This window comes from uncultured Lactobacillus sp. (assembly GCF_947367125.1).
Taxonomy (GTDB): Bacteria; Bacillota; Bacilli; order Lactobacillales; family Lactobacillaceae; genus Lactobacillus.
Window position 1 is genome coordinate 1 of sequence record NZ_CANBCQ010000018.1, and the last position, 45227, is coordinate 45227.

The 45227-nt window shown below is 38.0% G+C and carries 38 protein-coding genes, 4 tRNA genes and 2 pseudogenes; 41 read left to right on the forward strand and 3 right to left on the reverse strand.

Annotated features, from left to right (window positions below; all coding sequences use genetic code 11):
• Positions 1 to 382: 382 nt before the first annotated feature.
• The 15 genes and pseudogenes from Q0Y84_RS06145 to Q0Y84_RS06215 all read left to right on the forward strand — a co-directional run.
• Complete coding sequence (locus Q0Y84_RS06145; RefSeq protein WP_297951661.1) at positions 383 to 1054, forward strand: SLAP domain-containing protein; 672 nt, start codon at positions 383 to 385, stop codon at positions 1052 to 1054.
• Positions 1055 to 1215: 161 nt separating this feature from the next.
• Positions 1216 to 2280, forward strand: coding sequence for an SEC10/PgrA surface exclusion domain-containing protein (locus tag Q0Y84_RS06150; protein ID WP_297951663.1), 1065 nt, complete (start codon positions 1216 to 1218; stop codon positions 2278 to 2280).
• 76 nt (positions 2281 to 2356) lie between these two features.
• Positions 2357 to 2932 carry a histidine phosphatase family protein gene (locus Q0Y84_RS06155; protein WP_297951664.1) on the forward strand — a complete coding sequence of 192 codons (576 nt, stop codon included), beginning with the start codon at positions 2357 to 2359 and terminating at the stop codon, positions 2930 to 2932.
• Position 2933: 1 nt separating this feature from the next.
• Positions 2934 to 3524, forward strand: a complete 591-nt coding sequence (locus Q0Y84_RS06160) for a histidine phosphatase family protein (protein ID WP_148238449.1) — start codon at positions 2934 to 2936, stop codon at positions 3522 to 3524.
• A 68-nt stretch (positions 3525 to 3592) separates the two neighbouring features.
• Entirely contained in the window at positions 3593 to 4252 is a 660-nt protein-coding gene (locus Q0Y84_RS06165; RefSeq protein ID WP_297951666.1) for an antibiotic biosynthesis monooxygenase family protein, read from the forward strand.
• Between the two features lie 46 nt (positions 4253 to 4298).
• Entirely contained in the window at positions 4299 to 4979 is a 681-nt protein-coding gene (locus Q0Y84_RS06170; protein ID WP_297951667.1) for a glycerophosphodiester phosphodiesterase family protein, read from the forward strand.
• A 34-nt stretch (positions 4980 to 5013) separates the two neighbouring features.
• A complete protein-coding gene (locus Q0Y84_RS06175; protein WP_297951668.1) occupies positions 5014 to 5985 on the forward strand; it encodes a LacI family DNA-binding transcriptional regulator in 972 nt (323 codons plus the stop codon).
• A gap of 195 nt (positions 5986 to 6180) precedes the next feature.
• A complete protein-coding gene (locus Q0Y84_RS06180) occupies positions 6181 to 7473 on the forward strand; it encodes a sugar ABC transporter substrate-binding protein (protein WP_297951669.1) in 1293 nt (430 codons plus the stop codon).
• A gap of 20 nt (positions 7474 to 7493) precedes the next feature.
• Positions 7494 to 8378: a sugar ABC transporter permease gene (locus tag Q0Y84_RS06185; RefSeq protein ID WP_297951670.1), complete on the forward strand. Its 885-nt coding sequence runs from the start codon at positions 7494 to 7496 to the stop codon at positions 8376 to 8378.
• Positions 8371 to 9228, forward strand: coding sequence for a carbohydrate ABC transporter permease (locus Q0Y84_RS06190; RefSeq protein ID WP_297951672.1), 858 nt, complete (start codon positions 8371 to 8373; stop codon positions 9226 to 9228). The genes Q0Y84_RS06185 and Q0Y84_RS06190 overlap by 8 nt, the downstream gene beginning before the upstream one ends.
• Positions 9228 to 10520, forward strand: a complete 1293-nt coding sequence (locus Q0Y84_RS06195; RefSeq protein ID WP_297951673.1) for a glycoside hydrolase family 32 protein — start codon at positions 9228 to 9230, stop codon at positions 10518 to 10520. The genes Q0Y84_RS06190 and Q0Y84_RS06195 overlap by 1 nt, the downstream gene beginning before the upstream one ends.
• Positions 10521 to 10534: 14 nt before the next feature.
• The gene (gene ugpC, locus Q0Y84_RS06200; protein ID WP_297951675.1) at positions 10535 to 11644 is read left to right on the forward strand and encodes a sn-glycerol-3-phosphate ABC transporter ATP-binding protein UgpC; all 1110 of its coding nucleotides are present in this window, start codon (positions 10535 to 10537) and stop codon (positions 11642 to 11644) included.
• A 121-nt stretch (positions 11645 to 11765) separates the two neighbouring features.
• Entirely contained in the window at positions 11766 to 13208 is a 1443-nt protein-coding gene (gene gtfA, locus Q0Y84_RS06205) for a sucrose phosphorylase (protein ID WP_297951676.1), read from the forward strand.
• Between the two features lie 172 nt (positions 13209 to 13380).
• Positions 13381 to 13452, forward strand: a tRNA-Gln gene (locus tag Q0Y84_RS06210).
• Positions 13453 to 13655: 203 nt separating this feature from the next.
• Positions 13656 to 13877 (forward strand): annotated as a pseudogene (locus Q0Y84_RS06215) (aminotransferase class I/II-fold pyridoxal phosphate-dependent enzyme); the annotation flags it as partial.
• A gap of 56 nt (positions 13878 to 13933) precedes the next feature.
• Here the strand turns inward: Q0Y84_RS06215 and Q0Y84_RS06220 are convergent.
• Together Q0Y84_RS06220 and Q0Y84_RS06225 are read right to left on the reverse strand one after the other, a co-directional pair.
• Positions 13934 to 14923, reverse strand: coding sequence for a Gfo/Idh/MocA family oxidoreductase (locus Q0Y84_RS06220; RefSeq protein WP_297951677.1), 990 nt, complete (start codon positions 14921 to 14923; stop codon positions 13934 to 13936).
• A gap of 121 nt (positions 14924 to 15044) precedes the next feature.
• Positions 15045 to 15287: pseudogene (locus tag Q0Y84_RS06225) on the reverse strand (ribose-5-phosphate isomerase A); the annotation flags it as partial.
• Positions 15288 to 15377: 90 nt separating this feature from the next.
• Between Q0Y84_RS06225 and Q0Y84_RS06230 the strand changes: the two are divergent.
• The 8 genes from Q0Y84_RS06230 to Q0Y84_RS06265 all read left to right on the forward strand — a co-directional run bounded on the left by Q0Y84_RS06230 (position 15378) and on the right by Q0Y84_RS06265 (position 22942).
• Positions 15378 to 16169, forward strand: a complete 792-nt coding sequence (locus tag Q0Y84_RS06230) for a MurR/RpiR family transcriptional regulator (protein WP_297951678.1) — start codon at positions 15378 to 15380, stop codon at positions 16167 to 16169.
• A gap of 326 nt (positions 16170 to 16495) precedes the next feature.
• Positions 16496 to 17971, forward strand: a complete 1476-nt coding sequence (locus tag Q0Y84_RS06235; RefSeq protein WP_297951679.1) for an SLAP domain-containing protein — start codon at positions 16496 to 16498, stop codon at positions 17969 to 17971.
• 499 nt (positions 17972 to 18470) lie between these two features.
• Positions 18471 to 18818 carry a hypothetical protein gene (locus Q0Y84_RS06240; RefSeq protein WP_297951681.1) on the forward strand — a complete coding sequence of 116 codons (348 nt, stop codon included), beginning with the start codon at positions 18471 to 18473 and terminating at the stop codon, positions 18816 to 18818.
• Between the two features lie 395 nt (positions 18819 to 19213).
• Entirely contained in the window at positions 19214 to 20581 is a 1368-nt protein-coding gene (locus Q0Y84_RS06245) for an FAD-dependent oxidoreductase (RefSeq protein ID WP_297951682.1), read from the forward strand.
• 138 nt (positions 20582 to 20719) lie between these two features.
• Positions 20720 to 20801 (forward strand) — tRNA-Tyr (locus Q0Y84_RS06250).
• A gap of 34 nt (positions 20802 to 20835) precedes the next feature.
• Positions 20836 to 20907 (forward strand) — tRNA-Gln (locus Q0Y84_RS06255).
• Positions 20908 to 21037: 130 nt separating this feature from the next.
• Positions 21038 to 22153 (forward strand): hypothetical protein, encoded by a 1116-nt coding sequence (locus Q0Y84_RS06260; protein WP_297951683.1) that lies wholly within the window; start codon positions 21038 to 21040, stop codon positions 22151 to 22153.
• An 87-nt stretch (positions 22154 to 22240) separates the two neighbouring features.
• Positions 22241 to 22942, forward strand: coding sequence for a GntR family transcriptional regulator (locus Q0Y84_RS06265; RefSeq protein ID WP_297951685.1), 702 nt, complete (start codon positions 22241 to 22243; stop codon positions 22940 to 22942).
• A gap of 52 nt (positions 22943 to 22994) precedes the next feature.
• Here the strand turns inward: Q0Y84_RS06265 and tagD are convergent, their stop codons facing one another.
• Complete coding sequence (gene tagD, locus Q0Y84_RS06270; protein ID WP_297951687.1) at positions 22995 to 23381, reverse strand: glycerol-3-phosphate cytidylyltransferase; 387 nt, start codon at positions 23379 to 23381, stop codon at positions 22995 to 22997.
• Between the two features lie 128 nt (positions 23382 to 23509).
• Here tagD and Q0Y84_RS06275 point away from each other — a divergent pair, with 128 nt between their 5' ends.
• The 18 genes from Q0Y84_RS06275 to Q0Y84_RS06360 all read left to right on the forward strand — a co-directional run bounded on the left by Q0Y84_RS06275 (position 23510) and on the right by Q0Y84_RS06360 (position 45045).
• Positions 23510 to 24238 (forward strand): WecB/TagA/CpsF family glycosyltransferase, encoded by a 729-nt coding sequence (locus Q0Y84_RS06275; RefSeq protein WP_297951689.1) that lies wholly within the window; start codon positions 23510 to 23512, stop codon positions 24236 to 24238.
• A 10-nt stretch (positions 24239 to 24248) separates the two neighbouring features.
• Positions 24249 to 25346: a glycosyltransferase family 4 protein gene (locus tag Q0Y84_RS06280; RefSeq protein ID WP_297951692.1), complete on the forward strand. Its 1098-nt coding sequence runs from the start codon at positions 24249 to 24251 to the stop codon at positions 25344 to 25346.
• 79 nt (positions 25347 to 25425) lie between these two features.
• Positions 25426 to 26904 (forward strand): nicotinate phosphoribosyltransferase, encoded by a 1479-nt coding sequence (locus Q0Y84_RS06285; protein WP_297951694.1) that lies wholly within the window; start codon positions 25426 to 25428, stop codon positions 26902 to 26904.
• Positions 26901 to 27731 carry an ammonia-dependent NAD(+) synthetase gene (gene nadE, locus Q0Y84_RS06290; RefSeq protein WP_297951696.1) on the forward strand — a complete coding sequence of 277 codons (831 nt, stop codon included), beginning with the start codon at positions 26901 to 26903 and terminating at the stop codon, positions 27729 to 27731. Before Q0Y84_RS06285 ends, nadE begins: the two co-directional genes overlap by 4 nt.
• Before the next feature lie 175 nt (positions 27732 to 27906).
• Positions 27907 to 30576 carry a calcium-translocating P-type ATPase, SERCA-type gene (locus Q0Y84_RS06295; RefSeq protein WP_297951698.1) on the forward strand — a complete coding sequence of 890 codons (2670 nt, stop codon included), beginning with the start codon at positions 27907 to 27909 and terminating at the stop codon, positions 30574 to 30576.
• 93 nt (positions 30577 to 30669) lie between these two features.
• Complete coding sequence (locus Q0Y84_RS06300; RefSeq protein ID WP_297951700.1) at positions 30670 to 31824, forward strand: CDP-glycerol glycerophosphotransferase family protein; 1155 nt, start codon at positions 30670 to 30672, stop codon at positions 31822 to 31824.
• 1 nt (position 31825) lies between these two features.
• A complete protein-coding gene (locus Q0Y84_RS06305) occupies positions 31826 to 33256 on the forward strand; it encodes an oligosaccharide flippase family protein (RefSeq protein WP_297951702.1) in 1431 nt (476 codons plus the stop codon).
• 2 nt (positions 33257 to 33258) lie between these two features.
• The gene (locus Q0Y84_RS06310; protein ID WP_297951704.1) at positions 33259 to 33957 is read left to right on the forward strand and encodes a glycosyltransferase; all 699 of its coding nucleotides are present in this window, start codon (positions 33259 to 33261) and stop codon (positions 33955 to 33957) included.
• Between the two features lie 58 nt (positions 33958 to 34015).
• Positions 34016 to 34474: a SprT family protein gene (locus Q0Y84_RS06315; protein ID WP_297951706.1), complete on the forward strand. Its 459-nt coding sequence runs from the start codon at positions 34016 to 34018 to the stop codon at positions 34472 to 34474.
• Positions 34475 to 34550: 76 nt separating this feature from the next.
• Positions 34551 to 34638: transfer RNA gene (locus Q0Y84_RS06320), tRNA-Leu, on the forward strand.
• A gap of 83 nt (positions 34639 to 34721) precedes the next feature.
• Complete coding sequence (locus Q0Y84_RS06325; protein WP_297951707.1) at positions 34722 to 35369, forward strand: glycoside hydrolase family 73 protein; 648 nt, start codon at positions 34722 to 34724, stop codon at positions 35367 to 35369.
• Between the two features lie 86 nt (positions 35370 to 35455).
• A complete protein-coding gene (pcrA, locus tag Q0Y84_RS06330; RefSeq protein WP_297951709.1) occupies positions 35456 to 37702 on the forward strand; it encodes a DNA helicase PcrA in 2247 nt (748 codons plus the stop codon).
• A gap of 34 nt (positions 37703 to 37736) precedes the next feature.
• The gene (ligA, locus tag Q0Y84_RS06335; protein WP_297951712.1) at positions 37737 to 39743 is read left to right on the forward strand and encodes an NAD-dependent DNA ligase LigA; all 2007 of its coding nucleotides are present in this window, start codon (positions 37737 to 37739) and stop codon (positions 39741 to 39743) included.
• Between the two features lie 12 nt (positions 39744 to 39755).
• Positions 39756 to 40904 carry a CamS family sex pheromone protein gene (locus tag Q0Y84_RS06340; RefSeq protein ID WP_297951714.1) on the forward strand — a complete coding sequence of 383 codons (1149 nt, stop codon included), beginning with the start codon at positions 39756 to 39758 and terminating at the stop codon, positions 40902 to 40904.
• Between the two features lie 13 nt (positions 40905 to 40917).
• Positions 40918 to 41226: an Asp-tRNA(Asn)/Glu-tRNA(Gln) amidotransferase subunit GatC gene (gatC, locus tag Q0Y84_RS06345; protein WP_297951716.1), complete on the forward strand. Its 309-nt coding sequence runs from the start codon at positions 40918 to 40920 to the stop codon at positions 41224 to 41226.
• Positions 41226 to 42665 carry an Asp-tRNA(Asn)/Glu-tRNA(Gln) amidotransferase subunit GatA gene (gatA, locus tag Q0Y84_RS06350; protein WP_297951719.1) on the forward strand — a complete coding sequence of 480 codons (1440 nt, stop codon included), beginning with the start codon at positions 41226 to 41228 and terminating at the stop codon, positions 42663 to 42665. Before gatC ends, gatA begins: the two co-directional genes overlap by 1 nt.
• 4 nt (positions 42666 to 42669) lie before the next feature.
• Positions 42670 to 44100, forward strand: coding sequence for an Asp-tRNA(Asn)/Glu-tRNA(Gln) amidotransferase subunit GatB (gene gatB / locus Q0Y84_RS06355; RefSeq protein ID WP_170080555.1), 1431 nt, complete (start codon positions 42670 to 42672; stop codon positions 44098 to 44100).
• A 24-nt stretch (positions 44101 to 44124) separates the two neighbouring features.
• Positions 44125 to 45045, forward strand: coding sequence for a diacylglycerol kinase family lipid kinase (locus Q0Y84_RS06360; protein WP_061204501.1), 921 nt, complete (start codon positions 44125 to 44127; stop codon positions 45043 to 45045).
• Positions 45046 to 45227 lie beyond the last annotated feature (182 nt).

A 45227-nucleotide genomic window follows, 5' to 3' on the forward strand; every position in this document is an offset into this window, starting at 1 on the left:
GAAAAAGAACGATGAAATCCAGATGGAAATCATCGTTCTTTTTTATGGTCCAGGAGTTAGTTTTTTCCCAGACACTTCGTTTTGCAAAAGTATTTCAATATATTAAATGCGAACAAGCTTTTGCACATAGCAAATAAAAAATAAAAAACGGCCTAAAGCTTGATTTGACGCAATTTTGCATAATTCAAATAAATTTACATAAATATTACAAATGTTACAAAATTGTCATATTTTGCAATGATTTCTTAATCTGTGAGTGATATTTCTGTTATCATTCTGCAACTTAATCAAGGTAGTATATGACTTGTCAATTGAATGAGACAGACGAATAAGGTGAAAATTCGTTACTTATGAGTTTTTTATTTTTAAGGAGAGAATTTTTTTGAAAATTAAATCTATCTTAGTTAAGTCAATTGCAGTAACTGCTTTATCAGTTACAGGTTTAGTAGCAGCTAATAACAATACTCATACTGCTCAAGCTGCTGTTGTAGAAAACGATACAAACGTTGTAACAGTTAAGAATGTTTCAGACAACGCTATAACTGTTTACGATAGTTACCAAAATCCAGAAGCAACTGGTCAAACTTTAGCAAGTAACACTTCATGGAAGGTAATTAAGACTGCTTACGATGCTAAGGGTCACAAGTGGTACGACTTAGGCAAGAACCAATGGGTTCGTGCTAAGTACGTAACTCGCGGCTACCGTACTCAAGCAGCTGCTACCCAAGCACCAGTACAACACCAAACTCAAACTGAAAATACTAATACTGCTGCAAATACTACTGCAGCAACCAACGCCAACACCCAAACTACTACTTCAACTGTAAGTGGATCAGAAGCTAGTGCAAAGGAATGGATTGCCGGTAGAGAATCTGGTGGCTCATACGGTGCTTCAAATGGCCAATACGTTGGTAAGTACCAACTTTCAGCTTCATACCTGAATGGTGACTACTCAGCAGCCAACCAAGAAAAGGCAGCTGATAACTATGTACATAGTCGTTATGGCTCATGGACTGCTGCTAAGGCATTCTGGCAAGCAAACGGCTGGTACTAAAAATAAACCTCTTTTCAAAACTAAATAAAATCAAACTAACTTGTGGGACATGCGATCAAAAAGATGGTGTGTCCCTTTTTGATTTTTTTAGTTAGTTACTTACGTTATAATATGTAACATATAGTAATGATTTGCTAAAACATACAGAAAGTAGAGCAACTATGAACAAAAAAATAATTGCGACTTTATTAACTAGTGTCTGCTTAATGGGGACAGCAAGTGCGATTTATGAAACTGCACCTCAAACAGTTCAAGCAGCAGTTAAAGGAAAAGTTCAAGTCAAAGGCAATAAGAAAGTCAGACTTTATACCAGTAAGGGAAAAAAATCAAAATATTATGCAGTTGCTAAAAGAACATATTCTTATTCTGCGCAAAAATACTTAAAAATTGGCAAGAAAAAGCATTTAGCCTACAAGATTGGTGATAATTCCCACTGGTTATTAGCTAAAAATGCTAAAAAGGTGAAGCAAACTGGGCCAGTAGTAAACTACCAGGTTGCGACATTTAAAATGCCAAGTGGTTACACACGGGCTAGTTTGCTAGAAGCTTATAAAGGCAAGCCAAGTGCTAAATTTATCCAAGCTTGCATGCAGGGGATGCAAGAAAATGATTTCTCCCGAGTTAGCTCAGGTGAAAGCAAGAATGATCAAAGAATGATTAATCCTGCAGCTTTGTCCGCTAGTGATCAAAAAGAACTAGCAAAATTTTCTTTGCGCTTAATCAATAGTGCGCGGAGTCAATTGGGCTTGAAGCCATGGATTTATAGTTCTGGAGTAGAGCAGTTAGCTGATTCAATCGCTCAAGAATATGCGCAAAATGGTCATAGCATCAAAGATGGCGATCACTATGTTGCCGGAATTGTGCGCGCCTGCAAAAAGCATGGGCTAGAATTGAATGACAATTATGTCGAAGATATGGCCGGTTTTACGATTAATAAGAAGACAATGTCAATGGCTGAAATGAAGCGCAATGTTTACTTTGGGTTGAAGCAAATGATTTTTGGCTTTGCCGGTGCTGGTGAAGCTGAGCGTGGTAACAAGAGCCTTTATCGTGAATGGGAACATGCGGGTGATTTGTTTAATACGCAAGGTTCACGCCATGACGGTGATTACAATTATTACGGCTTCAGTATTTCTAAGACAGGCAATATTTACTCAATGCACTATATTAGCGTGCCAAGTTTTGTAGTTAACTCTAGCGAATACAATAAGCACTTCAAAATTTAATGAAAAAGCGATGAAAGCACGCATGAAGCGTGCTTTTTTGATAAGATAAGAGAAAAAACGATTTAGCGAGGAAAAAATGACAAAAACTTTATACTTAGTCCGTCACGGACAGACATATTTTAACTATTATCATAAGGTGCAAGGCCGTTGTGATTCACCTTTGAATGAACGAGGAATTCGTCAGGTTGAAATGGCCCGCGATTATTTTAAAAAGCAGGATATTCGTTTTGATCAGGCTTTTTCATCAACGCAAGAGCGTGCTTGTGACACGTTAGAAATTATTGCTGATCATCAAATGCCATATAAACGCTTGAAGGACTTGCGTGAAAAGTGTTACGGCATTTTTGAAGGACGCGATGAGTTCCTGTTGCCATGGAATTACAATAATCCGAATGTTGACCCTACCATGGAAAAAGATGAGGATGTTGTGGCTAGAATGCGTCGGGCAGTCGTTGAGATTTTAGCTGGTCTAGAAGATGGACAAACTGCTTTGGTTGTCGGACACGGCGACATTTTAGCTCAATTTGTGCGTGATGCTACCGAAAATAAGAATTTTGGCGGCTTTGGCAATGCTTCAATTGTGAAGTTGACGGTTGATGGCAAGAATATTCATTTTGATTCATATGTATGGCCAGCAGAAGATCTGAAGTAAAATGGCAATTAATTTATATTTAGTCAGACATGGACAGACCTGGTTTAATAAAAAGCATCGCATGCAGGGGAGCTGCGATTCGGCATTGACGCCATTAGGAATCAAGCAAGCTCAAGCGGTGCGCGATTATTTTCAAACGCAAGGAATTACTTTTGCGCGGACGTATTGCTCAACGCAGGAGCGGGCAAGTGATACCTTGGAAATTATTGCGGGACCGGAGACAGAATATGTGCGACTAAAAGAATTAAAAGAGAAAGATTATGGCAGTTTTGAAGCACACAATGTATTGCTGTGGCCATTGCACCGTTTGGGAAAATTTCGCGTTGAAGATGATCGCGAAGTAGTTGAACGAATGGAACGCGGAATTAATCTGATTATGCGGGATGCACAGGATGACGACAATATTTTGGTTGTGGGCCATGGCGATAGTTTGTCGCAATATATTAATGAAACGACTAACCATCGGGAATTTCTGGGTTTACCCAATTGTTCTTTTGTGCAGCTAACTAGTAATGAAGGCAGCAACTTGGAATATGTGCGCACTGAATGGCCAGCCAAAGCAGTCAAAATTGACCAAATAACTGGTGAATAGGGGCTTTTATTTTTCTGCATTAGTTTATAATAATGTATGTAGAAAAATTATAGTGCGAGGCAAGAAAAATGGATGAAACACCAATTTTTAAAATTACTAAATTAAATATTAAAGAAAACGATCGCGGTGAATATATCCGTGAAATTGAAAATAATATGCATAATTCAATTCCAGCTGAAGAAGGAACTTTGCTGATTGGTAGTGCACATGATGATGCTCATGGCGAAGATAATTATGAAATCGAATTGTTCCGCAATAGCTTAGCGGAAGATTTGCATACTGCAGATGATCATGCCGATGACTTTGCTGAAACCATCGACAAGATTTCTACAGCTAAAGAAGTTATAGATTTAAAGCCTGAAGTTATTACGACTAAGTCTCATGACGCTTTGAACGACAACGCTGATAACTTTGTGATGCGTCTGGTTAAGGTTGAAGTTAAACCAGAAGATGCCGAAAAGTTTGCTCATGAAGTTAAGAAGGAAATGACGACTAGCATGGCTGCTGAACCAGGCATGGAAATTATGATGTCTGGAGTCAATAAGAAAAACTTCAACGAATGGTATTTCGTTGAAGTTTACTTTGATGACAAGGCTTATGATGCACATATTAAGTCAGCTCAATATCTTGAATACGTTGAGAACACCGATGGTATGGTAGTTAGAAGAGATGTTAAGAATCTAGTTCGTGATACTTTGGCAACTCAAGGTGCAATCGTCTTAGATTAAAATAGAGCAGATGCCGCAAGAGCGGCATTTTTTTGTAGGTGAAAAAATGACTCAGACAATTATTTTTGCTCACCGGGGCTTACCGGTCAAATTTGCGGAAAATTCTTTGCAAGGATTTAAATATGCAGCAACGCATGGCGCTGAAGGTGTCGAATTTGATGTGCACTTAACTAAAGATAAAGTGCCAGTAGTAATGCATGATGAAACGTTAGATAGAACTACTAATGGGACAGGTTATATTAAGGATTACACTTTGAATGAAATTAGAAAATTTCATTTGGAAAATGGTGAACCAGTGCCGTTATTGAGTGAATTATTTGAAATTTTGCAAGATAAAAATCTTTACATCAATCTTGAATTTAAAACTAATAAAATCCATGATGTCGGAATCGAAGCGATTGTCTTGTCTTTGGCTAAGCAATATCATTTTGTTCATCCCATTATTTTTTCTTCGTTTAATTATCAGACGCTAAAGAATTGTCAAAAAATTGATGCTCAGCAGCAATATTGTTTTCTAACGAAGATGCCAATTCCTTTTCCAGCTCATTTTATTGCTAAAAATCATTTTGCAGCGATACATCCTTATTGGTATTTGCCTAGCAAAATTACCCAACGAATCTGGACAGTGGATAAGGTAAGTACTGCGAAAAAGTATTTTAAGCTTGGGGTAGCTGGAATTTTTACTAATAATTTCGAATTGATGAATCGGGTGAAACAAAGAGTATAATGAAAAAGATAAATTAAAAAAGAGGCGATTAATAATGGCAACTATGAAAGATGTTGCGCAAAAAGCGGGAGTAGGAGTTGGTACAGTTTCACGGGTAATTAATCATGTGCCTGGCGTTAAAGAAAGTACTTTGAATAAAGTTAATGAAGCAATTAAGGCCTTGAATTATATTCCCGATGCCTATGCTCGTGGATTAAAAACTAAATCTTCTCGAACAATTGCGTTGATTGTGCCTTCAGTCTGGTATCCATTTTTTTCAGAATTTGCATATTATGTAGAAAAAAGGCTAGATAAAGAAGATTATAAGCTTTTATTATGCAACTCTGACGATAATCCAGCAGAAGAAGCCAAGTATATCAAGATGCTTAAGCAAAATAAGATTGATGCAATTATTGCGATTACTTATAGTGACATTGAACAATATATTTATTCAAATATTCCTTTTGTCAGTTTGGATCGTTATTTTGATAAAAAAGTTTCTTATGTTACTTCTGATAATTATGAAGGTGGCAAATTAGCAGCAAAAGAGTTATTAAAGCATGGAGCTAAGGATTTAGCCTATGTTGGTAGTCATAGTAAATATCCTAATGGAACAATGTTAAGAAGAGATGGATTTAGGGACTATCTTGAAGATAATGGAATTGATTATAAAGAAATTTTCTTGCAAGAGCCAGTTAAAGATTTCACACCCTATGTCTTAGAAATGCTCCGATTACACCCTAAAATTGATGGGATTTTTTGTCATACTGATTCATTATTGCTCAAACTGCAAAAAATTTTGCTTCAGCATGGCTATCAAGTACCAAAGGATATTCAATTAATTGGTTTTGATGGGATGAATTTATCTGCAGATTTGCCTTTAGGAATTTCAACCATTGCCCAGCCAGTTGAAAGTTTGGCTAATGGAGCAGTTGATCTAGTTTTGCGAAAAATAGCAGATCCTAGCTTGAAAAATGAAGCTAAGATGTACCCTGTAAAATATATTGAAGGAAATACCACAAAATAACCGTTGACAAGTTATGAAAGCGGTATTATTATTTAATTGTAGTTGAAACGTTTCCAATATGGATTCAAAAAGTTTCGTGCTTTCATTATTTTTTTTGAAATAAAGTTGAAACGTTTCAATCAATTAGAGTTGTTTAGAGCTAAGAAACGTTTTATTTTTTGAGATTTAATTGAAACGTTTCAAAGGAGAAAGATTATGAAAAAGTGGAAATTAGGAGTGGTATCAGCAGCTGCAGCTATCGCAGCTCTTGGTTTAACAGGTTGTAGCAATAATCAAGGTAGCAGCAACAGCAAGAACGTAACCATGTGGGTTCACGTTTCTAATACTGACCCTGAAGGTAAGGCTTTACAAAAGAATGTTAACGACTTTAACAAGGAAAATAAGCACGGTTACAAAGCTAAAGTGCAATTTATTCCTCGTTCCGGTTCAGGTGGTGGTTATGAAGACAAGGTTAACGCTGCTTTGAACTCTGGTAGTTTACCAGATGTTTTGACTTTGGATGGTCCTAATACTGCTGCTTATGCACATTCAAAAATTATTCAACCAATCGATAAGTACATTACTAATAAAGACGATATTCTACCAACTATTATTAAGCAAGGTACTTATAAAGGTAAGTTATATGCTGCTGGCTATTCAGAATCAAGCATCGGCTTCTATTACAACAAGAAGATGTTCAAAGAGGCTGGGATTAAAGATTCAGAAATTGCTACTTTACAGCATCCATGGACTTGGACTCAATTTAAAGATATTTGTAAGAGACTTAAAAATCACTTCCATGAACCAGCAATTAATATGAACTTGAATGACCACTCAGAAATGGCTCTTTATTCATTAGCACCATTTGTATGGTCAGCTGGTGGTAGCATTACTAATCCTGCTGGCACTAAGGCAGTTGGCTACTTTAATTCCAAGCAAACTACTTCAGCCTTCCAATTAATTCAAGACATGGTCAAAGATGGCTACACTACTATTTCACCAAAGGATAAAGGTTTTGAAACTGGCAAATATGCCATGATGATGACTGGTACTTGGGAAGTTCAAACTTTGCAAAACCAATACAAGAATTTGCAATGGGGCGTAATGCCATATCCTGTATCTCCAGCTACTCACAAAGAGGTTTCACCAACAGGCTCATGGCAATACGCAATGTCTTCTGCAGCTAAGAACAAGAAGGCAGCTGGTGCTTTGATTAACTTCTTAATGAGTAAGAAGTGTATGTACCGCAGCGATATGGCTAACACTGTTTTGCCAGCACGTAAGAGTGTATCTAAGATGATGATGCCTAAAGTTAATGAACAAATGAGATTCTTCATTAAGCAAAACCAAACTACGGGTCATGCTCGTCCAGTTTTAGTTAACTACCCACAAGTAACTAGAACATTTGCTGATACTGTTCAAAATGTAACTTTGTACAAGAAGAATCCTAATGTACAAAAGGTAATGAACGAACAAGCTAAAGTTATTCAAAAATACCTTGAGAAATAGAGAAGTAAAGGGGAATCTTTATGCAAGTTAAAGGTATAAAGAGACAAATTGGGTGGCTGTATGTTTTTCCAGCTATTCTGATTTTACTAGCATTTTTAATCATTCCATTTTTGATGTCATTCAGTTATTCCTTTACGAATTACAATATTTTGACACCATGGGCTAAGCAATATGTAGGTTTTACAAATTACATTAATACTTTTAAAGATCCTGTCTTTTTACAAAGTTTAAAAAATATTGCACAATTCGTTATCTTTATTATGCCAATTCAGGTTGGTGCGGCTTTAGGTTTAGCTTTAATTGTTAATAAAAAGCGTCCTGGAAATACATTCTTTAAGATTTCATTCTTTGCACCACAAGTTGTATCTTTGACTGTTGTCTCAATTCTTTGGATGTATATTCTTAATCCTGACCAAGGCTTGTTAAATGGTATTTTGGGTATTTTTCACATTAAACCACAGCCATTTTTAACTTCACCTAAGCAAGCGATGTTTGCTATTATTGGTGTTTCTGCTTGGCAGGGTGCTGGTTACCAAATGTTAATCTTTTTAGCGGGATTGCAAAATATTCCTGATTCATTGTATGAAGCAGCTGAATTGGATGGAGCAAATAGTTGGCAAAGATTCTTACATATCACTTTACCAATGCTAAAACCTACTTCAATCATGATCTTAACGACGACTTTTATCAGTGCTTTCAACCTGATGATTCAGCCAATGATCATGACGCAAGGTGGCCCACAAAATGCAACTATGACACCAATTTACTACATTTATCGTACTGGGTTTACTGATCGTCAATTAGGTTATGCAAGTGCAATGAGTGTAATTTACGGTATTATCATTATTATCTTCACTATTATCCAAAGAAAGATCACAAACGCTGGAGGTGACGAGAATGCATAAGTTTATGACGCGTAAAAAGTTCCACGTTATTTGGACTACAGTGTTAATTACAATTTTAGCTTTGTTCTTCTTGTTCCCGTTGATTTGGATGATCGTTTCTTCAATGAAGCCTGAATCACAGATCTATGCCAATATCAGTAATTTTAAAGCATTCTTGCCATCAAATAATATTTCAGATTGGGGAAAAGCTTATGCTGGTATCTTCCAACGTTTCCCAATTATGAGATACATTTTAAACAGTGTCTTTTATGCAACAAGTGTAACTGCAGGTTCAATTGTAGTAAATGCCTTAGCTGGTTACGGTTTTGCTAAATTCAACTTTACTGGACGTAAATTACTCTTTGGTTTATTGATTGCTTTATTGGTTATTCCAGGTACTACGCTTTTGATTCAGCAATTCCAAGTTGCTAAAACGATTGGTATTTTGAATACACCGTTAGCAGTTATTTTGCCAGGGATGTCGAGCCCATTCTATATTTATATGTTTAGAAATGCGTTTGCGGCAATTCCGGATAGTGTCACTGAAGCTGCTGAATTAGATGGGGCAAGCAATTTGAGAATTTTCTGGAATATTCTTTTACCAATGACGCTTCCTACAGTTGCGACAGTCGGAACATTATCGTTTATTGGTAGTTGGAATGACTATGTATGGCCATTAATGGTTTTGACTAATTCTAATCAATTCCCATTGCAAGTGGCTATTACGAATATTAACAGCACGAATCCAGTCTACATGAACCAAGTAATGGCAATCTTGACAATTTCAACGGTTCCTTTGGTTTTAGTTTATATCTTCTTCCAAAAGTACCTTACTCAAGGAATGGGTTCTGCAGGTAACGGTGACAAATAATGAAAGAAAATTCATACTTATATGAGGAAATAAGAAAAATCGATCATGATGAATTGCGCCCGCTGTTTCATTTTACTGCTCCAGTAGGTTGGATCAATGATCCCAATGGCTTAATTCGATATCGCGATTACTATCAACTTTATTATCAATATTATCCATATGCTCCTCATTGGGATAATATGCATTGGGGGCATGCCCGTAGTAAAGATGGTCTTCATTGGGAAGATATGCCAATTGCCATGAAGCCTGATCATGCTTATGACAAAACCGGTGTCTTCTCTGGCTCAGCTATTGAAAAAGACGGCAAGCTATATGTCCTTTATACGGGGCATGTTGATGAAGCTGGTCAAGTTACTGAAACGCAATGTGTGGCTATCTCAGACGATGGAGTTGATTTTAAGAAATATGAACATAACCCCGTCATGACGGTGGATGCTTTACCAGGAAAGACCGATCCAGGTAACTTCCGCGATCCTAAAGTCTTTAAGCATGGCGACAAGTACTATTGTGTGGTTGCTGCTGCACTTGAAGGACATGGCAGTCTAGTTTTGTTTGAATCAAGCGATTTGCTAAATTGGAATTTTAAGTCAGTGCTATTGCAAGGCGAAAAATATGGCGTGATGACTGAATGCCCAGATTACTTCAATCTTAATGGTCAAGATTATTTAGCCTTTAGTGTAATTTTAGGTGATGGTCGCAATAGTGTGGTTTATCTTGCTAAGGGACATTTGGATTGGAAAAACTTTACTTTTGAATTAGAAGTAACTCAACGTTTAGATGATGGTGATGACTTTTATGCTTCACAAAGTTTTGTTAACGAAAAAGGTGAACGAATTGTTATTCCTTGGTTGAGGAGTGTTGATCATATTAATTACCTGGAAGAATCTCATCATTTGTGGAATGGCATGATGGGTATTCCAAGAAAATTAACAACAAATAATAGGCAATTAAGTCAAAAACCAATTGGTCAAATTAAGGATCTATCACTAACTGATAATGAAGAAATTGATTTAGGCAGTTACCGATTAACCGAAGAAATTCCAATTGATCGCAGTTTAGTATTGCAAGGCAGTAATGGTGAAATTCAGCTTACTCGGACTGAAGAAGACCAATACTTGATTGAAATTCATTCACCTGTCTTTATTAAGACGATTTCATGGCATCCAGATGACCATCACTTAACCTTGGTGATTGATAATTCAAGTTTAGAACTCTTTGGGCAAAGTAAAACTTTAAGTATTGTTACTTTTGTAGCTGGAATAAACTGTGTAATGCTTAAAGATGTAAAGTAGCAAGGAAATAAAAAATGACAGAAGTAGATTTAAACCATATTTATAAAAAATATGATGGCAATGATAAGTACTCTGTAAATGATTTCGATTTACATATTAAAGATAAGGAATTTATCGTTTTTGTCGGTCCTTCAGGCTGTGGTAAATCGACGACCTTAAGAATGATTGCCGGTTTGGAAGACATTAGTAAGGGTACACTCGAAATTGACCACAAGGTCATGAATGATGTCGCACCCAAGAATCGTGATATTGCGATGGTTTTCCAGAACTATGCTTTGTATCCTCATATGTCGATTTATGACAATATGGCTTTCGGCTTAAAGTTAAGACACTATTCTAAGGAAAATATTGACAAAAAGGTAAAGCATGCTGCTAAGATTCTAGGCTTGACTGATTACTTAAAGAAAAAGCCAGCAGCTCTTTCCGGTGGGCAACGTCAGCGTGTTGCCTTAGGACGTTCAATTGTGCGGGATGCACCAATCTTTTTGATGGACGAACCTCTTTCTAACTTGGATGCTAAATTACGGGTATCGATGCGTGCAGAAATTGCTAAGCTTCATCAAAGATTAGGTACTACGACTATTTATGTTACTCACGACCAAACTGAAGCAATGACTTTGGCTGACCGCGTGGTTGTTATGTCAGTCGGTGAGGTTCAACAAATTGGTACTCCACTGGAAGTTTACAATAAGCCAAGAAATATGTTTGTCGCCGGTTTTATCGGTTCACCGCAGATGAACTTCTTTAATGTCCACTACAAGGATGGTCGAATTTCAGATGGTAAGGGCTTGAACATTGGTATTCCAGAAGGTAAGGCTAAAATGCTGGATAAAAAGGGTTACAACGACAAGGATATTGTCTTTGGGATTCGTCCAGAAGATATTCACGCTGAAGAAGCCTTTTTGGAAACTTGGCCTGATGCTGTTATTCAATCTACTGTTGTAGTTTCTGAATTACTTGGCGCTACAATTCAGCTTTACCAAAAAGTAGATGGAACTGAATTTGTCGCTGATGTAAATTCACGTGATTACCACAAGCCAGGTGATCATGTGAAGATGGGATTTGATGTTAATAAGGCCCATTTCTTTGATAAAGACACTACAATGGCAATTTATAATAATTAATAATTTTTTCTCCCCTAATTTCGAAAATAATACAATTCGATGTAATTCTCGATGATCAAAAATAAAATAGGTTCGATCTTTTACGAAAGGTTGAACCTATTTTGCTAAAGAAGGTTTAAAAATGAAATTACAAAATAAAGCAATGTTGATAACTTATCCTGATAGCCTAGGGCATAACTTAAAAGATTTGTCACAAGTAATGGAACGCTACTTTAATAAAGCCATTGGTGGCATTCATTTGTTGCCAATTTTCCCTTCAAACGGTGATCGTGGCTTCTCACCAACCAGATATGACATGGTTGATCCTAAGTTCGGGACTTGGAAAGACGTTGAGCAATTAAGTCAACAATATTATTTAATGTTTGATTTTATGATTAATCATCTATCTAAACATTCAGATTATTTCCAAGATTTTCAAGCTAAACATGAAGAAAGTAAGTACCATGATCTGTTCTTAAGTTGGGATAAATTCTGGCCAGCTGGTCGGCCTACGCAAAAAGATATCGATCTAATTTATAAGCGGAAAGATCGGGCACCGTACCAAGAGATTGAATTTAAAGATGGTAGCCAGGAAAAAATGTGGAATACTTTTGGCCCAGATCAAATGGACTTGGATGTTAGAACCAAAACTACGCAGGAGTTTATCAAGCAAAATTTACAAAATTTGGCTAAACATGGAGCAAGTTTAATTCGCTTAGATGCCTTTGCTTATGCAATTAAAAAGCTGGACACTAATGATTTCTTTGTGGAACCAGATATTTGGTCATTGCTTGATGAAGTGAATGATTATTTAAAAGATACGCCAGCCACAATTTTGCCTGAAATTCATGAACATTATACGATGCCATTTAAGGTGGCCGAGCACGGTTACTTTATTTATGATTTTGCCTTGCCAATGGTTCTACTATATTCTCTTTATAGTGGAAATAGTATTCAACTGGCTAAATGGTTAAAGAAATGCCCGATGAAGCAGTTTACTACTTTGGATACGCACGATGGGTTAGGTGTGGTCGATGCCAAGGATATTTTGACTGATGAGCAAATTGATTACACCACGCAGAAGCTTTATCAGATCGGTGCCAATGTGAAGAAAAAGTATTCTAGTGCTGAATATCATAATTTGGATATCTATCAAATTAATACCACTTATTATTCTGCTTTAGGTAATGATGATCAAAAATACTTCTTAGCCCGCTTATTACAAATTTTTGCCCCAGGTATTCCACAAATTTATTATGTTGGTTTGCTTGCTGGTGAAAACGATATTCAATTGTTGGAAAAGACCAAGGAAGGTCGCGATATTAATCGGCATTATTACGAATTAGCTGAGATTAAAAAGCAAGTTAATAGACCAGTAGTTAAGTCATTAATTAAGTTACTGGAATTCCGTAATTCAGCGGCTGCCTTTGACTTAGACGGATCAATTGATGTAGCAACGCCTAGTGATCATGAAATTGTCATTACTAGAATGAATAAAGCTAAGACTGACGTGGCTAGTGCTAAGGTTGATTTCCAGAATTTGACTTATCAAGTTAAATATAATGATCAAGTATTTGGTTTTTAAAGGACGTTGAAAAATGCAAAGATTATAATCATGATACTTTTGAGCAAATGTGAAAAAATCAAATTTTTTTGAATTTTTCCTTGATATTTTTTCTTCATTCCCCTATACTAATATCTGTTGAGTGATCAAGAGGTCATTCAAATAGAGCCAATCAAGTAAAAGGTTTGAAGATTGGGTTATAGCCAAGTGGTAAGGCAATGGTTTTTGGTACCATCATGCGCTGGTTCGAATCCAGCTAACCCAATAGGTGAGATCAAGCGGTGAGCTTGATCTTTTTTTGTATTTAAAATTGAAAATGCTTTGACAAGAAACGAAGAAGTGCTTATATTTAAGTTAACTTTAATTTTGCTCTTATTTACATTATGAGGTGACTAGTATGGTTGACTTAACAAAGCATATGAAAAAGGGATTAGTTGAACAAAAGCCAGGCCAGATTTTAGCTTTTAAGGTGCCTTTTACATTTTTGCCAAAATTTCGGCAGGATTAGAGCAGGCTGATACCAAGTTCATTTATGACTTAGCTGAAAAGAGACATGTTGCCGTAATTGCTGGATCATTTTTTGCTAAAGGCGGTGCAGGATACATTCGTTTGTCTTATGCAACTTCGATGGAGCAAATCAAGGAAGGCTTGAAGCGATTAGAAAAATATGTTGCAGAAAATAAGAAATAGTTGCAAATCAAAAGGACCGATGTTCGTGCATCGATCCCTTTTTTTTGAAATTCTAATTATTCCTCATTATCAAGTGGATAAGTCATGCCCCAGGCAGTTCTAATACTGGTTAAAATATGGGCGATCATGCGAGATTTTTCTAATTCGCCTTCGTCATGACCTTGTTCAATATACTTTTGAAAATCAGTGACTTCATATTCAAGTGCTTGGTCAGCCTCCCCAGCAGTCACATTATCATAGCTTTCTTCATGGGGACTCTGGGTGTAAGTAATGTCCGCTTCAGTGCCGCGTGGGTATTGATTGATTTCAAAATAACCTTTGGTACCCGAAACTAGACCACGCTTAGGCTGCTTCGCCCGCATTGAGAGGGACATCACTGCCATTTGACCTTTTGAATTCTTCAAAATGATGCCGCTTTCTTCGTTAACGCCAGTTTTAAAGAATTTTACCGTGGTGTTGATACTTTCAGGATATTCATCCATAAAGCTGATAGCAAAAGCTGTTGCATAGCCACCAATATCCAGCAATGCACCACCAGCAAGGTCTTTATTAAAGAAGCGATTCTGCGGATCATAGTCCTTGAGTGAGCCAAAATTAATTTGGATCATTTTAATTTTGCCAAATTTGCCCGCCTTAATCAGGTCTTGCATCTTTTGGTAGATTGGCATGTGATAAAGGGTAAAACCTTCCATTAAGATTAGGTGCTTCTCTTTAGCTAATTGAGCTACCTCATCAAATTGGCGCGCATTGACGGTAATTGCTTTTTCACAAAAGACGTGCTTGCCCGCATTGAGGGCCTTCTTAATGTAATCGTAGTGGAAAGTGTGCGGGGTAGCGATATAGATGATATCAATGTTAGGATCATTGATCATTTCATCAGGATTAGTGAAAGCATGTTGTACGTGTTTTTCTTGGACAAAGGCATGTAGTGCTTCTTCATTGGGATTGGCAGCGGCATAAATTTCACCGTTGACTTTATTCAAGGCATCAGCCATGTCGTGTGCAATCCAGCCAGTACCGATAATTCCCCAATTAAATTTTTTCATGATTATTACCTCTCTTGAGTTCAATAATTTTTCCATCTTTTTCAGTAATTAATGAAGTAGCTAGGTCTTCAAATAGCAAAGAGCTGACTACGCCATTTTGTAAACAAATTTGGCGATTAAGTTAAGAAATATTGTGCCAATCTTCGTTAAATACATCAATTAAGTAGTTGCCCAAAAGCGTACGAGTGAAAATTGCTACTGATTTATCTTGGCGAATCTTGCTAGTCAAATGCAAATTGCTTAAATACTTCTGCACTTGATTAACACATGGTGGTGCCACTTCAAGACAAAGCGGAATCTTCGGATTCAAAACAGGTTGTATTCTTTCACTAGGCAAGAGGAGGATAAACTGCTTGGCAATTTGGGCTGCTTGCTTTTAGAAAAGATGAATTCCACCTAAACTTTTTAAAACGTTAAAATTCTTATCGATACAATCTATAGCAAATTATCTACAATGTCAGCCAGTGATCAAAAGATTGCTCAAGTAGTCCTAAAACAACCTGAACAGGTAGTAAATTACACGATTTCAAAATTAGCAACTGAAGCTGGTGTAAGTGATGCTTCGGTGACGCGTTTTTGTCATAATTTGAATTTAACGGGGTTTCACGATTTGAAAATTCAATTAGCCCAGAATGCGACTGAAAGTGTGTCACTTCAAAATATGTCGCGTGATGATGCTAGTGCTAACTTGGAATTAATTGAAAAAAATAAAGTCGCAGAGATTAAGGCGACTTTGGAGAATGTGACTGAAGCTGAATTAGATCGGGTATTGCGGCTTTTGACTGAAAGCAGAATTGTGCAGGTTAGTGCAGAAGGTGATACTTATCCAGTGGCTGCTGATGCAGTGTATAAATTTAATCAGATTGGCTTGTTAGCGATTGATTCGGGCGGCACGATTGAAACGGCGATTGCACAGACAATGAATCTGAATAAAAAGGATTGTTTACTGGTGATTTCAAATTCAGGTGAAGCGGCTGGAATCATTAAGCAAATTAAGGTAGCTAAACAAAAAGGGATGCAGGTGATTGCGATCACCAATCGTGCTGATTCGCCGATTGCGCTATTAGCTGATGTGCATTTGAAGACGGCAGTCCGGCAGACAGTGATGCAGTCGCAGTACTATTTCTCGCGGGTGGCAAGTATGACGATGATTGAAGCGTTGTATTTGTTGCTTATTGCGAGGGATGCAGGACGAGTTGAACATATAAAAGAACATGAAGCGATCATTTCTAATCAAAAAATCTAAAATTACAATTTTTCAAGCGAACAGATGTGAAAATTACCCTTTCTTAACACACATAAAGTCAGTCAAAAATCAATAACTTGTTTAAAGTTTCACAAAAATGTAACGCTTTGAATCTTAATTGTAAAAGTACGGTAACTACAGTTTAACAAATAGAAGGTACAGTGTTACTGGTGATTTTAGGAGGTATTCTTAAGATCACACACACGAGTCGATCCTGTTTTTAGTAATCAGGTTCGTAACATGCTATAATTATTTCACAAGCAGAAGGAGATATAACCTACTGCTTAGGATGAATTTCTGTTTCAGAAAAGAAAGGCCACATAATTATGAAAAAGAATACAAGAATTGTAAGTATGGCTGCTGCCGCTTTGTTGGGAGTTGCTCCCGTAGCAGCTTCAGCTGTTCCGGTTAACGCTGCTATTAGTTTAGGTACTGTAACTAATACTACTGGTACCACAAGTACTACTACAGCAACAACAGCTAAGCCAACTGATCGATCATACTTTACATATGGCAATCAAGTAATTGACGCTGCAAGTACTACCGATAAAACAGCTAATGTTGTACCAACTACTATTTCTATTAAGGCTAAAGATACCGTAGCTAGCGTTACTAAGTCAATTAATGATTTAGGATTGGTTTTCTTCAGTACAAATAATGCTAGCGGAGAAAAAGTTAACCTTAAAGATAGTGAAGTTGCTGCTATTCTTAAGAATGCAGGCGTAACTCTTGATAAAGATAACAAGAATATTACTGCAGTACCAACTAGTGATTTCAATCTTACTTTAACTGGTACAGGTTCTACTTCTACACAAACAGCTACTGTGCAAATCCCAGTTGTAGTTTCAGGTTCAAGTTCAACTACAGATACTACTCAAAATCCAGTGATCAATTGGTCATTGAATGGTCAAAGCAAGGGCAGTGTTAATGGTCAAACATTCCAAGTAGCCGTTGGTTCACAATTTAATCCAACTAATTTCGTAAATAGTAATGGTGAGCCAGTTATTATTTCAGCTGTACAAAACAGCAATAATAATACTGTTGCTTCACTTGAAGCAACTTCAAATCCTGTTAACACTTCAGAAGCTGGTCGTTACTATAATGTAACTTTGACCGCTACTGGTTTAACGGGTAAGAAGACCACTGCAACATATACTGTTTTGATTACTTCAAGTCAAAAGCAAACTCTATATGCTAATGGCGCAAGTTCAATCGCAACTTATAGAATTTATGGTAATAATGTTTTAAGTGGCTCAACCACCTTTAAGGATGGCGATCAAGTTTACGTTGCTGACCAAACTAGAACTATTGATAACGTATCATACTCACAAGTTTCAACTAAGTCTAAGTCAGATGCTAACTCAAGCAACATTTGGGTTAAGACTTCATCACTTGTTAAGCCAGCTGGTGATACTAACACCAAGACTTTGCCAGTAATGGTTGACTCAAGAGCTTACGACAAGAACGGTAACTACTTAGGTCACATGTACTATGCTTACAATGACATTGAAATTGTTCCAACTATCGTAACTATCAATGGTAAGACTTACTACAAGGTAGCTAACAAGGATGAATACGTTCGTGTAACCAACATTACTGGTAATCAACGTACGTTGAAGCACAATGCATACATTTACTGGTCGTCATATCGTCGTACTCCAGGTACTGGTAAGATGTACAGAGGTCAAACTGTAACTACTTACGGTGGTCAAATGAGATTCAAGAACGGTAAGAAGTACTACAGAATTGAAGGCTGCAGAAACAACAACAAGCGTTACATCAAGGCTGTAAACTTCTATTAAAATTAAATAGAATCTAACAATGAAAAGTCGATGCGAAAGCATCGGCTTTTTTGTATCCAATTAAATTTACTTAGTTCACAGAAAAATGCCTTTTTTGCGTAATATATAGAGAGAAAATTTATAGTTAGAGGTGAAGAAATGGATTATTTATCTAAAAAGAAGGAGTTTATTTTTCTGAATAGTCAAAATGCTAGTGTATATGTTCATACGGTTCAGCTTAGGAATTATAAATATGAACTATACGTAGAAGGAAAAAGAAAAAATATAGGAAGAGTGTGCAGGTATTGCTTCATGCTTTGGATAATATTAAAGAGCAGAGTCTTCCTGCCTTTGTAATTGTGAGTAATAAAAAGTTGGGTACAGGTGGTAATTCTTCTTATAATGCTATCAAGATGTTGTTTATTTTAATAATGAGTTTGCGGAACAAAAGCTTTTAGATAAAGTAATTGATGAACACTTTTTTGCTGCCAGATCATTAGAGGATGTGATACAACATGAATTGGCTCACAAAAAATATTTTGATTTAGTTGAACGTTCTTATCAAGCTAATAAATCGAGGTATGATTCTATTGAGGATACTAAGAATACTTTAGATTCGAATTTGGAAAAATATGTCTCCCAGCAAATAAGTTTAGATAGATCTTATTTAGTTGAAAATGTGAGCATTTATGCAGAAAAATCATATGAATATGCCAAGACAGTATTAAAAAAGAACATTATGAATGAAATTATTGCTGAGACTATTGCTAGAAAAGGTAGTAGTGATGTTCAGCTAAATAAATTAATTAGAAAGGAACTTAATTATGGACGATATGATGCAAATGGATATTCTTCAAGCTCCGACTGAGAAAGATTTACGTTATGCCAAGATGGCACAATACTTTCGGTCAGCTAAGCCTGACAAAGATGGCATAGCTACAATTGTCTTTAAGAAAAAGCTCCTAAAGATGTTTTGGATTCATTTCAAGAAAATATTATCTTGATTCCATATCGGGTTCATGATTATTAGTTGCTTGAAAAGTAAGATGTTAATTAGTAAAGCAGCGAGTTAAGCTCGCCGCTTTTTTAATAGTCAACTAAATTTACTTAACTTATAGGAAAATTGCTTTTTTCATATAGATAAAGATGCGGATTAATTGCAAAAGGACTATAAAAGATAAATAATGGAACCAGTTACATAACTGATATTATTTTAAAAGCAGCAACAATTGTTACTGTCACTTTTATAGAGGGGGTTAATTCATGTCGAAAAAGCAAATCGTTATTGTAGGTGCATCCCACGGCGGCCAAGAGGCAGCTTATGAAATCTTAGATCGTTATGACGATGTCGATGTCACGGTTTATGAAACCAGTGATTTTGTTTCTTTCATGTCTTGTGGAATGAAGCTGTATCTTGAAGGAAAAACTACAGGTCAAGATAACGTCAGAAACTTTACACCTGAAGGTCTAGCTGAAAGAGGCGGCAAGGTGGTTAACAACACAGCCGTCACAGCTCTTGACCCAGCAACCAAGACCGTCACCGTAAAGAATGTCAAAGATGGTTCAACCAAAGAAGTTAGTTACGATAAGTTAATTATTTCTTCTGGTGTTAATCCCGCAAGTTTGCCTCTTCCTGGAGCAGATTTGAAGAATATTATGTTGATGCGCGGCTATGACTGCGCTTCAGAGATCAATGCAGCTGCACAGAATAAGGATATTAAAAATGTTGCAGTGATTGGTGCTGGTAATGGGATTGCCGCTGCCGAAGTCTTTGCTAAAGCAGGCAAGAATGTTACTTTGATTGATGGTGGGCATAAGCCATTAGAAAATTACTTAAACGACACTTATACTGATTTATTTGCCAAAGAATTAACAGATCATGGCGTTAACTTAGCGATGAATACCAAGGTTACTGGTTTTGCTGGTGATGGCAAAGTTGAGAAGGTAGAAACTGATCATGGCGAAATTGCCACAGATTGTGTCATTATTACTGTTGGTATTAAACCAAATACTGCTTGGCTTAAAGGCACTGTTGATCTGTATGACAACGGCTATATTAAAGTCGACAACTACTTTAGAACTAATGTCAAGGATGTTTATGCAATTGGGGATGCTGTCTTCCCATTCAGTATTCCAGCTAACCGCAGAGTGCCGATGCCATCTGCTATTGCCGTACGTCATGAAGCTCAATATGTAGTTGAGCACTTGTTTGAAGCTAAGCCAGAGCGCGTCTTTAAGGGCTTAGTTGGGGCTCAATTGCTTGAAGCTTTTAATTTACATGCAGTAACGACTGGTTTGAGTGAAAAGACTGCTAAGCACATTGGAATTAATGCTAAAGAGACGGTCTTAAAGAGTCGCCTTCGTCCAGACTATATTCCTGAAAAAGACAACCCAGTATGCTACATTTCTGTTGTTTATAATGAAGAAAGCCATCAGCTTTTAGGTGGCAGCACACTTTCATCATATGATATTAGTGGTCAAGCCAACGTTTTAAGTTTAGCTATTAGAAATAAGCTAACGCTAGAAGACTTGGCTGAAGCTGATTTCTTCTTCTCACCAACTTATGACAAGCAATGGAGTCTGGTAAATCAAGTTGTACAAAAAGCATTGGGCTTGAAGCTGACTGTTTAAACGAAAAAAATTTGAGATAAGTCAAAGAGGGGCCGCTGAAAAGTGGCTCTTTTTTTGTTGATTCATTTTTTTGAAAAAAGTTGCAAAAATCACTTGCATTTTGTTCAGCTTTTAGTTATTATAATTAAGTCAGCTAACGGAGGAGTAGCGAAGTGGCTAAACGCGGCGGTCTGTAAAACCGCTCTCTCTGAGTTCGGCGGTTCGAATCCACCCTCCTCCATTGTTGAACGACAAGTAAAAAGTTCAGCTGGTACTGGGTTATAGCCAAGTGGTAAGGCAATGGTTTTTGGTACCATCATGCGCTGGTTCGAATCCAGCTAACCCAATAGTTCTAAAAGAACACCCAACCCGAAGAAGAAACGTCTTTGCGACGTTTCTTTTTTTGCCGTGGTCTATTATTTGAATGCTAAAATTAGTACAATAGTAATCAGTTTTCACGAGATGAAAGGATAATGGATGGCTAGAATAATCAGAGTAGGCGGCTCTAGCAGTTCAGTTAGTTGGCATGAAGCTTTAAAAGATTTACGTGCTGATGACGTCTTAATGCTAGGTCCCGGATATTATTATTTATCGCAGGGCATTACATTAACAGATATTACAATTAAAGGTACAGGTTCTCTGCCAGAAGATACTACTATTTATGGCTATATCGGTGTTTCTGAAGATAGTCGCTATGTGACGTTAGAAAATTTATGTATCAATACTGAGGCGGATCATAATAGTTTATCTGTGCCAGTTGGGGCGGATGGCTATCTTAGTTTGCGCAATTGCTTTATTAAAGGTACAGGCACTGATACTGCCGCAATTGCAATTAATGGCAAAATTACGCTGGAGTTATATTCAACCAAGATCGTTGATGGTTCAGTCTCGATGTATGCTAATGCAAATTTCCGCTTAGAAATGAATGATTCAGAGATTGATTATTTCTCTGATAAGTATTGTGCTTTAGCACTTGAAGGTGAAGGGACCGCAATTGTAAATAATTCCAAGATTCACGGTAGTATCAATACTTTTGCTAAAACCAATGCGGAACTTGATCTTAATAATTCTGAAGTAGATTATGTTTTATTGCATGGGCAAACTTGGTTAAATATGCTTAATTCCAAGGTTAAAGCCAATAGTGATTCTTGTCTTTATTTAAGCGATGATTGCTGGAGCAATATTATGAACTCTACTTTTTTGGGTGGAGTTTATATTGATAAAAAGACGCGGACAATTGTCCAAAATTCCACTATTAATCGGATGGTGGTAGTAGATGAGGCAAAAGTTACCATGAGCAATACGGTTGTGTTAGCACATGCAGATTTTCAAGATCAGACTGAATGCGACGCGACCAGAGTAACCTTTGTTGGCAATATGGATTATGAATATTTCTTAGCTTTAAGTGGTGAAGCTAAGATGAAAGGGCATAATATTGTCTTAAATCCTAATCAAGCGGATTTAGCAGTTAAGGATGAAGCAAAATTCAGTGCCAGTGTAGTTGCCGATGATAATGATCAGGTTGAAGTTGAATGCAACAAGCGACCGAATGTTTATATTCTAGGAGTCAAGTGGACCGCTAAGAAAAAATAGTCGCCAAAATTGAAATAGCGTTATTAATGCAATCTAGACCAATTTAGATTATAATAATAAAAAGAGTAAACTTTGGGGGTGGCGAGTATGGAAGAACCAATGTATATTAAGATTCACAATCAGATTAAGCGTGATATTGAAAATCATGTTTATCAGGTTGGGGATCGGATTCCAGCAGAACGACAATTAGCAGTTAAATTTGGCGTTTCGCGGATGACTTTACGCCAAGCGATTAAAACATTAGAAGATGAGGGGATTTTAGAACGGCGCTTAGGTAGTGGGACCTATGTAGCTAGTCAGAAAGTTCAAGAAAAAATGTCAGGAATCATGTCCTTTACCGAAATTACCAAGGCTAATGGACAAGTTCCTTCAAGTAAGTTGATTTCTTATCAGATTGGCAATCCATCTTTGTCTGAAAAAGAGCGTCTTGCGCTCAAAGATAATGAGAGTGTTTTGCGGATGGAACGAATTCGTTATGCTGATCAAACGCCAATTTGTTATGAAGTTGTCACGGTGCCATATTACTTAGTTAAGGACTTTTCTAAGGAAGACGTTTCAACTCATCTATATAAAACCTTGGAAAAACGCGGCGGCTTTGCCATTGGTCGGGTAACCGAGCATATTTCAGCTTCAATTGCGAATGAACAAGATGCCCGCTTACTTAAGGCAAAAAAGGGCGAACCATTAATTACTAGACGGCAAGTAACCGAACTAGCAGATGGTCAGCCGTTTGAATATACCCGTGCTCGCTACGTAGCTGAAAGATTTGAATTTACTTTTTCTAAATAAAATAAAACTCCAATCTCATTCAAAAGTGAATGAGGTTGGAGTATTTTTTTGCTTATTTAAGGTCTTCTTTAATCTTAGTCGTTGAAATACCTGGTGTTCTAGGCAAGTAAACGACGTCGCAATAAGGCTTTAAAAAATCAAATTTGCCTTTCCAGTCGTCACCCATAACGAAGGTATCAACATCATATTTTTTGACATCGGTGATTTTTTGATCCCAATCTTTTTCGGGAATGACTTGGTCAACATAGCGAATGGCTTCCAAGATATATTTACGTTCAGGATAGGTGTTATAGGCTTCCTTATGTTTTTTGAATTCGTTAAATTCATCAGTTGAAAGACCAACGATTAAATAATCGCCCAATTCTTTAGCTCTTTTAAGTAGACGCACATGACCGTAGTGCAAGAGGTCAAAGGTGCCGTAAGTAATAACTTTTTTCATTTTTTCTCCTTTTGTTAAAACAATCTTATCATGTTTGAAGAAAAGATAAAACTTGAACCTGATTCTCATACTTGCAGCTGGGAATGGTAAAATAGATACTAGATTAAAAGACGCATGAGGTGTGGAAAATGAGCAAAGTTAATATTTTAGGTGTTGATTTTGATAATAAAACTTTTAACCAGTTCCAAAATGAATTTATTAATCGGCTAAACAATCATCTGTATACCTTTGTGGTGACAGCCAATCCGGAGATTGTGATGGCTGCCAATGAGAATCCTGAATTTATGAAAATTTTGCAAAACGATCCTGATTATATTACTGCTGATGGGATTGGCATTGTGAAAGCAGCTAAGATGTTAAAGCAGCCGCTACCTGAACGGGTAACCGGCTATGATTTGTTTACATGGCTGATGAGTGTCGCTAACGATCGCGGCAGTCGAGTTTACTTAATTGGGGCTAAACCTCAAGTAATTCATGAAGTACAACGCAAAATTGCCAAGGAATATGCCAATATTAATTTGGTTGGCGCAGAAGATGGCTATTTTACTGAAGATCTTGAGTTGGTCGCTCATCGCATTCAAAAAGCGCAGCCTGATATGGTCTTTGCGGCCCTGGGTTTTCCTAAACAAGAAAAACTACTCTCAATTTTACGCAAAAATGAAACGCCAGCTCTAATGATGGGCGTTGGTGGTAGTTTTGACGTCTTTTCTGGTATGGTCAAAAGAGCACCAGAAGCATTTCAAAAGACACATTTGGAATGGTTTTATCGTTTAATTACTAATCCAAGTCGCTTTAAGCGAATGCTGGTTTTACCACAGTTTGTCGTGCGCGTTAAACAATCAAAGAAGGGAAAATAATTTTATTAAGATGAAGGTTTTGCATGTAAATGCTGGTCTAGAAAATGGCGGCGGTTTATCACATATTGTTAATTTGTTGACCGAAGCTAAAAATGAAGGAAAAGATTTTGAACTGTTAACTTTAGCTGAAGGCCCAGTCGCTCAAGCGGCAAGAAATGCCGGAATTACAACGCATGTTTTGGGTGCTAATAGCCGCTATGATTTGGGCAGTTTACGCAGATTGACCAAGTTTATTAATGACGGACACTATGACATCGTTCATACTCACGGGGCTAGGGCTAACTTATTCTTATCTTTGATTCATAAGCGGATTCAGGCCACTTGGTGCATTACGGTGCATTCTGATCCTTACTTAGATTTTGCTGGGCATGGTTTATTGGGCAATATTTTTACCAAGCTGAATTTACATGCATTGAGAAAAGCGGACTGTATTTTTGCAGTGACACACCGCTTTGCCAACTTGTTAATCAAGCAGGCTCATGTGGACAAAAATAAGGTGCATGTCATTTATAACGGTATCTTTTTCCATAGCGATAGTGAAATTCCAGCTAAATATGAGCATACTTACTTCAACATTATTAATGTTGCGCGTACCGAAAAGGTTAAGGGACAGGAATTATTGTTAAAGGCGGTTAAAAAGCTGGATGACCAACATATTCGCCTGCATATTGCTGGCGACGGTAGTCAGCTTGAGGCCTTGAAGGCCTTGACGCGGCAATTAGATATGGCTCCACAAGTGACTTTTCATGGTTTCATGACGCAACATCAACTAAGCGCCTTATACAAGCGGATTGATTTGGCTGTGTTGACTTCATATTCTGAAAGTTTTCCACTTGTGCTTTTAGAAGCAACCGATAATTTAATCCCCATTTTATCCACCGATGTTGGTGATATCCATAAGATGATTCCTGGACCAGAATATGGTTTTATAGCCAAGACAGGAGATATCGATTCAATTGCCCACGAGATTAATTTAGCGGTGAATAAATCACGTGAAGAATTGCGTAAAATGGCTCATCAAGAAAAGCGTTATGCGGAAGAACATTTTTCTGTCAAAAATCAATTGGACGCAATTGAAAAAGTGTATGCAACTTTCGGAGAAAAATAGTTTTGAAAATAGCCAAGGGCCAGTAATGGCTGTATAATTAAAAACGAAATTATTAATTTTTAATGACAGAAAGAGAACTATGTTTTATCCAGAATTAGACAAAGACGATTCTTTGGCTTTACACACTGATTTATACGAAATTAACATGATGTATACCTATTTCAAAAAGGGGATTGCGGATCGTAATGCCGTTTTTGAAGCTTTTTATCGCAACGAGCCTTTTGGTAACGGTTATGCTGTTTACGCTGGCTTATCGCACATCATTGAATATTTAAAGAATTTAAGATTTAAAGAAAGTGACCTGCAATACCTTAAAGAAAAGGAAGGTTACGATGACGACTTTATTGATTATTTGCGCAATTTTAAGTTAAAACTTAATATTCGGTCAATGAAGGAAGGAGAATTGGTTTTTGCTAACGAACCAATTTTGCAAGTTGAAGGTCCTTTGGCCCAAGGACAATTGGTTGAAACAGCTATTTTAAACATCCTTAACTTTCAAACTTTATTGGCAACCAAGGCAGCTAGAATTAAATTAGCGGTTCAAGATGATGGCTTAATGGAATTTGGTTCACGCCGTGCTCAAGAGACTGATGCGGCTATCTGGGGTGCACGGGCCGCTTATATTGGTGGTTTTGATTCAACCAGTAACGTTCGCGCTGGCAAATTGTTTGGTATTCCAATTTCCGGAACGCATGCGCATGCCTTAGTTGAAGCTTTTGGCAGTGAATATGAAGCCTTTAAGGCTTATGCCGAAACGCACAAGAACTGTGTTTTCTTAGTTGATACTTATGATACAGTTCGTAGTGGTGTGCCTAATGCGATTAAGGTTGCTAATGAAATGGGCGACAAGATTAACTTCTTAGGCGTGCGGATTGATTCTGGCGACATGGCTTATATTTCTAAGCAAGTGCGCAAAGAATTAGATGATGCTGGCTATCCAGATGCCAAGATTTTCGCTTCTAATGACCTTGATGAAAACACGATTACTAACTTAAAGATGCAAGGTGCTAAAATCGATGTCTGGGGTATTGGGACTAAGTATATTACTGCTTATGACCAGCCTGCTCTAGGTGCTGTTTATAAGTTAGTGGCCATGGAAGATGAATTAGGTGCAATGCGCGATACTTTGAAGATTTCTTCTAATGCGATTAAGGTTTCTACTCCAGGTAAAAAGCAAGTCTGGCGCATTAGTGCTAATACGGCTAAGAAAAATGAGGGTGATTGGGTATCACGTGATAATGAAGACCCACGCAAGTTTGATGCGCTCTTTATGTTCCACCCACAATATACTTATATCAATAAGGTAGTTACAGATTATACGGCGATTCCACTTTTGCATGATATTTTCAAAGATGGAAAATTGGTTTATGAGCAACCTAGCCTTAATGAAATTAAAAAGTTCTGTGCCTCCAACCTTGATGGCTTGTGGGATGAATATAAGCGTAGCTTGAATCCACAAGAGTATCCAGTTGATTTGTCACAAAACTTATATGAATCCAAGCTTGATTTGATTCAAGATATTCGACGTAAGATTAGAGAAAGAAGCATTGGTCGATGAGAGAATTACAAAAAGAAATTATTGCTTATGAACATGTTTTACCAGAAATTGATACTAAAAAAGAAATTAGACGATCAATTGATTTTTTGAAAGATTATCTAAAAGCTAATCCATTTCTTAAGTCATATGTTTTAGGGATTTCTGGCGGTCAAGATTCAACTTTGACTGGTAAGTTGTGTCAGATGGCAATTGAAGAAATGCGTGAGGAAACTGGTGATGATTCTTATCAATTTATCGCTGTTCGCTTGCCATATGGTGTTCAAGCTGATGCTCAAGACGCTGCCGATGCGGTTGCCTTTCAAAAACCAGATCAAGATTTGATCGTAAATATTAAGGAACCAGTTGATGCCATGGTGAAGGTCGTTGAAGCCACTGGCCAAAAGATTACTGATTTTAATAAGGGGAATATTAAGGCTCGTCAAAGAATGGTTGTGCAATATGCCATTGCCGGTGCTAACAAGGGTGCAGTTGTGGGAACTGACCATGCGGCAGAAAACTTCAGTGGTTTTTACACTAAGTTCGGTGACGGCGCAGCTGATTTAACGCCATTGTTCCGTTTAGACAAGCGTCAAGGTAAGATGCTTTTGAAAGAACTTGGCTGTCCATCTCACCTTTATGAAAAGGCTCCGACAGCTGACCTTGAAGAAGAAAAGCCAGACTTGCCTGATGAAGTTGCTTTGGGCGTAACTTACCAAGAGATCGATGACTACCTTGAAGGCAAGGAAGTTAGCGATAAAGCAGCTGATCAAATTGAAAAATTATGGAATAAGAGTAAACACAAGCGTCATTTGCCAGTTACTGTTTTTGACGATTTTTACAAAAAGTAAAGACTTGTAGATAATTAAACTTTTGCTTATAATTGACTTGTCATAAGGGAGTAACAGCAACTGCTTGCGATAAACTCAACAGCCGAAGAATAGTGATACTTCTGGGTTTATCTTAATTTGTGAGACTTATGTGCTACAAGCATGTAAGTCTCTTTTTGTTTTGAGGAGAGGAAAAATGGCTAAGAAATACTATGTCGAGTCAATTCCCGACACTGAAAAAGACCTTAACACGTCTGTCAAAGATGGGTTAAGTGCTAGCGATGCCAAAGCTAGGTTAGAAAAGTATGGACCTAATGCACTTGCTTCCAAGAAAAAGCAAAGCATGTTCATGCGTTTTATTGATCAATTCAAAGATTTTATGATCATTGTTTTGATCATTGCCGCAATTTTATCTGGTGTAGTCGCCCATGAATGGACTGATGCCGCGATTATTATGATTGTGGTCATCTTGAATGCGATTTTAGGTGTGATTCAAGAGGCACGCTCAGAAGCAGCGATCGATGCCTTAAAAGAGATGGCAACGCCAGATGCGCATGTGCGACGAGATGATACAATTGTGACAATTCCAAGTACTGAATTAGTTCCGGGTGATATTGTTTTATTGGAAGCTGGGGACGTAGTTCCAGCTGATTTGCGTTTGAATCAAGCCCATAGTTTAAAAATTGAAGAATCAGCTTTAACTGGTGAATCAGTTCCTGTTGAAAAACAGGCTAAAACCTTAGAGGACGAAGATATCGCCTTAGCTGACCGGGTGAACATGGCCTATTCCAACACCAACGTTACTTATGGCCGTGGCGAAGGAATTGTTACGACAACTGGGATGCACACTGAAGTCGGCAAAATTGCAACCATGCTGAATAATGCCGATGAAACTGATACCCCTTTGAAGCGGAATTTGAATCAACTTGGTAAGACTTTAACCATTATGATCTTGGCAATCTGTGTGATTGTCTTTATCGTTGGGGTGCTCAAGACTAACCCAGCTGAACGTAATTCTACATTAATGATTAATATGTTCTTAGTGGCTGTATCTTTGGCCGTAGCCGCAATTCCAGAAGGGTTGCCAGCAATTGTGACGATTATTTTAGCCTTAGGAACGCAGACGATGGCTAAGCACAAGGCAATTGTGCGTAAATTGCCAGCTGTTGAAACTTTAGGGGCAACCGATATTATTTGTTCTGATAAGACTGGTACTTTAACGCAAAATCGGATGACGGTCGAAAAGGTCTTTTATGACAGTAAATTGCATGACAATAGTGAAACAATTACTGGCACTAATCCAGCTTTGCTAGCCATGACTTTAGCTAATGACACTAAGATTGAAAATGGTGGCGACTTGCTAGGTGATCCAACTGAAACGGCTTTGATCCAATTTGCCTTTGATCAAAATATCGATGTGAATGACTTGCTTGAGCAATACAAGCGGGTACAAGAAGTACCATTTGATTCAGATCGAAAACTGATGAGTACAGTTAATAAGGATGGCGCACAATACTTTGTTGCAGTTAAAGGTGCACCAGATATGTTATTAAAGCGAGTAACCCAGATTGAGCACAACGGTCAAGTAGAGCCGATTACAGCTGAGCAAAAGCAAAGTATTTTAGCGCAAAACAAACAGATGGCTCAACAGGCTTTACGGGTCTTAGGTTTAGCATATAAGAAAGTAGATCAATTATATGATGATCCAACGACTGACAATGTTGAGCAAGATCTAATTTTTGCTGGGTTGGTCGGTATGATTGATCCAGAGCGTGGCGAAGCAAAGGCTGCGGTGGCTGAAGCCAAAAGTGCTGGCATCCGTACCGTAATGATCACTGGTGATCACCAAACTACGGCCCAAGCAATTGCTGAACGACTTGGGATTATTGAAAAGGGGCAAGATAAGCGCGTTTTAACTGGAGCTGAACTTGATCAATTAAGTGATGATTACTTTAAACAGCATGTTAGTGACTACAGCGTTTATGCCCGCGTTTCGCCGGAGCATAAGGTAAGAATTGTTAAAGCATGGCAGGCAAATGACAAGATCGTGGCCATGACCGGTGATGGTGTTAACGATGCCCCAAGTTTGAAGCAAGCTGATATCGGTATTGGCATGGGTATTACTGGGACTGAAGTTTCTAAGGGTGCCAGTGACATGATCTTGGCTGATGATAACTTTGCGACGATTGTTGAAGCTGTTAAGCAAGGGCGGAAAGTTTTCAGTAATATTCAAAAGGCCATTCTTTACTTAATGAGTTGTAACGTCGGCGAAGTTTTAACTGTCTTTATGATGACGATGCTTGGTTGGGATATTTTGGCCCCAGTGCAATTGTTGTGGATTAACTTAGTAACTGATACCTTGCCAGCGATTGCTTTAGGGGTTGAACCAGTTGAAAAAGGTATTATGAAACGCAAGCCGCGGGGCAAGAAGTCGAACTTCTTCAGTGGTGGTGTCGCTAGCTCAATCATTTATCAAGGTGTTTTAGAAGGCGTATTAGTTTTAGGGGCTTACCAATTGGGCCTTCATGTGGGACCACACGTTGATAATCTGGCTTTGCAACACGGGGATGCTTTAACCATGGCCTTTTTGACCTTAGGTTTAATTCAATTATTCCATGCCATTAATTCTAAGCACGTTCACCAATCAATCTTTAGTGCTGGTACGTTTGCTAATAAGTGGTTTAACGGTGCGATTATTATTGCAGCCTTGATTATGGCGGCAGTAGAATTGCCATTTATGACTAAATTCTTTGATGTGACTGAACTTGATGGTGGACAATGGCTAGTTGTCTTAGTAGCCGGAATTTGCATGATTTTAATTGTCGAAATCGTCAAATTTATCCAAAGAAGAATGGGTAAAGAATAAAGTTTGGCAAAAATACAGAAAAAAGCTTGAGTTTGCTCAAGCTTTTTTTATATTCTTAATTGTAAGAATATTTTTAAGGAAGTTTTTTAATTAATGAAGAGTTTTTTATTCCGTCTTTATTTAGCTTGGATGAAATTTTGGTCCCGCTTTACTACCATGGAAAATAATAATATTGTGGTCTTAAATGGATCAGGCCGGTCCGGTTCTAATGGCTATGCTTTTTATAAATGGCTCCAGTTAAATCATCCTGAGTATAACGTTACGTTAGTTGAGCCTTGGCCTTCATCACATTTGAAGTGGGAAACTTGGCAAAAAATTGGTGCTGCCCGTTATGTAATTACCACGCACCAACCTTTTAAAGTACGCAAGCATCAGATCAATGTGCAATTGTGGCATGGTGTGCCGCTCAAGCGGATGGGGATTATGGCGAATAATACTAAGCGCCGTGATAATCAGCGCAATGAAAAACTATGGCATAAAAATACAGATATTGTTGCTTCAAGTTCTGATTTATATGAAACCTTGATGAGTGCCTGCATGGCAATTGAAACTAAAAAATATCACAAGTTAGGATTTCCGCGCTTAGATTTGCTTACTAAACCAGTAATTTCCAAAAAGCAATTATTAGCTGACTTATTTAAAACAGAAGATGAACAAGCTAAAATTGGAATTTATATGCCAACTTTTCGCTATGAACTAGAAGATAAAACGATTATGGAAAAGATTAGGGAAGGAAACTTCTTTGCTTTTCAAGATTTTGATGGCGAGAAATTAAATGCGGAATTAAAAAAGCGACACCAATATTTGATCGTAAAGCTTCATCCCTATGAGATGCGCTTATTTGCTAACTTTAAAAGCAACTACTCCAATATTGCCTTTATGAATAATGACTATTTGTTTGATCATAACTATGATTTACATGAGTTATTAGGTGATACCGATTTCTTGATGACCGACTTTTCATCAATTTACTTTGACTATTTGCATTTGAACAAACCAATTATTTTTGTAACCAACTTTTTAACCCAATATGAAAAAACGCGTGGCTTATTAATGGGGCCGTATGCGGAAATTACGCCAGGAATTAATGTTAATTCTGAAGCGGAATTGATTAACAACTTAGATCACTTAGATAACCAACAATTGGCCAATCGCCGGCTTTACTGGCTGCATTTGACCAATCAAGTGCACGGTGATTCATATTGTGAGAATGTCTTTAACTATATGACCCAGGAATATCGAGGTTAGGATGCGTAAAACATTTTTAAATATCTTATATAATGCGGTTTACCAGATTTTTATTGTTTTGGTCCCGTTAATTACGGTGCCGTATTTGTCACGGGTTTTGGGGCCAAAAACTTATGGAATTTACAGCAGTGTTAACAACACGGTCCAGTTTTTGATGATCTTTTGTATTTTGTCGGTATCCTATGTCGGGATGCGGACGATTTCTAGAACGCGTACTTATGGTACGCCTAAGGAATTAACGCAAGCCTTTTGGGGGCTTTGGTACTTTCAAGGGATTGCCGGGATTATCACAATTACGCTGACAGTACTAATTGCTACATTTTTTCATGTGCAATACTGGTTCTATCTTTTATTAATGGTACCGTATTTAATTTCGGCACAAGTTGATATTTCCTGGTTCTTTCAAGGGTTAGCTGACTTCGGCCGGGTCGTTTTGAAAAATACGGCAGTTAAATTAGTCAGCGTCGTTTTGATTTTGCTCTGGGTAAAATCACCAGCTGACTTGTGGAAATATTTGTTAATTATGTCAGTGTCAACCATGCTTGGCTCTTTTGTCTTTTGGTTTGATATTCACCGCTATGTTGGCAAGCCAGTGGCGCACTTTTATAAATTTAAGAAAACGGCGATTGCGATTGGAACTTTGATGATTCCCCAGATTGCCACGCAAATTTACACTTCCTTGGATAAGCCAATCTTGGGCTGGTTTTCTAATTCGACGCAGGTTTCTTTTTATGATAATTCACAGCGTATTTCTAACATGGTTTTGGGCGTGATTACTAGTATTTCGCTGGTTATTATGCCTAAGATGGCGAGTGAAGGCAAAAAGGCGCAAAAGATAGTGATGAAAAAATCGCTAGAAGCAACGGTGATGCTAGGAACGCTTTTTGCGGTAATTATTATGGCGAATACGAAACAATTTGTACCATTTTTCTTTGGTAATAAATATATTCCGATGACGCCGTTAATGTTTTGGTTTACTTTGACGATTATCATGATTCCAACCGGTGGTGTTTTTGCCAATCAATTTGCCCTAGCTAACCAACGTGATAAGGACTATGCTTTTCCGGTAGTTATTGGAGCGATCTTAGAAATTGTGCTCAGTTATCTACTGGATCGGCCATATGGCGCGGTAGGAGCGATGATTGCAATTTTAATTACCGAAGCAGTCGTTTTAGTTTTGCGGCTGTGGGTGGTTCGTGATGGCTATCAATTTACCTACGTATTCCATGATGTACCTAAGTATTTTTTGATCGCGATCATTACTTTGGCAATCGGTATGGTCATGCCTAATTTGATTCCTTCCGCGTTTTTCAATATGGCGGCTAAATCAATTATTATGTTGGTAATTTATGTTGGATTGATGTTTTTATTAAAGTTGGATTTCAACGAAGATATTGTCAAATTAGTCAAGAATTTCTTTAAACGAGGTTAATCATGATTCCAAAAACGGTTCACTATGTGTGGGTGGGACATAACCCGAAGAGTAAGATTATTCAAGAGTGTATTGCCACTTGGGAGAAAAATCTGCCTGATTACAAATTTATTGAGTGGAATGAAGATAATTTCAATATGCATGAAAATAAGTATATTGAGCAGGCATATGCAGCTAAAAAATGGGCCTTTGTCTCAGATTATATTCGAGCCCGGGCGATTTATGAGCAGGGCGGGATTTATTTAGATACTGATGTGCGTGTAATTGATGATCTAACACCGCTACTTAATGATCGGGCTTTTATTGGTTTTGAAAATAATAACTATCTTTCTGCGGCTATTTTTGGGGCAGAAAAAGGACATCCTTTCATGCAGGATATTTTAAATTATTATCAAGATCGTAATTTTGAATTTGATGCTAACAATCAAATGGCTGGTGTAAATAGTGTTTCAGTTACTGATATGTTGCTTGATAAATATGGCTTAAAAATTGGTAACCAGGAGCAAATGCTTAAAGAGGGGATTCATGTTTATCCTGATGGCGTTTTATGCAATCCTTCTAAAGATTCTAAGTCAGTTCATTTGTTTACCGGAACCTGGATGAATGGCAAGCAGTCTTGGAAACACAAGCTTGTCTTAGATTTAAAACGGCATATTAACACTCCTAGGGGTGCAGGATTATATGCCAAAATTTTTAGATAAGAAGAAACAGTGAGATTAATTTCTTGCTGTTTTTTAGTTAAAGGCTAAAATACTAACCATGAATGAGAATGAATTGCAAAAATTGGTTGAAGATATTTCATTAAAATATTTTGGTCGTCCTTTTGTCCATCAAGTTAAAATTAACCGCCGAATGACGACAACTGGAGGGCGATATCACTTAAGTGATCATCATCTTGAGATTAATGCTCATTTTTTAGTGCCGCAATATCATGATTATTTGGTGGGAATTATTAAACATGAACTCTGCCATTATCATTTGCATTTATTGGGTTTAGGTTATCAGCACCGTAATCGCGATTTTAAAGTGTTGTTGCAAAAAGTAGGTGGTAGTCGTTATGCGCCCGATATTGGCTTGCGCAAAAAGAAAAAATATCGCTATCTTTATACTTGTAAAAATTGTGGCTTAAAATATCCCCGCATGCGCAAAATAAATACACGTAAATATCGTTGTGGCAAATGCCACGGTCAATTATATTTAACCCAAACTTTAAGCTAAGGAACAAGAAATTTAAAATAATTTATAATTTTCTCTTGCATCTCGATTATATTTAGGCTATTATAGTTGATGTGCCGCGGGCGTGGCGGAATGGCAGACGCGCAAGACTAAGGATCTTGTGATCGCTTTAGATCGTGGAAGTTCGAGTCTTCTCGCCCGCACCAATTAAGAAGTCGCAGTGAGCGACTTCTTTTTTTTACTCAAAAATCGGTTATACTTTAATTAACAGATTAAGGGAAATGTAACTATGGCAAAAAAACGTAAATCAAGAATACCAAAAAGTGTCAAAATTGTTGTACGAGTATTTATGATCCTGTTTATCTTAATGGTCGCTTTTGTCGGTTTTAGATACTACAGGCGCTATGCAATTCAGTCAGAACAAATTCGGCAAGCGCAGCTCCAACGCCAACAAGAAGCAGCTAAATTATTAAGACAGAAAAAAGCTTTTATTAAAAAGATTGGTCCTATTGCGCGTGAAGTAGATAAGTCCTATGACTTATTGCCAAGTATTACGATTGCCCAGGCTTGTCTTGAGAGTAATTATGGTCAAAGTGATTTGTCGCAAAAATACAACAACCTTTTTGGAGTTAAAGGTTCTAATCCAAATACGTCAGCGGTCATGACGACCAAGGAATATGTGAAGAATAAGTGGGTTACAGTGAAGGCACGTTTTCAAATCTATGACTCATATGAAGCTTCGATTCGGGCGCATGCTAGATTATTTCAGAATGGGACTACTTGGAATCATCAACAGTATAAGCATGTGTTAGCGTCAAAGGATTATAAGACGCAAGCCAAGGCCTTAGTTACTGATGGTTATGCAACTGATCCGGATTATGCCGATAAGTTGATTAATTTGATTGAACAATTCGATCTTGAAAAATATGATAAGTAACTCTAAAGCAGCGATTTAGTCGTTGCTTTTTTTGGTATAATATTTAAGTTGCATTTAATGAAATAATTTTTGTGGAGGGGAAAATAATGAGCGAAAAATCTATCTTAGCTGGTCTGAATCCGCAGCAAAAAGAGGCGGTCGAAACCACTGAAGGACCATTGTTGGTTGTTGCTGGTGCGGGTTCAGGTAAGACCTCGGTTTTAACCAGACGAATTGCCTATTTAGTTGAAGAAAATCATGTTGCACCTTGGAATATTTTAGCCATTACCTTCACCAATAAGGCGGCTAGTGAAATGCGTGAGCGTGAGCAAAAGTTGCTGGGTCCAGCAGCTAATGACATTTGGATGTCAACTTTTCATGCTTTATGTGTGCGGATCTTGCGTCGGGATGCCGATAAGATTGGTTATGATCATAACTTTTCAATTGCAGACTCAGCCGAGCAATTAACTTTGGTTAAGCATATTGAAAAGGATTTGAATATCAATCCGAAGATGTATGACCCACGCGGAATTTTGGCAGCAATTTCTAATGGTAAGAACGATTTATTGGATCCAGAAGCTTTTGCAAGCAGTGCTTCTTCACCATTTGAAAAGATGGCAGCCAAAGTTTATGAGGAATACCAACGTAGATTGCGCCGCGATCAGATTATGGACTTTGATGATTTGATCATGCAGACCTTGGTTTTATTCAAAAAAGATAATGAGGTCTTGCATTATTATCAAAATAAATTCCGCTATTTACTAGTTGACGAATACCAGGATACTAACCAAGCCCAATATGAGCTATGTCATGCTTTGGCCGCCCAATATAAGAATATTTGTGTAGTTGGGGATGCCGACCAGTCAATCTATGGCTGGCGTGGTGCCAATATGGAAAACATTATGAATTTTGAGCAAGATTATAAACAATACGGTGTTAAAACCGTTAAGCTTGAACAAAATTATCGTTCCACTGGTCACATTTTGTCTGCTGCTAATTCAGTCATCAAAAATAACCAGAACCGCAAGGCGAAAAACTTGTGGACTGATCAAGGCGATGGGCAAAAGGTAACTTATTATCAAGCTCAAAGTGGTGATGACGAAGCACACTACATTATTTCGAAGATTCAAGAAGAAGTCAGAGATAAAAAGCGGGCTTACAAAGATTTTGCCATTCTGTACCGGACCAACGCCCAATCAAGAACAGTCGAAGAAGCTTTTGTTAAAAGCAATATTCCTTATCAGATTGTTGGTGGCCATAAGTTCTACGACCGTAAAGAAATTAAAGATGTGATGGCCTACTTGAAGCTTGTCGCTAATCCAGCTGATACGATGAGTATGAACCGAATTATCAACACGCCGAAACGGGGCATTGGTGCAGCAACTGTGGATAAGTTGTTAACTTTTGCCGATGAAAATCACTACAATATTTTGGATGCGATGGATCATGTGGCCGAAAGTCCGATTAATACACGAGCAGCCAAGAAGTTGAGCGATTTTGGCAGTAAATTGCGGGATGCAATTGCTTATGCACAAAATGGTACGGTTACTGGCCTAACCGAGAAGATTTTGACTGATTTTGATTATACTGATGCTTTGCGGGCTGAAAATACTATCAAATCTGAAACTCGGTTAGAAAACTTGGATGAATTCTTGTCAGTTACTAAGCGTTTTGATGATCATTATGAACCAGAAGAAGATGAATCAAATCCATTAAGTGACTTCTTAGCTGAAGTGTCATTGCTCAGTGATCAAGATGATTTAGATGAAGATGACAATCAAGTAGCTTTAATGACTTTGCATGCTGCTAAAGGGCTAGAATTCCCAGTAGTTTTCTTAATTGGAATGGAAGATGGCCTTTTCCCATTGCAGCGGTCAATGATGGATGACAATGAACTTGAAGAAGAACGTCGTTTGGCTTATGTCGGGATTACGCGGGCTAAGCAAGAACTATTTTTGACTAATGCCTACTCACGCATGATGTATGGGAGAATGCAAAATAATCCGCCTTCAAGATTCTTGGATGAAATTGATGAGCAAGACCTGTACAAGGAAGAAAATGAAAAACTGCAAGGTAGCTTTATCAAGTCTAATTTTGAAAAGCAAACCGCTCCATTTGCGCGCAAGGCTGAACGAGCTCGAGCTGAAGTTTATACTGCTAAAAAAGCTGCTGGTGCCGTTGGTGCTGAAAAGAAGGGCTGGAATGTTGGCGATCAAGTTGAACACAAGGCTTGGGGTCATGGCGTAGTTACTAAGGTTAATGGCACTGGTGAAGATATGGAATTGGATATTGCCTTTCCTGGCAAGGGGATTAAGCGGCTTTTAGCTGCCTTTGCGCCAATTAAGAAGGTATAATTGAGGAAAGATTAATTTTGATCAGGGGGTAAAAATGGCTAAAGTTACGCTTGCTGAAGCTGAAAAAGAAGCAGCTTCACTTAGAAAACAGCTTAATGAATGGGCTGAGGCCTACTATTCTAAAGATGCACCTGAAGTTGAAGATCATGTTTATGACCAAAGCTACAACCGCTTGCTTGAATTAGAAAAAGAATTTCCCGAAATTGTGACACCTGATTCAATCACGCAAAGAGTTGGGGGCCAGATTGACAGTGACTTTACTAAAGTTGAACATCCAATTCCGATGCTTTCAATGGGAGACGTCTTTTCTAAAGCGGAATTAAAAGATTTTGATGGGCGCATGCAGAAGCTAGTTGGGCATCCAGTTGAATATAACGTTGAATTAAAAATTGATGGTTTATCATTATCACTTGAATATGAAAATGGTAAATTGGTCCGGGCTTCTACGCGGGGCAATGGTTATGTCGGTGAAGACGTTACTGCTAATGCCAAATATATTAGCGATATTCCACAAACTTTGCCCGAGCCGTTAACAACTGAAGTGCGTGGCGAGTGTTACATGGGTAAAGAAGCTTTTGCCAAGCTGAATGCTGAAAGAGAAGCAGAAGGTTTAGCAGTTTTTGCCAATCCTCGTAATGCGGCAGCGGGGTCTTTACGTCAGCTTGATCCCAAGGTCACTAAAAAGCGGCAATTGAGCACCTTTATCTATACTTGGGTAAATCCACCTGAAGAAATTACTAGCCAGCACCAAGCTATTCAACGGATGCATGATTTAGGTTTTCATACTAATGAGACTGGACGCAAGTTAGCTACGTTAGATGAGGTTTTTGCTTTTATCGATGAATATACCGCCAAGCGTAATAGTTTAACTTATGGCATTGATGGGATTGTTTTAAAAATTGATGATCTAAGCGTTGAACAAGAACTTGGCAATACGGTTAAAGTCCCTCGTTGGGAAATTGCCTATAAGTTTCCGCCAGAAGAACAAGAAACTGTTGTCCGTGATATTGTCTGGACCGTAGGTCGAACAGGTGTAGTTACGCCAACTGCAGTAATGGATCCAGTACAATTGGCTGGTACGACGGTAGCGCGAGCTTCTTTGCATAATCCGGACTACTTAAATGAAAAGGGCGTCAGAATCGGTGATACGGTCAAGTTGCACAAGGCTGGCGATATTATTCCTGAGATTTCAGAAGTAGTCATGGCTAAACGACCAGCAGATTCAGTTGCTTACCAGATTCCAACTACTTGTCCTTCTTGTGGTCAAAAGTTGGTTCACTTAGAAGATGAAGTTGCTTTGCGCTGTATCAACCCATCTTGTCCAGCACAAGTTGAGGAAGGAATTACCCACTTTGCCTCCCGGCCGGCAATGAATATTGCAGGGTTGGGACCCAAGATTGTTAAGCAATTAATTGCCAAAGATTTGGTTCATAATGTTGCTGATCTTTATCATTTAACGGCGGATGACTTGGCTCAACTTGATCATTTTAAAGAAAAATCAATCAATAATTTGTTAACGGCGTTAGAGAATTCTAAGCAAAACTCAGTTGAATTATTGATTACTGGTTTAGGAATTGACCATGTTGGGGCTAAGGCAGCCCGGTTAATTGCTCAAAAGTTTAAAAATCTGGCAAAGATTATGTCTCTAGACGTGCAAGAAATTGCTTCTATCGATACAATAGGCATGACGATTGCGGAATCGATGACAACATATTTTGCTCAACCAGAAGCACAAAAGGTGATTGAAGAATTGCGCGAAAGCGGCTTAAACATGGATTATTTAGGCGCAGATGAGCCGGCAGAAATTGCAGATAATCCATTTAAGGATAAAACTGTTGTGTTGACGGGAAAATTAGAGCATTATACCAGAAGCGAGTTCACTAAAAAGTTGCAAGTTTTAGGTGCTAAAGTTACCGGGTCAGTTTCTCATAAGACTGATTATGTGATTTATGGCAAGGACGCTGGTTCCAAGTATACTAAGGCCCAAACTTTAGGCGTACCGCTTTTAACAGAAGAAGAAGCAATTGCACAAATTGAATAAAGGACAATTATTGTGAAAAAATATTTGCAAGTAATGGCTTTAGCTGGAATCGCACTTACTCTGAGTGGTTGTGGTAAGTTGAAAGATTCTAGTTTGGCAAATAATGCAACAACCACTTCAAACACTAAGAAAAAGAGTTATCAAACTACCAACACTGGAAATAATGGTTATACCGTTTTGATGAAAAATGGGCGCTATGATATTAGTCCAATTACTGGGTTAACCGCAACAGATAATGATAATTCGGTTGATACGCGTGAATTAGAGCGAGGCTTAATCCAAATTTCGAAAACGCAATTTTCACCTAACCAATATGTTTTCCAAGAAGGACAGAAACTTGATGCTTCAACTGTAACTGATTGGCTAATGCGCAAGTCTAAGTCAAACCCTAGTGGCTTGAATCCAGTTAATAATGGTAAGACGGGTCCTAACACCCGAAATCCAATTTATTTAGAAGAAATTATTGAACAAGATTATTTGACGGGATCTGGTTCAAAGTATAATTTAGGTGGTATGAGTTTAGGCTTGGCAATGAATTCAGTCGATTATTACCAGAAAAAACGTAATGGGGCTGAATTTCAAACTGATATTTCACGAGCTGAACAAAAAGCTCAAGGTGAGCGAATTGCCAATGAAATTGTGGCTCGTCTACGGAAAAAGAAGGGCTTAAAGAATATTCCAATTACGATTGGTTTATTCTCAAAGACCGGAAAAGATTCATTAGTTGGCGGAACTTATTTTGCTTACGGGACAGCGGCCGCTAATAGTAGTAAAATAACTAAATGGAAATCCATGTCGGAAAAAATACAAGTTTTGCCGACAACTGGTAGTGAAAAGGCAATTAATAGTGATGATGCATCTCACTTCAATGATTTCAAGACGGCTATTCAGAATTACTTTCCAAATATTAGTGGGGTAACGGCAACTTTGCGTTATACTAATGGCAAGTTAACCCAAGAAAATATTTCGGTAACGACTCAGTTCTATGGCTATGAACAAATTCAAAGTTTTACCCGTTTGGTTTTGTCAACGGCTAAGAAATATTTGGCTAACAATATCCCAATTGAAATTAAGATTGGATCGGTTGATGATGTACAAGCATTAATTGCAAAAGAAACCGGCGATAGTGATTATCAAGTCCATGTTTATGGCGGCGAATAGGAGGTATATTTGCGTGGAAATCACAAAAGATACCATTAAACACGTTGCGACTCTTTCGCGACTTGCGTTTAATGAAGAAGAATTAAATAAATTTACTGATCAAATGGGATCAATCATCAATATGGCTGATCAACTCAGTGAAGTTGATACTGAAGGCGTTGATGAAACGGTCCAAGTTGTTGATCGTGATACTGTCTTCAGAGAAGACAAACCTGAACACTGGCAAGGACAAGACAGAGAAACATTGATGGCTAATGTTCCTGAAAAGGCTAACGGCTACATTAAGGTTCCTGTAATTATTAATAAGGATGAGGACGAGTAATGAATTACTTAAATGAAAATATTGATTCATTAAATAAAAAGCTTGCCAGCGGTGACTTGTCAGCAGATAAGTTAGCTAAAGACACTGTGGCAAACATTAAAGATACAGATAAAAAGTTAAATGCTTGGATTACCGTTTTAGATGATGCTAAGCCTGCAGAAAACTTGGACTATTCTAAGAGTAAGTTGGCAGGTATTCCAATTGCCATTAAGGACAACATCATTACTAATGGTATTAAGACTACTGCTGCTAGTCATATTTTGTACAATTACATGCCAATGTACGATGCAACAGTTATTTCTAAGCTTAAAAAGGCTGGTGCTACTTTCGTAGGTAAGACTAACATGGATGAATTTGCCATGGGTTCATCAACTGAACACTCATACTACGGTGCAACCCACAACCCATGGAACTTAGATAAGGTTCCTGGTGGTTCATCTGGTGGTTCTGCAGCAGCTGTAGCCGGTGGTCAAGTTGTAGCAGCACTTGGTTCAGATACTGGTGGTTCAATTCGTCAACCTGCCGCATTTAACGGTATCTTTGGAATTAAGCCAACCTACGGTCGTGTATCACGTTGGGGTCTTATCGCATTTGGTTCTTCACTTGATCAAATTGGTGTAATGACTAAGCGCGTTAAGGATTCAGCTGAAGTATTGAACGTAATTGCTGGTGCAGATGAACATGATTCAACTGTTTCAACTCGTGAAGTACCTGACTTTACCAAGTTTATTGGTCAAGATGTTAAGGGCCTTCGCGTAGCTGTTCCTAAGGAATACATGGAAGCAGTTAGCGGTGAAATGCGTGAAGTTATTCAAAAGCAAATTGATGCTTTAAAGGATGCTGGCGCAATTATCAATGAAGTTTCGTTGCCACACACCAAGTATGTTGTTCCTGATTACTACATCATTGCTTCAAGTGAAGCTTCATCAAACTTGCAAAGATATGATGGTATCCGTTATGGATATCGTGCCAAGGACACCAAGAACTTGCTTGATGTTTATGTAAAATCACGTTCTGAAGGTTTTGGTACTGAAGTTAAGCGTCGGATCATGCTTGGCTCATTTGCACTTTCTGCTGGTTCATATGACCGTTTCTTCAGACAAGCTGCTAAGGTCAGAACTTTAATTTGTGATGACTTTGACAAGATTTTTGCAGAAAACGATGTTATCGTTGGACCAACTACTACTGAACCTGCATTTGGTATTGGTGAAGAAGTTTCTGACCCAATTAAGATGTACAACAACGATATTTTAACTATTTCTGCCAACTTAGCAGGTATTCCTGCAGCTAGTGTTCCAGCTGGTTTAGTTGATGGGATGCCTGTCGGCTTACAAATTATGGCTAAGCGTTTTGATGAAGGAAATGTCTTTAAGACTGCTGACTTTATTGAACGTACTAACAAGTTTTATGAAAAGACACCAACTGGAATGGAGGATTAATTGAATGAATTTTAAATCGACTATCGGACTTGAAGTCCACTTCGAATTAAAGACAAAGAGTAAGATTTTCTCTCCTTCACCAGTAACTTATGGTGCTGAACAAAACACGGAGACTAATGTAATTGACTGGGCTATGCCTGGTACCTTGCCAATGGTTAACAAGAATGTTTACCGTTTAGGTATTATGGTTGCCATTGCAACTCACGCTCACATTTTGCCAACTACTCACTTTGACCGTAAGAACTACTTCTACCCTGATAACCCAAAGGCTTACCAGATTACTCAGTTCTTCCAACCACTTGCTCGTGACGGGTATATCGAAGTTGAAGTTCGCGGTAAGAAGAAGAGAATCGGTATTCACGAAATGCACATCGAAGAAGATGCCGGTAAGAACACTCACGGTACTAACGGTTATTCTTATGTTGACTTGAACCGTCAAGGTGTACCACTTCTTGAAGTTGTTTCTGAACCTGATATGGAAGATCCAGAAGAAGCTTACGCTTACCTTGAAAAGTTACGTAAGATTGTTCAATTTACTGGTGCTTCAGACGTTAAGATGGAAGAAGGTTCAATGCGTGTTGATACCAACATTTCCATCCGTCCTGCAGGTCAAAAGGAACTTGGTACTAAGGTTGAAATGAAGAACTTGAACTCATTTGACCACGTACGTCGTTCACTTGCTTATGAAGAAAAGCGTCAAGAACAAGTTCTTTTGGCTGGTGGTCACATCCAACTTTCAACTCGTCGTTTTGATGAAGCAACTGGTAAGACTGTTTTGGAACGTGTTAAGGAAGGTGCATCGGATTACCGTTACTTCCCAGAACCAGATATTGCTCCAGATCACATTTCACAAGAATGGATCGATGAGATTGCTAAGGAATTACCAAAGGGGCCATTTGCCCGTTACGACGACTATGTAAACAAGTACGGTTTGAAGCCATACGACGCTAATGTTTTGCTTCAAACTAAGGAAAGTTCTGACTTCTTTGATGAAGCTGTTGCCGCAGGTGCAGATCCAACTCTTGCAGCTAACTGGATGAACACTCAAGTTAATGGTTACTTGAACGATCACCGCGTTGAATTGAAGGATATTAAGTTAACGCCTGAACACTTGGCAGAAATGATCAAGTTAATCAAGGATGGTACTATTTCATCTAAGATTGCTAAGAAGGTCTTTGCTGAAACCATTGAAAATGGTACTGATCCTAAGAAGTATGTTGAAGACAATGGTATGGTTCAATTGTCAGATACTTCTGTTTTGGCTCCAATGGTTAAGAAGGTTGTTGATGATAACCCACAATCTGTTGAAGACTTCAAGAATGGTAAGGATCGTGCAATTGGCTTCCTAGTTGGTCAAATCATGAAGCAAACTCGTGGTAAGGCTAACCCTAAGATGGTTAACAAGTTGCTTAACCAAGAATTGCAAAGTCGTTAATTTTTAGAACGTTAGGTAGTAATTATGACTAGAAAAGCAAGATTAATTTATAATCCTGTATCAGGTCACGAACAAATGCCAAAGAATGTGGCCGATATTTTAGATGTATTAGAACAAGCTGGCTACGAAGCTAGTGCTTTTAGAACTACACCTGAAGAAAATAGTGCTCGAAATGAAGCTACTCGTGCTGCAAAGGAAGGCTTTGACCTAATCGTAGCAGCCGGTGGGGACGGTACAATCAATGAGGTAGTTAATGGAATTGCCTTTTTGGAGCAGCGTCCTAAGATGGCGATTATTCCAGCTGGTACTACTAATGATTATGCTCGTGCATTAGCCATTCCACGTGATAATATTCCAGATGCTGCTAAAGTAATCCTGAAGAATAAGACACGGAAGATGGATATCGGTAAAGCAGTTTTTGGTGATCAAATTCAATATTTCGTTAATATTGCTGCCAGCGGTTCTTTAACTGAATTAACTTATGGTGTGCCATCTGAAGTTAAATCTGCCTTAGGTTATGCAGCATACTTGATCAAGGGTGCAGAAATGTTGCCTCATTTGACCGAGAATGAAATGCGGTTGACTTATGATGACGGTGTTTATGAAGGCAAGTTGTCGATGTTCTTGTTGGGGATGACCAATTCAATTGGTGGTTTTGAACAAGTTATGCCTGATGCACAGCTTAGTGATGGTTTATTCCAATTGATCGTTGTTAAGCCTTCTGATCCTGTCAGCATGATGAAGCTGATGGCTTTAGCTTTGAATGGTAAACACGTTGATGATCCAAATATTATTTATACCAAAACGCGTAGCCTGAAGGCAGAATTGATTGGTAAAAGTGAAGGGCAAGACTTACCAGTTAACCTTGATGGTGAAATCGGTGGTTATTGTCCAGTTGAATTTAACAATCTGCAACAGCATATTGAATTTTATGTTGGCGGATAGTAGGTTTGTATTTACTGAAATAAAAATAATTAAGCAACTTAATTTGATACAATTCCACTAAAGTGGACGATTGAAATACATAAAGTATTGGCTCTTTGTCAAATTCTGTTGATAAAGAGTAAAGAGTTAGAACCAAGCAATTATTAAATTGCTTGGTTCTTTTTCTTTTACTTTGTTTTCTT

Coding starts and splice junctions, on each gene's coding strand:
- Q0Y84_RS06150 (WP_297951663.1), top strand. CDS start 1,216: ATGAACAAAAAAATAATTGCGACTTTATTAACTAGTGTCTGCTTAATG.
- Q0Y84_RS06155 (WP_297951664.1), top strand. CDS start 2,357: ATGACAAAAACTTTATACTTAGTCCGTCACGGACAGACATATTTTAAC.
- Q0Y84_RS06160 (WP_148238449.1), top strand. CDS start 2,934: ATGGCAATTAATTTATATTTAGTCAGACATGGACAGACCTGGTTTAAT.
- Q0Y84_RS06165 (WP_297951666.1), top strand. CDS start 3,593: ATGGATGAAACACCAATTTTTAAAATTACTAAATTAAATATTAAAGAA.
- Q0Y84_RS06170 (WP_297951667.1), top strand. CDS start 4,299: ATGACTCAGACAATTATTTTTGCTCACCGGGGCTTACCGGTCAAATTT.
- Q0Y84_RS06175 (WP_297951668.1), top strand. CDS start 5,014: ATGGCAACTATGAAAGATGTTGCGCAAAAAGCGGGAGTAGGAGTTGGT.
- Q0Y84_RS06180 (WP_297951669.1), top strand. CDS start 6,181: ATGAAAAAGTGGAAATTAGGAGTGGTATCAGCAGCTGCAGCTATCGCA.
- Q0Y84_RS06185 (WP_297951670.1), top strand. CDS start 7,494: ATGCAAGTTAAAGGTATAAAGAGACAAATTGGGTGGCTGTATGTTTTT.
- Q0Y84_RS06190 (WP_297951672.1), top strand. CDS start 8,371: ATGCATAAGTTTATGACGCGTAAAAAGTTCCACGTTATTTGGACTACA.
- Q0Y84_RS06195 (WP_297951673.1), top strand. CDS start 9,228: ATGAAAGAAAATTCATACTTATATGAGGAAATAAGAAAAATCGATCAT.
- ugpC (WP_297951675.1), top strand. CDS start 10,535: ATGACAGAAGTAGATTTAAACCATATTTATAAAAAATATGATGGCAAT.
- gtfA (WP_297951676.1), top strand. CDS start 11,766: ATGAAATTACAAAATAAAGCAATGTTGATAACTTATCCTGATAGCCTA.
- Q0Y84_RS06220 (WP_297951677.1), bottom strand. CDS start 14,923: ATGAAAAAATTTAATTGGGGAATTATCGGTACTGGCTGGATTGCACAC.
- Q0Y84_RS06230 (WP_297951678.1), top strand. CDS start 15,378: ATGTCAGCCAGTGATCAAAAGATTGCTCAAGTAGTCCTAAAACAACCT.
- Q0Y84_RS06235 (WP_297951679.1), top strand. CDS start 16,496: ATGAAAAAGAATACAAGAATTGTAAGTATGGCTGCTGCCGCTTTGTTG.
- Q0Y84_RS06245 (WP_297951682.1), top strand. CDS start 19,214: ATGTCGAAAAAGCAAATCGTTATTGTAGGTGCATCCCACGGCGGCCAA.
- Q0Y84_RS06260 (WP_297951683.1), top strand. CDS start 21,038: ATGGCTAGAATAATCAGAGTAGGCGGCTCTAGCAGTTCAGTTAGTTGG.
- Q0Y84_RS06265 (WP_297951685.1), top strand. CDS start 22,241: ATGGAAGAACCAATGTATATTAAGATTCACAATCAGATTAAGCGTGAT.
- tagD (WP_297951687.1), bottom strand. CDS start 23,381: ATGAAAAAAGTTATTACTTACGGCACCTTTGACCTCTTGCACTACGGT.
- Q0Y84_RS06275 (WP_297951689.1), top strand. CDS start 23,510: ATGAGCAAAGTTAATATTTTAGGTGTTGATTTTGATAATAAAACTTTT.
- Q0Y84_RS06280 (WP_297951692.1), top strand. CDS start 24,249: ATGAAGGTTTTGCATGTAAATGCTGGTCTAGAAAATGGCGGCGGTTTA.
- Q0Y84_RS06285 (WP_297951694.1), top strand. CDS start 25,426: ATGTTTTATCCAGAATTAGACAAAGACGATTCTTTGGCTTTACACACT.
- nadE (WP_297951696.1), top strand. CDS start 26,901: ATGAGAGAATTACAAAAAGAAATTATTGCTTATGAACATGTTTTACCA.
- Q0Y84_RS06295 (WP_297951698.1), top strand. CDS start 27,907: ATGGCTAAGAAATACTATGTCGAGTCAATTCCCGACACTGAAAAAGAC.
- Q0Y84_RS06300 (WP_297951700.1), top strand. CDS start 30,670: ATGAAGAGTTTTTTATTCCGTCTTTATTTAGCTTGGATGAAATTTTGG.
- Q0Y84_RS06305 (WP_297951702.1), top strand. CDS start 31,826: ATGCGTAAAACATTTTTAAATATCTTATATAATGCGGTTTACCAGATT.
- Q0Y84_RS06310 (WP_297951704.1), top strand. CDS start 33,259: ATGATTCCAAAAACGGTTCACTATGTGTGGGTGGGACATAACCCGAAG.
- Q0Y84_RS06315 (WP_297951706.1), top strand. CDS start 34,016: ATGAATGAGAATGAATTGCAAAAATTGGTTGAAGATATTTCATTAAAA.
- Q0Y84_RS06325 (WP_297951707.1), top strand. CDS start 34,722: ATGGCAAAAAAACGTAAATCAAGAATACCAAAAAGTGTCAAAATTGTT.
- pcrA (WP_297951709.1), top strand. CDS start 35,456: ATGAGCGAAAAATCTATCTTAGCTGGTCTGAATCCGCAGCAAAAAGAG.
- ligA (WP_297951712.1), top strand. CDS start 37,737: ATGGCTAAAGTTACGCTTGCTGAAGCTGAAAAAGAAGCAGCTTCACTT.
- gatA (WP_297951719.1), top strand. CDS start 41,226: ATGAATTACTTAAATGAAAATATTGATTCATTAAATAAAAAGCTTGCC.
- gatB (WP_170080555.1), top strand. CDS start 42,670: ATGAATTTTAAATCGACTATCGGACTTGAAGTCCACTTCGAATTAAAG.
- Q0Y84_RS06360 (WP_061204501.1), top strand. CDS start 44,125: ATGACTAGAAAAGCAAGATTAATTTATAATCCTGTATCAGGTCACGAA.